Annotated in this window: 41 protein-coding genes (1 of these 41 running past the window's edge); 20 read left to right on the forward strand and 21 right to left on the reverse strand. The window is 61.3% G+C overall.

The annotated features are described in order from the left end of the window. Positions 1–354, forward strand: the final stretch of a protein-coding gene (gene speE, locus MLC59_RS10215; RefSeq protein WP_248233990.1) for a polyamine aminopropyltransferase. It extends 528 nt beyond the left edge of the window; 354 of the gene's 882 nt are visible here — the last part of the coding sequence; its start codon lies beyond the left edge, outside the window; its stop codon occupies positions 352–354. Positions 355–452: 98 nt separating this feature from the next. On the opposite strand, the gene MLC59_RS10220 is transcribed toward speE, so the two are convergent. Together MLC59_RS10220 and glnK are read right to left on the reverse strand one after the other, a co-directional pair. Beyond that, the gene (locus tag MLC59_RS10220) at positions 453–1718 is read right to left on the reverse strand and encodes an ammonium transporter (RefSeq protein WP_248233992.1); all 1266 of its coding nucleotides are present in this window, start codon (positions 1716–1718) and stop codon (positions 453–455) included. 73 nt (positions 1719–1791) lie between these two features. Beyond that, positions 1792–2130, reverse strand: a complete 339-nt coding sequence (gene glnK / locus MLC59_RS10225; RefSeq protein ID WP_091852668.1) for a P-II family nitrogen regulator — start codon at positions 2128–2130, stop codon at positions 1792–1794. Positions 2131–2522: 392 nt separating this feature from the next. Between glnK and MLC59_RS10230 the strand changes: the two genes are divergently transcribed. The 3 genes from MLC59_RS10230 (at position 2523) to trmB (ending at position 5181) form a co-directional block, all read left to right on the forward strand. Further along, positions 2523–2786 (forward strand): accessory factor UbiK family protein, encoded by a 264-nt coding sequence (locus tag MLC59_RS10230; RefSeq protein ID WP_248233994.1) that lies wholly within the window; start codon positions 2523–2525, stop codon positions 2784–2786. A 104-nt stretch (positions 2787–2890) separates the two neighbouring features. Further along, a complete protein-coding gene (locus tag MLC59_RS10235; protein ID WP_248233996.1) occupies positions 2891–4429 on the forward strand; it encodes a YifB family Mg chelatase-like AAA ATPase in 1539 nt (512 codons plus the stop codon). Positions 4430–4461: 32 nt separating this feature from the next. Next, complete coding sequence (trmB, locus tag MLC59_RS10240) at positions 4462–5181, forward strand: tRNA (guanosine(46)-N7)-methyltransferase TrmB (RefSeq protein ID WP_248233997.1); 720 nt, start codon at positions 4462–4464, stop codon at positions 5179–5181. Positions 5182–5203: 22 nt separating this feature from the next. Here trmB and MLC59_RS10245 read toward each other — a convergent pair whose 3' ends face one another. From MLC59_RS10245 to MLC59_RS10290, 10 genes are all read right to left on the reverse strand, one after another. Further along, entirely contained in the window at positions 5204–5749 is a 546-nt protein-coding gene (locus MLC59_RS10245) for a hypothetical protein (RefSeq protein WP_248234000.1), read from the reverse strand. Further along, on the reverse strand, positions 5746–6906 hold the full coding sequence (gene hemW / locus MLC59_RS10250; protein ID WP_248234002.1) for a radical SAM family heme chaperone HemW: 1161 nt from the start codon (positions 6904–6906) through the stop codon (positions 5746–5748). Before hemW ends, MLC59_RS10245 begins: the two co-directional genes overlap by 4 nt. Then, positions 6906–7502, reverse strand: coding sequence for an RdgB/HAM1 family non-canonical purine NTP pyrophosphatase (rdgB, locus tag MLC59_RS10255; RefSeq protein ID WP_248234005.1), 597 nt, complete (start codon positions 7500–7502; stop codon positions 6906–6908). The genes hemW and rdgB overlap by 1 nt, the downstream gene beginning before the upstream one ends. Before the next feature lie 34 nt (positions 7503–7536). Beyond that, positions 7537–7986 carry a DUF4426 domain-containing protein gene (locus MLC59_RS10260; protein WP_248234007.1) on the reverse strand — a complete coding sequence of 150 codons (450 nt, stop codon included), beginning with the start codon at positions 7984–7986 and terminating at the stop codon, positions 7537–7539. Positions 7987–7988: 2 nt separating this feature from the next. Then, positions 7989–8588 (reverse strand): methionine biosynthesis protein MetW, encoded by a 600-nt coding sequence (gene metW, locus MLC59_RS10265; RefSeq protein ID WP_248234009.1) that lies wholly within the window; start codon positions 8586–8588, stop codon positions 7989–7991. Continuing rightward, positions 8585–9733 (reverse strand): homoserine O-succinyltransferase MetX, encoded by a 1149-nt coding sequence (gene metX / locus MLC59_RS10270; protein ID WP_248234010.1) that lies wholly within the window; start codon positions 9731–9733, stop codon positions 8585–8587. The genes metW and metX overlap by 4 nt, the downstream gene beginning before the upstream one ends. 188 nt (positions 9734–9921) lie before the next feature. Further along, positions 9922–11886, reverse strand: a complete 1965-nt coding sequence (locus tag MLC59_RS10275; protein WP_248234012.1) for a dynamin family protein — start codon at positions 11884–11886, stop codon at positions 9922–9924. Positions 11887–12071: 185 nt separating this feature from the next. After that, positions 12072–12641: a YggT family protein gene (locus MLC59_RS10280; protein ID WP_248234013.1), complete on the reverse strand. Its 570-nt coding sequence runs from the start codon at positions 12639–12641 to the stop codon at positions 12072–12074. A gap of 42 nt (positions 12642–12683) precedes the next feature. Then, complete coding sequence (gene proC / locus MLC59_RS10285) at positions 12684–13520, reverse strand: pyrroline-5-carboxylate reductase (protein WP_248234015.1); 837 nt, start codon at positions 13518–13520, stop codon at positions 12684–12686. A 120-nt stretch (positions 13521–13640) separates the two neighbouring features. Next, the gene (locus MLC59_RS10290; protein ID WP_248234017.1) at positions 13641–14345 is read right to left on the reverse strand and encodes a YggS family pyridoxal phosphate-dependent enzyme; all 705 of its coding nucleotides are present in this window, start codon (positions 14343–14345) and stop codon (positions 13641–13643) included. A 111-nt stretch (positions 14346–14456) separates the two neighbouring features. Between MLC59_RS10290 and MLC59_RS10295 the strand changes: the two genes are divergently transcribed. The 3 genes from MLC59_RS10295 to MLC59_RS10305 all read left to right on the forward strand — a co-directional run bounded on the left by MLC59_RS10295 (position 14457) and on the right by MLC59_RS10305 (position 18233). Further along, positions 14457–15491: a type IV pilus twitching motility protein PilT gene (locus MLC59_RS10295; RefSeq protein ID WP_248234019.1), complete on the forward strand. Its 1035-nt coding sequence runs from the start codon at positions 14457–14459 to the stop codon at positions 15489–15491. A gap of 72 nt (positions 15492–15563) precedes the next feature. Continuing rightward, positions 15564–16685 carry a PilT/PilU family type 4a pilus ATPase gene (locus MLC59_RS10300; RefSeq protein ID WP_248234021.1) on the forward strand — a complete coding sequence of 374 codons (1122 nt, stop codon included), beginning with the start codon at positions 15564–15566 and terminating at the stop codon, positions 16683–16685. A 180-nt stretch (positions 16686–16865) separates the two neighbouring features. After that, positions 16866–18233: an OmpP1/FadL family transporter gene (locus tag MLC59_RS10305; RefSeq protein ID WP_248234023.1), complete on the forward strand. Its 1368-nt coding sequence runs from the start codon at positions 16866–16868 to the stop codon at positions 18231–18233. A 29-nt stretch (positions 18234–18262) separates the two neighbouring features. Here MLC59_RS10305 and MLC59_RS10310 read toward each other — a convergent pair whose 3' ends face one another. From MLC59_RS10310 to polA, 3 genes are all read right to left on the reverse strand, one after another. Continuing rightward, positions 18263–18637 carry a hypothetical protein gene (locus tag MLC59_RS10310; protein WP_248234025.1) on the reverse strand — a complete coding sequence of 125 codons (375 nt, stop codon included), beginning with the start codon at positions 18635–18637 and terminating at the stop codon, positions 18263–18265. Positions 18638–18713: 76 nt separating this feature from the next. Further along, the gene (locus MLC59_RS10315) at positions 18714–18878 is read right to left on the reverse strand and encodes a hypothetical protein (RefSeq protein ID WP_248234027.1); all 165 of its coding nucleotides are present in this window, start codon (positions 18876–18878) and stop codon (positions 18714–18716) included. Further along, positions 18865–21585 carry a DNA polymerase I gene (gene polA, locus MLC59_RS10320; protein WP_248234028.1) on the reverse strand — a complete coding sequence of 907 codons (2721 nt, stop codon included), beginning with the start codon at positions 21583–21585 and terminating at the stop codon, positions 18865–18867. Before polA ends, MLC59_RS10315 begins: the two co-directional genes overlap by 14 nt. Positions 21586–21723: 138 nt before the next feature. On the opposite strand from polA, the gene MLC59_RS10325 reads away from it, so the two are divergent. Both MLC59_RS10325 and MLC59_RS10330 read left to right on the forward strand, forming a co-directional pair. Beyond that, positions 21724–22068: a DUF2782 domain-containing protein gene (locus MLC59_RS10325; RefSeq protein ID WP_248234030.1), complete on the forward strand. Its 345-nt coding sequence runs from the start codon at positions 21724–21726 to the stop codon at positions 22066–22068. Positions 22069–22211: 143 nt separating this feature from the next. Further along, positions 22212–22859: a hypothetical protein gene (locus tag MLC59_RS10330; RefSeq protein WP_248234032.1), complete on the forward strand. Its 648-nt coding sequence runs from the start codon at positions 22212–22214 to the stop codon at positions 22857–22859. 69 nt (positions 22860–22928) lie between these two features. On the opposite strand, the gene MLC59_RS10335 is transcribed toward MLC59_RS10330, so the two are convergent. Both MLC59_RS10335 and pyrE read right to left on the reverse strand, forming a co-directional pair. Beyond that, positions 22929–23600: a DUF4124 domain-containing protein gene (locus tag MLC59_RS10335; RefSeq protein ID WP_248234035.1), complete on the reverse strand. Its 672-nt coding sequence runs from the start codon at positions 23598–23600 to the stop codon at positions 22929–22931. 112 nt (positions 23601–23712) lie between these two features. Beyond that, positions 23713–24351 (reverse strand): orotate phosphoribosyltransferase, encoded by a 639-nt coding sequence (gene pyrE, locus MLC59_RS10340; protein ID WP_248234071.1) that lies wholly within the window; start codon positions 24349–24351, stop codon positions 23713–23715. Between the two features lie 82 nt (positions 24352–24433). Here pyrE and MLC59_RS10345 point away from each other — a divergent pair, with 82 nt between their 5' ends. Beyond that, positions 24434–25243 (forward strand): exodeoxyribonuclease III, encoded by an 810-nt coding sequence (locus tag MLC59_RS10345; protein WP_248234037.1) that lies wholly within the window; start codon positions 24434–24436, stop codon positions 25241–25243. A gap of 82 nt (positions 25244–25325) precedes the next feature. Here MLC59_RS10345 and rph read toward each other — a convergent pair whose 3' ends face one another. Beyond that, positions 25326–26042: a ribonuclease PH gene (rph, locus tag MLC59_RS10350; RefSeq protein ID WP_248234038.1), complete on the reverse strand. Its 717-nt coding sequence runs from the start codon at positions 26040–26042 to the stop codon at positions 25326–25328. Between the two features lie 183 nt (positions 26043–26225). Between rph and MLC59_RS10355 the strand changes: the two genes are divergently transcribed. Beyond that, positions 26226–27092, forward strand: coding sequence for a YicC/YloC family endoribonuclease (locus MLC59_RS10355; RefSeq protein WP_248234039.1), 867 nt, complete (start codon positions 26226–26228; stop codon positions 27090–27092). 43 nt (positions 27093–27135) lie between these two features. Here MLC59_RS10355 and MLC59_RS10360 read toward each other — a convergent pair whose 3' ends face one another. Continuing rightward, positions 27136–28020, reverse strand: a complete 885-nt coding sequence (locus MLC59_RS10360) for a universal stress protein (RefSeq protein WP_248234042.1) — start codon at positions 28018–28020, stop codon at positions 27136–27138. Positions 28021–28167: 147 nt separating this feature from the next. On the opposite strand from MLC59_RS10360, the gene gmk reads away from it, so the two are divergent. The 4 genes from gmk (at position 28168) to MLC59_RS10380 (ending at position 31980) form a co-directional block, all read left to right on the forward strand. Beyond that, on the forward strand, positions 28168–28806 hold the full coding sequence (gmk, locus tag MLC59_RS10365) for a guanylate kinase (protein ID WP_248234044.1): 639 nt from the start codon (positions 28168–28170) through the stop codon (positions 28804–28806). Between the two features lie 111 nt (positions 28807–28917). Beyond that, a complete protein-coding gene (rpoZ, locus tag MLC59_RS10370) occupies positions 28918–29130 on the forward strand; it encodes a DNA-directed RNA polymerase subunit omega (protein WP_248234046.1) in 213 nt (70 codons plus the stop codon). Positions 29131–29316: 186 nt separating this feature from the next. Next, positions 29317–31497 (forward strand): RelA/SpoT family protein, encoded by a 2181-nt coding sequence (locus MLC59_RS10375; RefSeq protein WP_427901717.1) that lies wholly within the window; start codon positions 29317–29319, stop codon positions 31495–31497. A gap of 96 nt (positions 31498–31593) precedes the next feature. Further along, positions 31594–31980 (forward strand): RidA family protein, encoded by a 387-nt coding sequence (locus MLC59_RS10380; protein ID WP_248234048.1) that lies wholly within the window; start codon positions 31594–31596, stop codon positions 31978–31980. Here the strand turns inward: MLC59_RS10380 and MLC59_RS10385 are convergent. Then, complete coding sequence (locus MLC59_RS10385) at positions 31973–32857, reverse strand: NAD-dependent epimerase/dehydratase family protein (protein WP_248234050.1); 885 nt, start codon at positions 32855–32857, stop codon at positions 31973–31975. The two genes, MLC59_RS10380 and MLC59_RS10385, sit on opposite strands and share 8 nt — an antisense overlap. A gap of 52 nt (positions 32858–32909) precedes the next feature. On the opposite strand from MLC59_RS10385, the gene MLC59_RS10390 reads away from it, so the two are divergent. The 3 genes from MLC59_RS10390 to MLC59_RS10400 all read left to right on the forward strand — a co-directional run bounded on the left by MLC59_RS10390 (position 32910) and on the right by MLC59_RS10400 (position 37438). Then, positions 32910–33872 (forward strand): hydrogen peroxide-inducible genes activator, encoded by a 963-nt coding sequence (locus MLC59_RS10390; RefSeq protein ID WP_248234052.1) that lies wholly within the window; start codon positions 32910–32912, stop codon positions 33870–33872. Positions 33873–33882: 10 nt separating this feature from the next. After that, entirely contained in the window at positions 33883–35958 is a 2076-nt protein-coding gene (recG, locus tag MLC59_RS10395) for an ATP-dependent DNA helicase RecG (RefSeq protein ID WP_248234055.1), read from the forward strand. A gap of 112 nt (positions 35959–36070) precedes the next feature. After that, the gene (locus MLC59_RS10400; RefSeq protein WP_248234056.1) at positions 36071–37438 is read left to right on the forward strand and encodes an HDOD domain-containing protein; all 1368 of its coding nucleotides are present in this window, start codon (positions 36071–36073) and stop codon (positions 37436–37438) included. Between the two features lie 294 nt (positions 37439–37732). Here the strand turns inward: MLC59_RS10400 and MLC59_RS10405 are convergent, their stop codons facing one another. Continuing rightward, complete coding sequence (locus tag MLC59_RS10405) at positions 37733–38191, reverse strand: DUF2489 domain-containing protein (RefSeq protein ID WP_248234059.1); 459 nt, start codon at positions 38189–38191, stop codon at positions 37733–37735. A gap of 189 nt (positions 38192–38380) precedes the next feature. On the opposite strand from MLC59_RS10405, the gene MLC59_RS10410 reads away from it, so the two are divergent. Then, complete coding sequence (locus tag MLC59_RS10410) at positions 38381–39073, forward strand: lipase secretion chaperone (protein WP_248234064.1); 693 nt, start codon at positions 38381–38383, stop codon at positions 39071–39073. Beyond that, positions 39070–40656 carry an apolipoprotein N-acyltransferase gene (gene lnt / locus MLC59_RS10415; RefSeq protein ID WP_248234065.1) on the forward strand — a complete coding sequence of 529 codons (1587 nt, stop codon included), beginning with the start codon at positions 39070–39072 and terminating at the stop codon, positions 40654–40656. The genes MLC59_RS10410 and lnt overlap by 4 nt, the downstream gene beginning before the upstream one ends. The last annotated feature ends 79 nt before the right edge of the window (positions 40657–40735 follow it).

The raw sequence follows: 40735 nt of genomic DNA on the forward strand, positions 1-40735 counted from the left end.
TTCTACCGGGACTGCATGATTGCCCTGCGGGAGGGCGGCATCGTGGTGCAGCAGAGCGAATCCCCGTTGCTGCACACAGACAGCATTATCCGCGGCATTCATGATGACATGAAAAAAGCGGGCTTCGACCACGTCCAGACCCTGCCATTCCCGCAACCGGTCTATCCCACCGGCTGGTGGAGCTGCACCATGGGCGGCAAGGCGGTGCACACCAGCTATTTCCGGGAGGAGGACGCAGCGGACCGGCCGTTTGTCACCCGTTATTACAATGAAGGTGTTCATCGGGGCGCCCTGGCCATGCCCCAGTTCATGCTGGAAACCCTGGATGATCCGGTGCGACCGGCGGAAGGCTGACACGGTCTGTTCCGGCTAAGCAAAAAAGAGGGCAGCCCGCGGGCTGCCCTCTCTGCTTTTGTTCCCCGGCAAACCGGGGAACCTGGCCAGTTACCTGGTTACTTGCTGGAGACGAACTCCGGGTAGGCCTCCATACCACATTCGGACAGGTCGACGCCTTCGTACTCGTCTTCCTCGCTGACCCGGATGCCGATCACCGCCTTGAGGATGCCCCACACGATCAGGCTGGCTACGAATACCCAGACGAAGATGGTCAGGGCACCGATCAGCTGGCCGCTGAAGGCAGCACCGTCATTGGTGACCGGTACCAGCATCAGGCCCAGGAAGCCGCAGACACCGTGGGCGGAAATCGCACCCACCGGATCATCGATGCGCAGCTTGTCCAGAGTGACGATGCTCAGAACCACCAGCACGCCACCCAGAGCGCCCCAGATAGTGGCAACCAGTGCGCTCGGTGTGGACGGCTCGGCCGTGATAACCACCAGTCCGGCGATGGCGCCGTTCAGCAGCATGGTCAGGTCGGCCTTGCCGAACATGATGCGGGCGGTGATCAGGGCGGCAAGCGCACCACCGGCGGCGGCGGCGTTGGTGTTGAGGAACACCATGGCCACGGAGTTCGCGCTGGCAATGTCGCCCAGTTTAAGCACCGAACCGCCGTTGAAGCCGAACCAGCCCAGCCACAGGATGAAGGTACCCAGGGCGGCCAGCGGCATGTTGGCGCCCGGGAAGGCGCGGATTTCGCCGTTGGGGCCGTACTTGCCCTTACGGGCGCCCAGCAGTATCACACCGGCGAGCGCTGCAGCCGCACCGGCCATGTGTACGATGCCTGAGCCGGCAAAGTCACTGAAGCCCAGGTCGCCCAGGTTGTACATGCCAAATACATCGGCACCGCCCCAGGTCCAGGCGCCTTCCATCGGGTAGATGAAGCCGGTCATGACCACTGCAAAGGCCAGGAAGGCCCACAGTTTCATGCGCTCGGCCACGGCACCGGAGACGATGGACATGGCCGTGGCCACAAAGACCACCTGGAAGAAGAAGTCAGAAGCACCGGAGTAGATGGAACCACCCTCGAAGTCGCCCCGCTCGGCGTATTCACCCAGCACGCCGGCAACATCCACCTCACCCATGCCGCTGAGGAAGATATTACCGCCATACATGATGGCGTAGCCGCAGACCAGGTACATGGTGCAGGCCACTGCGAACAGGGCCACGTTCTTGGTGAGAATTTCAGTGGTGTTCTTGGCGCGTACCAGCCCGGATTCCAGCATGGCAAAGCCCGCCGCCATCCACATGACTAATGCACCACAAACAAGGAAATAAAAGGTATCTATAGCGTACTGTAAATGAAAGACACTGTTTTCCATTAGAAGCCCTCCGCACGAGGCTTAACAGGATATTGAAATTTTTGCGTTGGCCTGACTGCTTAAGCGCCCGGGATCAGACGGCTTCTTCGCCGGTTTCCCCGGTCCGGATCCGGATGGCCTGTTCCAGTTCGGTTACAAAGATCTTGCCGTCACCGATCTTGCCGGTGTTGGCGGCCTTGGTAATGGATTCAATGACCTGGTCCAGCAGGCCATCACCAATGGCGACTTCCACCTTCACCTTGGGCAGGAAGTCCACCACATATTCGGCACCGCGATAGAGTTCGGTGTGCCCCTTCTGACGCCCGAAACCTTTCACCTCGGTCACGGTTACGCCCTGAACGCCAATCTCGGATAGTGCCTCACGGACATCATCCAGCTTGAAAGGCTTGATGATCGCTGTCACAAGTTTCATTGCTGTCTCCTTGGAGTTTGCCGTCCCGGTTTTCTGCCCACGAGGTCGTGGATGGACCGGGTTCGGGATGCTGCCACCTCGCACACCAATTGTGCGGATTGCGTACGGGGCTCAAAGCATCGTGTGTGCCAACGCAAAAATAATATTAAAAATCAGTGTCTTGAAAGTACGGTGAGCCAAAATGGGTCTCAGCCGTGCGCTATTATAACGCAGCGTGGTCAGGCACGAACTAAATTGGTGCACCTGTCCGGGGCCAGCGGCAGGTCAGACACTTGGACTGATACCGCCGGCCACCTTCCTAGTATGGCAGGGACAACGCTGTGTTACACTCTCTCGCCATCAGGCGTGGCACCGGTTGGCACGCGCAAGCCTTTGCAATTGTGGAGACTGACGTGGCGAAGATCCCCAGTGACCTGCTCGGACAGGTGCAGCAACAGTTTGGCCAGTTCGTTCCCGATATGGCGCGAGCGGCCCGTGAAGACGTGGAAAACCATGCAAGGGCGGCCGTGATGTCAGTGATTTCAAGGCTGGAACTGGTCACTCGTGAGGAATTTGACGCCCAGCAGGCAGTTCTGTTGCGCACCCGCGAGAAGCTGGAGCAGCTTGAAAAGCGCGTTGCGGAACTGGAAGCGCAGGCTGACCAGTCCGATAACTGAACCGGACCCGGAATGCTCGGAGCCTGGTCGCCATAGCGCACAGGCTCCAGGGTGGCACAGGCAGTACCGCCCGCCGGAATTTACTGAATGTCATGGAAGACCCTATGCTAGCAACCATTCACACCCGCGCGCGTCTGGGCGTCAGCGCGCCCGCTGTCACCGTCGAAGTTCACCTCTCCAGCGGCTTGCCGTCGCTTTCGATCGTGGGCCTGGCAGAAACCGCCGTCCGCGAAAGCAAGGACCGGGTACGCAGTGCCCTGATGAACGCCGGCTTTGAGTTTCCCGCCCGCCGAATCACCATCAACCTGGCCCCCGCCGACCTGCCCAAGGAGGGTGGCCGCTTTGACCTGGCCATCGCACTGGGCATCCTGGTTGCGTCCGGGCAGCTGTCGCCGGAGGCCCTGGGTCAGCTGGAGTGCATGGGGGAGCTGGCCCTGGATGGCACCCTGCGCCCGGTCAGGGGGGTGCTGCCGGCGGTGATGGCAGCCCGGGAATCGGGCCGGCGCATACTGGTGCCCCGGGACAATGCAGATGAGGCTTCCCTGGCTGGAAGTGACGATGTGCTCGCAGCTGGGCATCTGCTGGCGGTCTGTGAACACCTCTCAGGGACCAACCGGCTGGCTCCTGTTGCCCCCATGACGCTGCAAGGCCGCCCCGCCGACACACCGGACCTGGCGGACGTGCGGGGACAGCATGTGCCCAGGCGAGCCCTGGAGATTGCCGCCGCCGGCGGTCATAACCTGCTGCTCTTCGGCCCGCCCGGTACCGGCAAGAGTATGCTGGCCAGCCGCATCCCCGGATTGCTGCCTGAACTGGATGACCGTCAGGCCCTGGAAGTAGCCAGCGTTCAGTCGGTAGCGGGCCTGCCAATCCGCACCGATGGCTGGCGTCAGCCACCTTACCGGGCGCCCCATCATACGGCTTCAGCCATTGCGCTGGTCGGAGGAGGCAGCAGTCCACGCCCTGGCGAAATCTCGCTGGCCCACAATGGTGTCCTGTTCCTGGATGAGTTGCCCGAGTTTGATCGCAAGGTACTGGAAGTGTTGCGGGAACCCATGGAGTCCGGTGAAATTGTTATTTCACGGGCTGCCAGCCAGGTCACCTATCCGGCCCGGTTCCAGGTGATCGCCGCCATGAATCCCTGCCCTTGCGGTTACCAGGGCCATCCCACCATCGACTGCCAGTGTTCGCCGGTGCAGGCGGCCCGTTATCAGTCCCGGCTTTCCGGTCCCTTGCTGGACCGGTTTGACCTGCACGTGGAAGTGCCGGTCCAGGGAGGCGAGGTACTGATGCAACGTGATGCCGCCGGGGAAACCAGCGAGCAGGTCCGCCAGCGGGTAACCGGAGTAAGGGCGATGGCAAAAGAGCGAGGCGGCACCAACGCGTCACTGTCCGGCCGCGCCCTGGAAATCCATTGTGCCGTGGACGATGACAGCAAGGGCATGCTCGTCGGTGCCATGGAGAAGCTGGGGTTATCGGCGAGGGCGTTGCACCGTATCCTGCGGGTAGCCCGCACCATTGCCGACCTTTCCGGTGCGGAGGCTATTCGTCGGGAGCACCTGGTGGAGGCGCTGGGTTATCGCAAGCTGGACCGGAAACCCGCGAGGCAGGTCACGAATCCGGTGGGCTCTGTTAGACTGTAATCGTTTATTGCATCGACCAGACCGGGGAAACCATGACTGACTCAGACAAGACACCGGAGAACGGTGAAAGCATTACCACCCGCCGTGGCGTGCGCAGTTTCGTGATTCGCCAGGGGCGAATGACGGAAGGGCAGAAGAAAGCCCATGACCGGCTCTGGCCCGTCTACGGACTGACCCGGGAGCAGGGCGTGGTCGACCCCCGTGAGGTATTCGGTCGCGAGGCCTGGCTCAACCTGGAGATTGGTTTCGGTATGGGGCACTCCCTGGCGGAGATGGCCGCCGCCGCCCCTGAGCAGGATTTTATAGGGGTTGAAGTTCACTCCCCTGGCGTTGGCGCGTTACTCAAGGAAATCGAGGAGCGTAAGCTGGAAAACGTGCGCATCTACGCCATTGATGCCAACGACGTGATCGACCTGTGCCTGCCGGATGCCTCCCTTGACAGGGTTATGGTGTTCTTTCCGGACCCCTGGCCCAAGAAAAAGCACCATAAACGCCGGTTAATCCAGCACGAGTTTGTCCAGCGTCTTCGCCACAAGCTGCGTGTGGGTGGCATCCTGCACCTGGCCACGGACTGGGAAAACTACGCTGAACACATGCTGGAAGTGATGGCCGGGTCAGAGGGATTCGTCAACGCCCGGGACGACGGTGGCTTCTCGCCTCGCCCTGAGGACCGTCCCATTACCAAGTTCGAAAAGCGCGGAGAAAACCTGGGCCACGGTGTGTGGGACCTGGTCTATCGTCGCACCAACTGATGGTTTCGGGGTGGCTCACGGTTCAGTGGCCGTGGGCGGAACCCCGGGGTGGGTGCAGGGGACGCCGGCGCGCAGCGCGGATCACTACCAGCCCGGCCAGCCCCATCAGCAGGGCGGTGTAGTTTGCCAGTGCGAGCAGGGTCGCAGACAGGCTGAGCCGGTCGCTCGGCGCATCCAGGTTGGCCAGCAGTACCGCGTACTCCACCACATGGGCCAGTCCGGCCACCAGAAACAGTCCCCGTACCCAGTGGCCGGTCTTGCGTTCACGGACGCCGGGCCGGTCAATCAGCAGATGGCTGGTCAGCAGCAGTAGCAGAGTGGTGTAAAGGGCGGCGAACAGAAAACCGCTCCAGAGGGAGGTCTCGGCCCACAAGGTATCGCCCCAGCTGGCGACAATGGCACCAGCCCCTTCACTGGTGGTTGCCAGCTGGAAGTTCAGCATGCCCTGGGGGGCAGCGCTGGTTTGCAGGGGCTGGTTTAGCCCCAGCTGGGCAACGAGCACGGCGGCGGTCAGGCCGCCAATCCAGCGAATACTGGTGGGGATGGGTTTCCTGGCGATGTCGTTCATGACAGAAATTGCTCCAGCACACTGTTCAGGTACTGCCGCCCCAGCGCCGTCGCCTGCAGCCGGTCGCGCTCCAGCAGTTCCCGGGCCCTTAGGTCAGCAAGTATTGCAGCAATGACCGTCAGGGGTAAACCCGTGCGTGCCGGGAACAGCGACTCCTCCACCCCTTGCTGTAGCCGCAAGGCGTTCATCATGAATTCCAGTGGGCGTTCTTCCCGGTCCACTGACTGGGTTCCGGCGGTACGACTGCCAATGCGGGCCAGGTAAGCGTCAGGTTGGCGGGTTTTCCAGTAGCGCCGAAGGTCGCCGTCAGCCAGTGAAACCTTACCGTGTGCACCCGCGCCGATGGCGAGGTAGTCGCCAAAGGTCCAGTAGTTCAGGTTATGGCGTGACGCCATACCGGGCTGGGCCCACGCGGAGACCTCGTAGTCCTGGAAGCCGGCATCCATCAGCCTTTCCCTCCCGGCCTGCCAGATCGCCCACAGGTCGTCGTCCTCGGGTAGCGCTGGCGGACGACTGTAGAACTCGGTATTGGGCTCCAGTGTTAACTGGTACCAGGACAGGTGAGGGGGCTGCCAGGCAATGGCGGCGTCGAGGTCTGCCAGGGCCTGCTCCGGCGTCTGGCCCGGCAGGCCGTGCATCAGGTCCAGGTTAAAGTTGCTGAAACCCGCATTGAGCGCCGCTTCGATGGCCCGGTGCGCTTCGTTGTCGTCATGGATGCGCCCCAGTTTTTTCAGGTGCTCCGGCTGGAAGCTCTGAATGCCGATGGAAAGCCGGTTTATGCCGGCGTCGCGAAAGCCCTGAAAGCGGTTCTGTTCGACAGTGCCGGGATTGGCCTCCAGGGTGATTTCCGCATCCGGACTGAAGGTGAGTTGCTCACGGAGCTTGAGGAACAGGGCCCGGTAGAAGTCAGGCGACATGAGTGACGGGGTCCCGCCCCCGATGAAGACGGTCTCGATGGGTCGCCCGCGTACGAATCCAAGGTCGTGCTGGAGATCTTCCAGCATGGCGTCGAGGTAGGCCTGCTCAGGCAGCTCGCCACTGAAGGCGTGAGAGTTGAAGTCGCAGTAGGGGCACTTGCGAACACACCAGGGTACGTGGATGTACAGCCCCAGGGGCGGGCTGGGGGCCGATATGACGGTGTCGTCAGCAGCAGCCATCAGAGGGCGCCCAGTTGCTCCACCAACAGGCGCAGGGCACGCCCGCGGTGGCTCACACGGCCTTTCTGTTCCCGGGTCAGTTCGGCGGCACTGCAGCCGAACTCGGGGGCGAAGAATACCGGGTCGTAACCGAAGCCACCCTGGCCCCTGGAGGCTTCCAGTATTCGGCCGGGCCAGCGGCCATGACAAACGATGGGGGTGGGATCGTCGGCATGGCGCAGGTAGACAAGGACACAGTGAAACTGGGCTGTTCGCTCAGCCTCCGGCACCGTCTTCAGGGCTGCCAGCAGTGCCTGGACGTTGTCGTCATCACTCGCGCCGTCGCCTGCGTAGCGGGCGGAGCGGACGCCAGGCTGCCCGCCGAGGGCATCCACGGCCAGGCCAGAGTCGTCGGCGAGGGCAGGCAGCCCGGTCTGCCGGGCGGCGTGGCGGGCCTTTATCAGCGCGTTCTCGACGAAGGTGACCGCGGGCTCTTCCGCCTCGCTGACGCCCAGTTCACCCTGGGCCCTGGGCTGAAGGCCCAGTGGCATCAGCAGTTCACCCAACTCCCGCAACTTGCCCTGATTATTGCTGGCCAGTACAAGCTGGCCTGTCACGGTGCCTCCGTTACCGGAGTTAGTCTTCGAGCTGTCAGTCATTAAAGAGCGCCTGGGAGAAACGTATTGGCAGGTCCTGGTCATGGCCACTGGGACGGGCGGTAATCTGGAAGGTCATCAATTCACCCTCGGAATACTGGTACTCCGCGATGAAGTAGACGGCGTCGCCTTCCTGGATCCGTCGAAAGGCCAGGAACGTCGGCTGTTGTATTTCGTTCAGCGCCCGGCCCTCTACCTGGCCCGGGACTGTGGTCAGCGAGCCGTCATCGCCCCGGTCCATGATGGCAATGTTAACGATACCGATGCCCCGGCTGCGGTTGAGGTCGTTGGCAGCGGCGACCTCCGGGGTCAGAAAGGTGCTGGGGAATACGTTGTAGTGCACCTCATAGTTACCGAAGCGAACATGCTTCTCTTCGGCGAGGGCAGGGCTGGCCAGGCCGGCAAGGGTGAGGCACAGCAGTATCAGCAGGTTAACGGGTTTCATGGTCAGTCTCCCCGGGTGATCCGGTAAATGGCAATCTGTCCCAACATGTTTGGCCACAGGCGGCTGAGCCAGTGGTCCTGGTGCTCGCCGTCAACCACCGTGCGGTTGCGGATGCGGAAGTTCTTCTCCCGGCACAGGGCTTCGAAGTCCCTGAATGTGCACAGGTGGATGTTGGGTGTGTTGTACCACTTGTGGGGCAGGGTTTCCGATTCCGGCATCCTGCCCCGGGACATCAGGTACCAGCGCAGGCGCCAGTACGCGAAGTTCGGGAAGGTGACGATGCCTTCCCTTCCTAGTCGCATCATTTCGTCGAGCACAATATCCGGGCGCCTGACCGCCTGCAGGGCCTGGGTCATGAGTACAGTGTCGAAGCTGTCATCATCAAAGTTGGACAGGCCCTGGGTGTCAAGGTTCTGCTCGATGACGGCCACGCCCTTGTTCATGCATTCGGTGATATGGTCCGGGTTGATTTCCAGGCCAAACCCGGTGGTTTGCCGTTCCTGCTTCAGGTAATAGAGCAGGGTGCCGTCGCCGCAGCCCAGGTCGAGGATATGGCTGCCGGGGCTGATCCACTGCTGGATGATTTCCAGGTCGGCTCTCATGCGCCTACCTCCCGGGCCACCCGGGCCATGTAAGTGCTGAATATGGCATTGTACCGGGGCGTGGGAATCAGGAACGCGTCATGGCCCCAGGGGGCGTCGATTTCCGCGTAACTGACCTTGCGGCGGGCGGCGATCATGGCATTCACCAGTTCTTCCGAGCGGGCTGGCGTAAAGCGCCAGTCGGTACTGAAGGACAGCACCAGGAACTCGCAGTTCGCCTGGGCCATGGCCCGGGCCAGGTCGTTGTCTGTCTCGTAGGCCGGGTCAAAATAATCCAGTGCCCGGGTCATCAACAGGTAGGTGTTGGCGTCGAAGGATTCCGAGAAGCGTTCACCCTGGTAACGCAGGTAACTCTCTACCTGGAACTCGGCATCATAGCCGAACTGATAGGCCTGCTCCCGGAGTTCGCGGCCAAACTTCTCGCCCATGGAGGCATCGGACAGGTAGGTGATGTGGCCCACCATGCGGGCCAGCATCAGCCCTCGCCTGGGCAGGGTGTTGTGTTCGTAGTAACGGCCACCGTGAAAATCGCTGTCGGAGGTGATCGCCCGACGCGCCACCTCGTTGAAGGCAATGTTCTGGGCCGTCAGTCTTGGCGTGGAGGCAATAACCACGGCGTGCTTCAGGCGATCGGGATGGCTGATGCTCCACTGCAGGGCCTGCATGCCTCCCAGGGAACCGCCCACCACTGCGGCCCAGCAATCGATACCCAGCCGGTCGGCCAGCACCGCCTGGCTGTTGACCCAGTCCTGCACAGTGACAACCGGGAAGTCCGGGCCATAGAGTTCGCCGGTTTCCGGATTGACCGTGTTCGGGCCGGTGCTGCCGTGGCAGCCTCCGAGATTGTTGATGCTGACCACAAAGAAACGGTTGGTATCGATGGGCTTGCCCGGGCCGATACAGGTGTCCCACCAGCCCGGTTTACGATCGTCCGGGGAATGATAGCCGGCGGCATGGTGATGGCCGCTCAGGGCATGGCATATCAGCACCGCATTGGAGTGATCCTGGTTCAGCGAGCCATAGGTTTCCACTACCAGGTCCCAGCTATGCAGGACCTGGCCACAGGCGAGCTTAAGCGGCTCGTCGAAATGGAGGGTTTGCGGGGTAACCAGGCCCACTGAATCCGAAGGCAGGGAATCGGGCATCGAAGCGGCGGAATCCTTGGTTGGTCATCGTTGGTCGTAATCCAGCCCCAAGCGGGCTGGTACAGGCCATGCAGTTTAAATGGGGGCCGTCGGTGCTGCAACCGGGCGGGGAGATTTGCGTGTGACCTCGGTGCCGGACCTTCCGGGTTAACGGCAGGCTCCAGCGCCTGGCGGCCCCGGGGTTTTGATCAGGCGATGCCTGAAATGTTGACGACTTTCTGCTGGCTGAGGGTCGGTGCCGGGCGGCGAATCTGGCGCTGCATGGCGTCGGCCAGTTCCAGCTGGCGGCGGAGGTCCGCGATGGTGTTACCGAGCCGCTCTCGCTCAGCCTTGCTGTCCTGGTCGCTCCGGGCCATGTCACGAATGCGGCGCACCTGGTGCTCAAGCAGCTGCTTCTGCTCCATGGAGAATTGCATGATGGGCAGCAGTGCTTCACCAGGCCAGCGCTCTACATCACGGCGTACCCGTTCGTGAAGCGTGCGGGCCTCAGTGACCATCACCTGGAAAAACCGGCGGATCAGCCATTTTTGCTCCCGCAGGAGGTTGCCCGGAGCACGCCGGAAGCGGGTGGCCCGTTTGCGCAGTTCCCGGATGGCAATGACATGGCGTCCAGCCCGCAGGGGAATAGGTTCCAGGTGCCGGGCGCGGGTGTCCTCGTTGTAGCGGCGGTAGATGGCCTCCACCATGCGCTCTGCCAGGCGCCCTTCGGCGAGCAGGTTTTGCAGGTCGCTTTCCAGCAGTTCGAAGAAATGATCCATCGCCTGGCTCATGCCGGCGGAGGTCCAGCTCTTGCCCATCATCTGTCGGACCGCGGCAGCATGGGCGTTGAAGCGGGACTCACTGACCATATTCATCAGGATGTCGCCCTGGGACTGCATCAGTCTCCGACTGGAGCGCAACGTAATCAGCTTGCGGTAGTAGAAGTCGTAGTCGGTCTGGGCCCGGTCGGCCAGCCGGCGAAGGGCCTCCCGGTCCACGGCCTGGCCAGAGCAGGCCTGGCGCTCCTCCTCCAGGCTGAGCAATCGCGCCTGCATTGCGGCCTGGCTGTTTTGCAGCATGCCCAGCAGGTCATTGATCAGGCTCTGTGTAATCAGCTCTTCTTTCTGGCGCAGAATGCGGTCGATCAGCAGCTGTTCCAGCCCTGGCAGTTCGCTGCGATCCAGCAGGGTGTTGTCGTTGTGGGCTTTCGCTGTCAGACCCTGCTTGGCGGAGATGGGAATAACCTCGTCATCCCGGAGACCCAGTTGCGTGGCGGTTGTGTGGCGCACCCGATCAATGCTTTGCTGGACTTCCCGTTCGGGACGGAGTTCGTCCCAGAGTGAGTCAATCTTGTTCAGCACGGCAAACCGGCCTGCCCGGTGGTCCGCATCGTCGGTATCGATATGTTCCTTCCAGACGGCCATGTCACTGGCAGTAACGCCGGTGTCGGCACTAAGCAGGAACAGGATGGCATGGGCTGATGGCAGCAGGCTCACCGTCAGTTCAGGTTCTGAGCCCAGGGCGTTAAGCCCCGGCGTGTCGAGGATTCGAAGTCCTCGTTCGAACAGTGGGTGGCGTATGCTGATCCGTGCGCTGCGCCAGGCCGGGATGAGCACCTGTCCGGGGTTGTCCCGGTCGGCTTCGAGCATCCCTTCGCTGAAGCCATAGCGACGAGCCTCCTGGGGGCTGACGCTGCGCACCCGGGCGACCTCGCCGAGCACCGTACGCATGGCGTCGGGGTCGTCTTCATTGAGCTCGTGGCGGGTCCAGTGTTCGGGGTGCCGGCGCAGTTCCTGAAGGGAAAGATCACCCTCGCGGGTCTCGATAGGCAGTAGTTGCAGGTAGTTGCTGCCGGTGGCCCGGTCGAAGAAGAGCTCGGTGGGGCACATGGTGGTGCGGCCGGCTTCCGATGGCAGCATGCGCTGGCCATACTCCGCAAAGAACAGCGCGTTGATCAGTTCGGTCTTGCCCCGGGAGAACTCCCCCACGAAGGCGATGGTCAGTTCATCCTCGACCAGCAATTCCACGCCCCGGCGGATGCGTTCGCTGACATCGTCGGAGTACAGGTCGTTATCCTGCAGCCAGAGCCGGTAACGGCTGATCTGCCGGATAAGCTCTTTCTTCCACTGATGGTAGGCTTCAACCTGGTTTACCAGGATGGCTGGTCCGTTCATGGTACTGACCCTGTCTACTACTCGCCCGGGGTTCCATGCCAGAAGTGTTCAGGCGGGTGCTGGGTGGAGTTGGCGGAATTTACAGATAGATCGGGCTAGGGTATGTCGGTTTTGTTGGCAGGTCTGTTAAACGGATCACAGGAACCGTGGTGGTCGGCTCCTGTGATCCTGGGGGGAGGTCGATGTCAGACCGGCAGGCCCACGGCGTTACCGAGGTGGTCCACCATTACTCGCAACACGTTCAGGATCAGGAACACAAAGATGGGTGACAGGTCCAGGCCGCCCAGCGGTGGCACAATGTTGCGAACCGGGCGCATGACCGGCTCGGTGATCTGGGCCACCAGCATGATGGCCGGGTGGTTGCTCTGGGGGGCAACCCAGCTGATGATAACCACCGCCAATATGGCCCAGAAATAGATCTCGATGATCAGTCCCAGTACATGGACCCCGGCCCAGGCCAGCAGGGCAATGGGGTTGAGGGCTGTCAGCGGATAGCCGCTGGCTACCCAGAGCAGGGTAAAGAACAGGGCACTCACCAGTACCGCCAGCACCAGTGAGGCGCCGTCAACGCCGCCAATGCCCGGGATGACCTTGCGCAGCGGGCGCAGGGGGGCGTTGGTTGCCTTTACCACGAACTGGGAGATGGGGTTGTAGAAGTCTGCCCGTGCCAGTTGCAGCAAGAAACGTAGCAGGACCACGGTGAGATAGAACATGGCCACAAACTGCAGCACGGTGATGAAAATATCGGCCAGCATCGGGCGGTGTCTCCGTTAGTAACAGTGTATGGGTTGAACAGATCAGCGGTTGGCGTCGGCCATTTCCCGGGCCATTTCCTTAGAGCGGGTCATGGCTGCCTTGTAGGCCTTGTCCACCAGCGTTCTCATGCCGCCGTCCTCGAAGGTCGTAATGGCCTGCTCGGTGGTGCCGCCCGGCGACATAACGTTACGCTTGAGCTGCGCCGGGTCGTGTTCGCTGCGGGCGGCCATCTCAGCAGCGCCTGCCATGGTCTGTATGGCCAGCTCCCGGGCGGTCCCGGCTTCGATACCGGCCTCGGTCGCGGCGGCTTCCAGTGCTTCCAGCATCAGGAAGAAGTAGGCAGGGCCGCTGCCGGAGAGGGCGGTGACCGCATGTAACTGCTCCTCATCGTCCAGCCATAGCGCCTTACCGATACTGTTGAAGATGGATTCAACGGTTTCTTTCTGCTGCTCTGACACTGCATCATTGGCGTACAGGCCCGCCGCTCCCTTGCCCACCAGCGACGGGGTATTGGGCATCACCCGCACCAGTGGCAGCCCGCCACCAAGCCATTCGTCCAGGGTTTCGGATGTGAGTCCGGCGGCGATGGAAACCATCAGGGGGCGGGTGTTCTGGACCACGGGGGCGATGTCACGGCATACATCCGCCATGATCTGCGGTTTTACGGCGAGGACCAGTACATCCGCCTGTTGCGCGCAGTAGCGGTTGTCAGTGGTAACGCTCACCCCGAACTTGCGGCGAATGGTCTGCAGGTGTTCATCGTCCGGGGCGCTCGCCCAGATGCTGCCGGCCCGGAAGCCGCTATCCAGCATGCCGCCAATAATGGCGCTGGCCATGTTACCCGCGCCGATAAAGCCAATGGTCGGTGAAGTACTCACAGTTCACTCCGCTTCAGAAAGTTGTGATGGCAAATCATACCAGCTAAATCCTGCGCTTACCCAGCTGTCGGAGCGGGCCGGCAGGTTGCGTTGCCAGCCTGTACCCCTGAAGGGCAGCGGTCAGTGAGTATAATCCCTCTGGCCGAACAGGGCGGTACCGACCCTGACCAGGGTTGCTCCTTCTGCAATTGCAACTTCCAGGTCGCCGGACATGCCCATGGATAGTGTGTCCAGCGGGCCTTCCACCTGCGGGTTCTGTCGCAGGTCCTCAAGGGCCCGGGCCAGTCGCTGGAAGCTCGCTCGCAGGTCCTCTTCGGACTGTTCGGGATCGGGTATGGCCATCAGGCCCCTCAGGCTCAGGTTGGGCAGGCCGCTTATAGCGACCGCCAGCTCTGTCAGTTCCCGTGGGTTGCACCCGGACTTGCTGGCTTCCTCGTCAATATTGACCTGCAGGCAGATGTTCAGCGGTGGCAGGGACCCGGGTCGCTGTTCACTCAGCCGTCGCGCAACCTTGAGGCGGTCCACACTGTGCACCCACTGGAAGTGTTCGGCGATGGCACGGGTCTTGTTGGACTGGATGGGGCCAATGAAGTGCCATTCGAGTCCGGGCAGGTCAGCCAGGACCTCGATCTTGTCCAGGGCTTCCTGCAGGTAGTTTTCTCCGAAGGCCTGTTGCCCGGCTGCCGCGGCCAGGCGCAGATCGTCTGCCGGACGAGTCTTGCTCACTGCGAGCAAGTGCACACTGCCGTCAGCGCGGCCGCTCGCCTCTGTTGCTTTTTGTATGCGTCGGGTTACGCTCCGGATGTTGTCTGCTATGCTGCTCATAGTATTTTTCTGACTGCCGCTGGCTGTGCTGATAAGGGGCTCACGTTAACCCCGGGGTTGGAAAAAACCAAGCGGGCCAGGGCATAAAAGAACCGCCTTCCGAGGAACCCTATGGATATTACCGAACTTCTGGCCTTCTCGGCCAAGCAAGGTGCGTCTGACCTGCACCTGTCCGCCGGGCTGCCACCCATGATTCGTGTCGATGGCGACGTACGCCGGATCAACCTTCCGCCCATGGAGCATAAGGAAGTCCACGGACTGATCTATGACATCATGAACGACAAGCAGCGGAAGGATTACGAGGAGTTCCTGGAAACTGACTTTTCCTTCGAAGTGCCCGGTGTCGCCCGTTTCCGGGTAAACGCCTTCAACCAGAACCGCGGTGCCGGTGCGGTTTTCCGGACCATCCCCTCGAAAGTGCTTACCATGGAAGACCTGGGCATGGGCCAGGTCTTCAAGGACATCTCGTCCGTGCCTCGTGGGCTGGTACTGGTGACCGGTCCTACCGGTTCCGGTAAGTCCACCACGCTGGCGGCCATGCTCGACTACATCAACGACAGCCGCTATGAGCACGTGCTGACCATCGAAGACCCCATCGAATTCGTTCACGAGTCCAAGAAATGCCTGGTGAACCAGCGGGAAGTGCACCGGGATACGCTCGGTTTTAACGAGGCCCTGCGCTCGGCCCTGCGGGAAGACCCCGACATTATCCTGGTGGGTGAGCTGCGGGACCTTGAGACTATTCGCCTGGCCCTGACCGCCGCTGAAACCGGTCACCTGGTATTCGGCACCCTGCATACCACCTCGGCGGCCAAGACTATTGACCGGGTGGTGGATGTGTTCCCGGCGGAAGAGAAATCCATGGTCCGCTCCATGCTCTCCGAGTCCCTGCAGGCGGTGGTTTCCCAGACCCTGATGAAAAAAATGGGCGGTGGCCGGATAGCGGCGCACGAAATCATGATCGGTACCGCAGCAATCCGTAACCTGATCCGCGAAGATAAGGTGGCCCAGATGTACTCCGCCATCCAGACCGGCGGCTCCCTGGGCATGCAGACCCTGGATCAGTGCCTGCAACGGCTCTTGCAAAAAGGCCTGATAAGCCGTGAGGCAGCCCGGGCCAAGGCCAAGATTCCCGACAATTTCTGATCCGGACTATCGGGTGTCGCTCAGCGGTTGGGCGGCACCGGCAAACCTGACTGAAAAGCTGGAAGCACTCCCATGGAATTTGAAAAACTGCTGCGACTGATGGTGGAAAAGGGCGGCTCTGACCTGTTTATCACCGCTGGCGTTCCCCCGAGCATGAAAGTTAACGGTAAGGTCCTGCCGGTCACCAAGAATGCCCTGACGCCCGAGCAGACCCGGGAGCTTGTGTACGGCGCCATGAATTCCAAGCAGCAGGCGGAGTTCGACGAAAGCCACGAGTGCAACTTTGCCATCAGTGCCCGCGGCATAGGTCGTTTCCGGGTCAGCGCGTTCTTTCAACGCAACCTGTGCGGCATGGTGTTGCGTCGCATTGAGACCAAGATTCCCCAGGTCGATGACCTGGGGCTGCCGGAGATCATCAAGGACCTGGCCATGACCAAGCGGGGCCTGATCATCTTCGTGGGCGCCACCGGTACCGGCAAGTCTACCTCGCTGGCAGCCATGCTGGGGCATCGTAACCGCAACAGTCGCGGTCATATTATCTCCATCGAGGATCCCATTGAATTCGTCCACCAGCACCAGGGTTGCATCGTTACCCAGCGGGAAGTGGGCATCGACACCGAGAGTTTTGAAACGGCCCTGAAGAACACCCTGCGTCAGGCCCCGGATGTAATCCTGATCGGCGAGATCCGGACCCGGGAAACCATGCAGTACGCCGTGCAGTTTGCGGAAACCGGTCACCTGTGCCTGGCGACCCTGCATGCCAACAACGCCAACCAGGCCCTGGACCGGATTATCCAGTTTTTCAACCCGGACCAGCACAACCAGACCTGGATGGACCTGTCCCTGAACCTGAAAGCCATTGTTGCCCAGCAGCTGATCCCTACACCGGACGGCAAGGGTCGGCGGGCGGTGATCGAGGTGCTGATCAACACCCCGCTGGTGGCGGATATGATCCGCAAGGGTGAGGTGCACAAGCTCAAGGAGCTGATGACCAAGTCTACCGAATCCGGTATGCAGACCTTCGACCAGGCCCTGTACAACCTCTATTCAGAAGGGGGGATCACCTACGAGGATGCCCTCGCCTACGCTGACTCCGCCAACGATCTTCGCCTGATGATCAAGCTGGGCGCGGATGCCAAGGGCTCTGATCAGCTGGCCTCCACGGTGGACAAGCTGTCTATCCAGAACGACTGACCCTCCTGGTGCCGCCCCCTGTCGCCCGGATAGGGGGCGCTTCGCCGTGCCTGCTTCAATGCCTGAAGCGTTCTCCAGCCTTAATGCATTGATATTTCGTATATTAATCATAAGCAGTCGATATTTTTCGGCGGTCGTCCGTGCTTCGTATACTCCGCGCGCGCTAATAGAGGAGATACCATGCACAAATCACACAACACTCTCGCCTGCTCCATCCGCCTCGTTTCATTGACCGCCGCCCTGGCACCCGTCGGTGCCCTGGCCGGAGGCTTTTCCCTCAACGAGCAGAGTGCCAGCGCCATGGGCACGGCCAATGCCGGGGCAACTGCCAATCCCGAAAACGCATCCATTGTCCTGTTCAATCCGGCTGGCATGAGTCAGTTGTCTGGCACCAACGTTTCCATTGGTGCTGCGGTGCTTGATATCGACGCCGAGGCCAAGGGCGACTCCATCGCCGTGACCCGTCAGGACCCATCGGTTCCGGTTCAGCCTGCGTCCGATGGCGGAGACATTGCGGACCCCGCTGTTCTGCCCCACCTGTACTTGACCCACGAGGTCAATGATTCCGTCGACGTGGGGCTCGCCGTCCACGCTCCCTATGGCCTGGCGGCCGACTACGACAACGACTTTGCCGGTCGGTTCTTTGCCGACAAGACCGAACTGACGGCTGTGGCCTTCTCGCCGTCCATTGCAGTCAGCAATGGTGAGGGCATCTCCATGGGTGCCGGTATCAATGTCATCTATGCCGAGGGCCGTCTTACCCGTTTTCAGGACACCAGTGCCGACGCCGGCCCGGCCGCACTGGCGCTGCCGGAACCCTACGCTGATATCGAGGGTGATGATATTGGTGTCACGTTCCGTGTCGGGTTTCTCTACGAACTGTCGGACCGGACCCAGTTCGGCCTGACCGCCCAGACCGGTACCGAGCTGGAACTGGAAGGCGATGCAGAAATCAGTAATGTCACGGTTACCCCCGGGGTGACCACGACACTGAACGAAAAGGTCACGGTGCCGCTGTCGATTCCCGAAACCGTGACGGTTGGCGCCCGCCATCGGCTGACGGACGACATTACCCTGCTGGCCGGGGCGACCTACGCCAAGTGGAGTCGTTTCGAGGAGCTGGACATCATCAGCCGTGATCCGAATGGTGAGGTTGCCGGGGCGCCTGGCGCTACCATTACGCATATCACCGAAAAGTGGAAGAACACCTGGCAGTTCAATCTGGGCGGCATCTGGCAGGCAACCCCGGAGTGGGCCTTCAAGGCAGGCTACGCCTGGGACGAGTCGCCGGTGGATGACTATGTAACGGCGAGGATTCCATCCGAGGATCGCCACTGGCTGACCCTGGGAACCCAGTGGAAGGACATCCGCAGCGGCTGGTCGGTTGATGCCGCGGTTGGTACGCTGATCTTCGCTGACGATGCCGAAGTCAGTGACCGGGAGTACAGCCACGCCAATCCGACCGTGCCATCAACGCAGGCCAGCTATGAAGGCACCTACGAGCTGAGTGCCTGGAGCGCCTCACTGCAGGTCAGCAAGGCCTTCTGAGGCATCTCTCCTTTGTCTCCGGCCGGCGCCTAGCCGACCACCCGACCCCGGTAGATCACTTTGGCCTTCCGGGGTTGGCTCTCGTCCCCCTCGCTGTTTACTGCCTTGACCGGTGGTTCGTCATCCGGAATCGGCTGACCGCGATAGGTTCGCTTCGTGCTCGATTCGCTGTCGGCCACGGCATCCGCGAGTTCGGGGACGGATTCCTTGAGTTCGGTCCAGGTCCGGCTCAGGGCATCGGAACGCGATTTCCCGGCATAGCTGTTCAGGTGTTCCACCAGCGCGTCTTCCGTCAGGTGCAGCTTGACCCCGAATTCCATCTGGATCAGCCGTCGGCACTGCTGGATCTTCTTCATGGTGGAAGGGTTGAACAGCCAGTTACGTTCACTCGCCAGAGATGCCATGGAAGCCTGCCTCATGTCTGGAAACGGATAAGTGGCTAATATCTAAGCGAGAATCGTGCCATGGAATCCGAGCCACTCACGGCAGCGTCTGGCAGTCTGTGGGGTTACTGTTGGCGCCCCGATCGGTGATGTGGGCGGGAGTGAGGCGGTGCATGCCCGGCCAGGCATGCACCTTATTGGGGCGAGTGTCGATGACGATGTTAGGGTCAGACAGGCTTCCCCGGTTGTCAGTGGGCCTCATCCCAGTTGTCACCGATTCCGGTTTCCACCAGTAATGGCACCTTCAGATCCGCAGCGGCGGACATGCGCTGCTCCAGGCCCTTGCAGATCGAATCGAGGGCGCCTTCCTTCACTTCCAGGATCAGTTCGTCGTGCACCTGCATGACCATGCGGGCCTCCTCCGCATGGTTGGCGGTCAACCAGTCCTCGACGGTGATCATGGCCCGCTTGATGATGTCGGCGGCGGTACCCTGCATGGGGGCGTTGATGGCCGTACGCTCGGCGGCCTGTTGCATCTGCTTGTTGCGGGCGTTGATCTCGGGCAGGTAGAGCCGGCGCCCGGCCAGGGTTTCCACGAAACCGTCGTCATGGGCCTGCTTGCGGATGCGGTCCATGTACTCCAGCACACCCGGATAGCGGTGGAAGTAACGGTCGATATAGTCCTGGGCGGTCTTGCGGTCCACTTCGAGCTGGCGGGCGAGGCCGAAGGCCGACATGCCATAGATGAGGCCGAAGTTGATGGCCTTGGCACTGCGGCGCTGATCGGAGGTGACCTCATCTACTGCTGCCCCGAATACCTCGGCGGCAGTGGCCCGGTGGATATCTTCGCCGCGCTCGAAAGCGCCCAGCAGGCCCTTGTCACCGGAGAGGTGGGCCATGATTCGCAGTTCAATCTGGGAGTAGTCGGCGGCGACCAGTTTGTAGCCATCCGGCGCTGTAAAGGCCTGGCGGATGCGTCGACCCTGCTCGGTGCGCACGGGAATGTTCTGCAGGTTGGGCTCGGAAGACGATAGCCGGCCGGTTGCCGTTACCGCCTGGTGGTAGGAGGTGTGAATCCGCCCGGTGCGGGGACTGACCAGCTCCGGCAAGGTGTCCGTGTAGGTGGATTTGAGCTTGCTCAGGCTGCGGTGTTCCAGGATCAGCCGCGGGAGCCGGTGCTCGTGGGCGAGCTCCTGCAGTACCGGCTCAGCGGTCGACGGTGCTCCTTTGGGTGTTTTCTTGATCACCGGCAGGCCCATCTTGTCGTAGAAAATGGCCTGTAACTGCTTGGTGGAGCCCAGGTTGAAGCTTTCGCCGGCTTCTTCGTGGGCTTCCTGCTCCAGTTCCGCCATGCGTTCGGCCAGTTCCTGGCTGTGCTGGCGCAGGGTTGAAGCGTTGATCATGGCCCCGCGCTGCTCCATACGGGACAGCACTGGTACCAGGGGCAGGTCAATTTCCCGGTAGACGGCATCCAGTTGACCTGTCTCCCTCAGTCGGGGGCTCAGTGCCTGGTGCAGTCTCAGGGTAATATCCGCGTCCTCGGCGGCGTATTCAGCCGCTTTTTCCAGGTCGACCTGGTTGAATGTGAGTTGCTTTGCGCCCTTGCCAGCGATGTCTTCGAAGCTGACGGTTTTCTCGCCCAGGTATTTTAGCGCCAGGCTGTTCATGTCATGGCGGGTGGCCGTGGAATTGAGCACGTAGGACTCCAGCATGGTGTCCTCGGCGATGCCTTCCAGGCTGATGCCGTGGTTGGCGAGCACATTCTTGTCGTACTTCAGGTTCTGCCCCACCTTTTTTTGCTTCGGGTCTTCCAGCAGGGGCTTGAACTTTGCCAGGGCCTTGTCCCGGTCCAGCTGGTCAGGCGCGCCCATATAATCATGGGCCAGCGGCAGGTACGCGGCCTTGCCGGGCTCGACAGCGAAGGAGAGGCCGACGACTTCAGCCTCGCTGTAGCGCAGGCTGGTGGTTTCTGTGTCGAAGGCGAACAGCTCTGCCTTGCGGAGCTGATCCAGCCAGCGGTCCAGGTGGTCGTCCGTAAGTATGGTTTCATACTGACGCTCCGTCGCAGTGACCGGCTCGTCTCCAGGTGTATCCTCTTTCTGTGCTCCGTCGCCTGAATATTCCGCGATCCAGGACTTGAACTCATATTCCTGGAACAAGGTCAGCAGTTGCTCCCGGTGTTCCGGCTCCGGTGACACTTCCTCAATACCGAAGTGCAGGTCCACGTCAGTGCGAATGGTGGCAAGGTCACGGCTCAGGGGCAGGTGCTCAATGGCATCCCGCAGGTTGTCACCGATCTTGCCCTTGACCTCGTCCGCATGGGCCATGAGGTTGTCCAGGTCGCCGTAGTGCGTAAGCCATTTGACGGCGGTTTTGGGGCCGCACTTGGTCACACCCGGGATGTTGTCAACGGTATCGCCCACCAGCGCCAGGTAGTCGACGATCTGCTCCGGCGCGATGCCGAACTTGTCAATGACCCCCTCCCGGTCCATGCGGGTTTCTGTCATGGTGTTGATCAGGGTGACATGGTCGCTGACGAGCTGGGCCATGTCCTTGTCCCCGGTGGAAATTACTACGTCCACGCCCTTGGCGGTGGCTTCAGTGGCAAGGGTGCCAATGACATCATCTGCCTCTACGTCCGGCACGATCAGCAGGGGCAGCCCCATGGCTTCCACGATCTCGTGGATGGGCTTGATCTGTACCGCCAGGTCTTCCGGCATCGGTGGACGGTTGGCCTTGTACTCCTCGTACAGGTCATGGCGAAAGGTCTTGCCCTTGGCGTCAAAGACCACCACCACCTTCGATCCCGGGAAATCCTGCTCCAGCCGTCGCAACATACTGATAACCCCCTTGATCGCCCCGGTGGGGTGGCCCTTGCTGGTGGTTAGCGGGGGCAGGGCGTGGAAGGCCCGGAACAGGTAGGAGGAACCATCGACGAGGACAACAGGGGGTGTCTTGGGTTGACTCATAGCAAGGGGAATCCGGATTCTGTTGAAGGTTCGGGTGGCTTGTGCAACGCTTTCCACTGGTGTCCCGCCTGTTCAGCGAACTCACCAGGCGGGGCACTCGTTGCCGTATCAACGGCTTGTCTGAATGTAGAGGTTACCATGAAACTACCCGTTATCTCGCTGTTGGTGCTTGGCCTCTCTGGTGCCTCGCTGGCCTTCGCACAGGAGCAATCCGGCTCGCCCCTGGATGAGAAGCCGCAAATGCCGGACGAGCCGGTAGTGATTCCGGAGTATGAGCCGCAGACGGATGGCTCCGAGATCGTGATCCGGCCGGGCGAGGATGCGGTGTACTACGAATATCGCGTCAATGGCCAGTTGCGAGAGATCAAGGTAGTGCCGGAAGTGGGGCCGGCTTACTACCTGGTGCCGGCCGACGGCGGCGGCTGGATCAGGGAAGACGAAACCTCTCTGCTGATTCCCAGCTGGGTACTGTTCCGCTGGTAGTTGCCGGGCTCCGGCCACAGGCCGGATTAGTATGAATATTCTAACTTCTCGCCCTATGCTGGCTCTGAAACGGTCGGGAAATGGCTTCCCGCCACACTTTATTTAGTCAGACCGGATTTCACCGGACCCAAGGGGGCGACGATATGAGTAAGCTCAAAACCTGGCAGGAACAGCTTCAGGAAATGGTAGACAAGGGCATTGACGCTGCCGAGAAGGCGCAGAAACACCTGGCGGCCAAGCCCTTTGACGTCGCAGAGAAGCTGGAAACCGAAGTGCGCCAGTATCGTGTCAAGAACCTGCGCAAGCGATACAACGGTGCCAGTGGCGCTGTGTTTGACCAGTTGCGTTCGTTCAATAGCCGTGTTGGCAGTTTCGCAGGTGACCTGGTAGCGCGCATGGAAAAGGAAACTGCGGACACTGCCCGCGCCGTGAGCAAGACCGCTGACGAGGTCGCTGAAGACGTGTCATCGACTGCGAAGTCGACGGCGACCAGCGTTTCCGACAAGGCTCAGAAGGGAGCCAACCGGGTTTCCCGTGGCGCCCGGTCTACAGCCTCGGAAACCTCCAAGACCGCGAAGAGTACCGGCAAGCAAGTATCGAAGGCCGCTGACGAGGCCAGCAAGGCGGCTACTTCAGGAAGCCGGGCATCAGCGAAGTCCACTGGCGCGTCGGCCAGGTCCACTTCGGGCAGTGCCTCGTCAGGCACAACCCGGGCGTCCTCGACAAGTACCAGCAAAGGCTCAGGCAGCAATAAGAGCTCAGCCACCGAGAACAGCACCACCAGCGCCTGATTTCCGGTCCTGGTCAACTCCTGGCGCAAAGAGCCACCTTCAAGGGTGGCTCTTTCGCATACGGGAGGGTCAGTGTTCCGCCGGTTGGGTGTCGGCTCCGCCGCTTGCTTTCGGCGGGTCCAGGGGCAGGGTGCGCGGGTGCTCGGTAATGACTTCCAGGCGCTCAATATCCCTGAGGTATTGTTCGCGCACCTGCTGGATCTCTTCCTGCTGGCTTTCGATTTCCTTTTCGATGCTGAGGATCTGGCTCTCCAGGCGGTCAATCTTCTGCAGCGTGGTCTCGGGAATCTCCCGGCCAGAGCGCTCCAGGTCGGCGGCCCTGGACTGCTCGTTATCCAGCTGGGACTCAATGACTGAAATATTGCCCCGCTTGAGCTGGTTCAGTCCTTCCAGTTCGCTGACCTTTCGGTGAAGGGCGCGCACGGCGTCATCCGGGTGGCTGTAACGACGCAGCAGGGCCTGGTCCTTTTGGCGCTGGAGTTCGGCCTGTTGCTGGCGGCGTTTTTCTTCTTCGCGGCGACGAAGCTCTTCCTCGGTGGGAGCCGGTGCCACACGATCCACTACCCGGCCCTGGCTGTTGAGGATCTCATAGCCCCGGGTTGAGGCCTCTTGTGGAACCGTGTTGCTGATAACCTGTTGGCCGTTGTCATCCTTGTAGCGGTACATCCGTGCATCTGCCAGGGAAGCGAACACCAGGCAACTTGCAGCGATGAGGCAGGTTGTCAGTCTGGTCTTGGGCACCGGTCACACCTTTTTCATGTGTCTTTCGTCGGTATCTGTACAGGTTAACAGCATACCGGATGGGCCACGGGTTACGTCGCCCTGGTTCACAGCATAGTCCGCTTGCCAGCAATCAGACACCATAGCGGTCCCGGTAAGCGGCAATTGCATCGGCATGGGCTGCAGATTCCGGCCTTGCCTGCAGGTATTCCAGTACCTGTTCCAGCCGGATAATGCTTATGACCGGTATGCCGTAGCTCTGCTCCACTTCCTGGATGGCAGACAGCTCGCCCTGCCCGCGTTCCTGGCGGTCCAGGGCAATCAGCACGCCGGCCGGTGTTGCCCCGGCGGCTTCGATAATGGCCATGGACTCACGGATAGCCGTGCCGGCGGTGATGACGTCATCAATGATGAGTACCCGGCCATTTAAGGGGGCGCCAACAATATTGCCGCCTTCACCGTGGTCCTTGGCTTCCTTCCGGTTGAAGGCCCAGGGGCGGCTGTCGCCCTGGCTGGCCAGGGTCATGGCGGTGGTGGTGGCCAAGGGAATGCCCTTATAGGCAGGTCCGAAAATCATGTCATAATCCAGCCCGCTACGGGTGAGGGCGGCGGCATAGGCCTCGCCCAGGCGCAGCAAGTCGTTGCCGCTGTTAAACAGGCCGGCATTGAAAAAGTAGGGGCTGGTACGTCCTGACTTGAGGGTGAACTCACCGAAACGCAGTACGTCGCGGTGGATGGCAAACTCGATAAAATCGCGCTGGTAGTCGTGCATGGCAAGGCTTCTGGCGGGGTCTGGTTCTTTCAAAAACGTGTAAAACCGGTATCATACACCCAAACTGAATCAGGGAATACGTATGCGTGTAGTATCAATCAGCGTCAATGGTCTGGAGCAGGCGATTGAAAAAGGCTTATTTGACTGGATCGCCGACCAGGACGCCGACGTAATCTGTGTTCAGGACCATCGCATGCGGGTCTATGAAATCGAAGACCGCAACCTGATTCCCGAAGGTTACGAAGCCTATTTCATTGATGGCGAGCTCAACGAGCATGGCGGGGTGGGTATCTATACCCGTCACTTCCCGAAAGCCATCATGTATGGCTTCGCCAGTGAGCAGGCCGATCGTGAAGGCCGCTTTATCCAGGCGGATTTCGACCGGGTGAGTGTGGCCTGTGTACTGGCCCCGTGTGCCCTGGGTCGCGAAGAAGAGTTGCTGGAAGACGGCAACGACCTGACCGTGCTGGACCACAAGGACGAGTTCATGGACGCGTTCGGGCTGCATATGCAGAAAACCCTGCGCAAGCGCCGCCAGTTCATTTTCTGCGCCAACCTGCAGACCGCCCACCATGTAACTGACGCCAGCCCCATCTACCATCAGCTGGATGTGTCCGGCTTCCTGCCCCACGAGCGGGCGTACCTGGACCGCCTGTTTGACGAAATGGGCGCCATTGACGCTTTCCGCGAGATCAACAAGCAGAGCAACCAGTTTACCTGGTGGCCTGAGTGGGAGGGCGGTGAGCGCAAGAACGTGGGTATCCGTGCTGACTACCAGTTGCTGACGCCAGGCATCCGCAGGACCATCCGTGACGGCTGGATCGATGAAACCACCCGTTTCTCTGACCACGCGCCGCTGATCATGGACTATGATATTGACATCGGTTTCTGACGGAATCCCACCCTCAGGAACGAAAAAAGCGCGCCGGGTCAGTCCCGCCGCGCTTTTTTTGAGCCGATGACAGGCCTGCGGATTATTCCGCCAGTGCAGCCTTCTGGATCTCGAAGAGCTGCTCGATACCCTGCTTGGCCAGCACCAGCATATTGTCCAGTTCTTCCTGCACGAAGGGTGCGCCTTCTGCTGTTCCCTGGATTTCAATAAATCCGCCCTGGTCGGTCATGATCACGTTCATGTCGGTTTCCGCCGTGGAATCTTCCGGGTAGTCCAGGTCCACCACCGGGGTACCCTGGTAAACGCCCACGGAAAGGGCCGCCACCATCTGCTTGAGCGGTGACTGCTTCAGGCGGCCTTCCTTGACCAGGAAGTTCAGTGCGTCCACCAGCGCCACGCAGCCGCCGGTAATGGCCGCGGTGCGGGTGCCGCCGTCTGCCTGGATAACATCACAGTCGATGGTGATGGTATGTTCGCCCAATGCTTCCAGGTCCACGGCGGCCCGCAGGGAACGGCCGATCAGTCGCTGGATCTCGACGGTGCGCCCGCCCTGTTTGCCGCGGGCCGCTTCCCGGCCCATGCGGCTGCCGGTGGAGCGAGGCAGCATGCCGTATTCCGCGGTTATCCAGCCCTGGCCTTCACCACGGAGGAATGGCGGTACCTTGTTTTCCACGGATGCGGTGCAGATCACACGGGTGTCGCCAAACTCCACCAGTACGGAACCCTCGGCATGGCGGGTGAAATGGCGGGTGAGCCGCACGTCTCTGGGTTGTTCAGGCTGTCTGCCACTGGGGCGCATAATGGATCCTTATGAGTCTGGAAAATAAACAGGGCCGGATGCTAACGGGGCCGGCCGCTGGGGAAAAGGGGAGGCAGTATAGCACGGGAGGAGACGGCACCGGCTGCCGAAAGGACAGGGGATTTCCCGTTCGCCAAGCTGATAGACTGGCATCGTACTTTACGGAAGAAATCTGGAGCTACCATGATCAGAAGCATGACAGCATTCGCCCGCCAGCAGGTCCAGGATGAGTGGGGTGTGCTGACCTGCGAGATGCGCACGGTCAACCACCGCTACCTGGAGCCGTCCTTCCGCCTGCCAGAGGGGCTGAGGGAGCTGGAAAACGGTTTTCGTGACTACCTGCGCAAGGCGCTCGGCCGGGGCAAGGTGGATGTGGCGATGCGCCTGCAGTCTTCCGAAGATGCCGATACCGCCCTGATGGTGAATGATCGGCTGGCGGCTTCCCTGAACGACGCGATCAACCACGTCAACCGGCTGCTGGATAACCCGGCCCACATCAGCGCCCTGGATATCCTCCGCTGGCCCGGAATCCTTGACCGGGATGAGCCGGACCTGAGTCCGGTCAAGGCGGCCGCGGACGAGCTGTTCCGGCGCACGGTGGAAGAGTTGATACGGGTGCGGGAGCGTGAAGGCGAGCGCCTGCGGCCCCTGTTCGATGATCGCCTTGCCGCCATGGCAGCACTGGTTAGCCAGGTGCGTGAACGTATGCCGGCGCTGATCGGCGCCCAGGAACAAGCCCTGCGGGAGCGTTTCCGGCAGGCGTCAGTAGAGCTGGACCCGGACCGTCTCAGCCAGGAGATGGTGATGCTGGCGCAGAAGTCAGACGTGGCGGAAGAAATGGATCGCCTGGAAGCACATATTGGCGAGGTTCGGCAAACCCTTCAGCGCGACGACGCCATTGGTCGTCGGCTGGACTTTCTGATGCAGGAGCTGAACCGGGAGGCAAACACCCTCAGCAGCAAGTCGATCGATGCTGACGTTACCCGCATGGCAGTGGATATGAAGGTGTTGATCGAGCAGATGAGAGAGCAGGTGCAGAACCTGGAGTAAGGTGCCCGCAGGGCAGGCGTACCTGCCCTGCGTGATCCCCGGGTTATTGCGCTTCCCGCGGCTTGATCGCCAGCAGGTCGGTTCGCAGGTGAGTCAGGACCTTTTCGGCGGTATTGCCGATCACCATGGCGGCCAGGCCTGTCTTGCCGCTGGTGCCAATAACGACCATGTCAGCCTTGATACGGTTGGCGGTACTGGGGATTACCTTCTGCGCCGGGCCGGAGGCAATGTGCACGTGCTCCGGTTTCAGGTGCCAGGTATGACAAAGGTGCTCAACTTGCGGTTTCAGTGCCGCCTGCCGCTTTCGGTCGCGGGCGTCTGTGTCCACCAGGTCAAGGTCTGCCAGGATCACGGATGTGTGCAGGGCGTGCACCAGGTGAAGGTCCGTACCCAGGGCATCTGCAAGCTGCCGGGCCTGGGCAATAATGCGGTGGTTAAGCGCCTTCTTTACGGGCTTGTCGGAGCTCAGGTCGACAGCGGCGAGTATCGGGCGCGCCTTGTTCCATTTGTTTTCAGCCACCAGCATGACCGGCGCAGGGCACTCGCGGATCAGGTGCCAGTCAGTCGGCGTGTACAGGAACGTCTCGGACCGGTTTCCGGTCTTGATAACGGCATCAACCGACGTCTTCTCGCAGCGGTCGATAATCCATTCGTGGATCCGCTTGGTCCACACCGTGTTAGCGCTGATGTCCAGGTCACTACAGTCGCAAAGTGCCAGTACCTGCTCCAGCCAGCGCTGGCGCTGTCCGGTGATTGCGGTCCTGGCGGTTTCCTGTGTGGCGGTTTCATCCGAAATGGCGTCCAGGTATTCGTGCACAAAGGCGACGACTTCAAGGCTGGCGCCGGTCGCCCTGGCCAACTCAATACCCCGGGTCAGTGCTACCTGGTGCCTGTGCTCCGGGTCCATAACGATCAGCAGTTTTTTCATTCGGTGTTTCCGTGACTTGTCCGATGGTTTCCGGGAATCTTACCAGTTGCGGGCCACCCGGGATGCGGAGATAAGTCAAACCCCGTATAATTTGCCGCTTTCTGGCCGGTACCCCCGGCCATAAAAGCTTTCGGGAGTCAGTGAATCATGAGCCAGACCGGTGAGCAGGGTACCCTGTACGTAATCTCCGCGCCCTCCGGTGCCGGCAAGACCAGCCTGGTGGGGGAGATGATCCGGGCGGATGCACGCCTGGGGGTTTCCATATCCCACACCACTCGCCCCATGCGGCCCGGTGAGCAGGATGGTGTGAACTACCACTTTGTCTCCCGGGAAGCCTTCGAGGCCATGATCCGGCGCGACGAGTTCCTGGAGCATGCCGATGTTTTCGGCAATTACTACGGTACCTCCCAGGTCTGGGTCGAGCAGACCCTGGCCGGGGGGCGCGATGTCATCCTGGAGATCGACTGGCAGGGGGCCACCCAGGTGCGTCGGCTGATGCCCCATTGCGTCAGTATCTTTATCGTTCCGCCGTCTGCGGAAGTCCTGCGGGAGCGCCTGGTGGGTCGCGGCACGGATGCGCCCGAAGTGGTAGAGCGCCGCTTGCACGAGGCTGCGGAAGAGTGCCGCCACGCCCTGGAGTTTGATTACCTGGTGGTCAATGATGACTTCGCCGAGGCGCTCAACCAGCTGCTGTCCATTGTTACCTGCCAGCGCCTGCGCATGGATCGCCAGGAGGTTCGCCATGCCGGGTTGCTGTCGTCGCTGATGGCCGGGGACGAGGTCTGACAGACTGTGTACATTATGACCGCCTGGCGGTAAACTACGCGGTCTGCTGAAAGGCCCGGTGTTCCGGGCGTTGGAATTTACCTCCTAATCGTTATCTCAGTCGGGGAAGATATGGCACGAGTTACCGTTGAAGATTGCCTGGAAAACGTCGACAACCGTTTCCAGCTGGTTATGCTGGCGACCAAGCGCGCCCGCCAGATTGCCACCAAGGGCTATGAGCCGCTGTTGCCTGAAGAGAACGACAAGCCGACCGTGATCGCGCTGCGGGAAATTGCCGAAGGCAAGGTGACCCGTGACTTGCTGCGCGAAGAAGAGGAAGACTGAGCCTGGAACGCTGCCGGTAAGCCCCGGTGCTGCAAAAAGACCATTGAATTTCGCCCCGATGGATTTATAGTGGAAAGAGAGCGCGAATTATTTGCGCAGGCTTTCCCGGCGGGGTACAGGAAGAACCCGAATGTTCGCATTCGGGTTTTTTTATCCCCGCCACCTGAATAACCTGACGGAGGCGCGGTGTCGCAAGAGGCTGCTGTTGCAGAGCGTGAACGCACGGTCGAAGACCTGATAGGCACGCTCGGAGATTATCTGGATTCTGGCCGCATCAACCAGGTGCGCCGGGCCTACTATTATGCCGAGCAGGCCCACGAGGGCCAGATGCGGCGCAGCGGTGAGCGATACATTACCCACCCCCTGGCAGTTGCCACCATCCTTGCGGAAATGAAGCTGGACCATCAGAGCCTGATGGCCGCCATGCTCCACGATGTCATCGAAGATACCGGCATTCCCAAGGATGCCCTGAGTGAGCAGTTCGGTGAGTCCGTGGCGGAACTGGTCGACGGTGTCTCCAAGCTGACCCAGATCGAATTCCGGTCCCGCGCAGAAGCCCAGGCCGAGAATTTCCAGAAAATGACCCTGGCCATGGCCCGGGATATCCGTGTGATTATCGTCAAGCTGGCGGACCGGCTGCACAATATGCGCACCCTGGGCCCCATGCCCTACGAGAAGCGCCAGCGCATTGCCAATGAAACCCTCGATATCTACGCCCCCATTGCCAACCGCCTGGGTATGCACCGGGTGTGTACCGAGCTGGAGGATCTGGGCTTTGCCTCGCTGTACCCGATGCGGGCGAAATACATCTCCAAGGCGGTAACCAAGCTGCGGGGCAGTCACCGGGAAATTATCGATGACATTCGCGGCAAGCTGGAAGACAAGCTCCAGGAGCGCGGTCTGCCGGGGCAGATCATGGGGCGGGAAAAGCACCTGAACTCCATCTACAACAAGATGAAGTTCCGCCATAAGTCGTTCCACGAAATCATGGACGTGTATGCGTTCCGGATTATCACCGATACCGAGGACGACTGTTACCGCATCCTCGGGGCGGTGCACAGCCTCTACAAGCCGCTGCCCGGGCGTTTCAAGGACTACATCGCCATGCCCAAGGCCAATGGCTACCAGTCCCTGCACACCACCTTGTTCGGCATGCACGTGAACATCGAGATCCAGATCCGTACCGAGGAGATGGAGCAGATTGCCAACGACGGTATCGCCGCCCACTGGATGTACAAGCACGACCAGTCACCGGTCAGTTCCGCCAACCAGAAGCGGGTTGACCGCTGGGTTCAGGGTCTGATGGAGATGCGTGAGCGGGCGGACGATTCGCTGGAATTCATCGAGCACGTCAAGACCGACCTGTTTCCCGACGAGATCTATGTCTTTACCCCGAAGGGCAAGATCCTGGAGCTGCCCTCCGGCGCCACACCGGTGGATTTTGCCTACGCTATTCATACAGATATCGGCAATGCCTGCGTGGCCTGCCGTATCAACCGCAACCTGGGTTCCCTGAGCCAGACCCTGCAAAGTGGCCAGACGGTGGAGGTCATCACTGCCCCCAACGGGCGGCCCAATCCGGCCTGGCTCAGTTTCGTGGTCACCGGCAAGGCCCGCAGCAGTATCCGGCATGCGCTCAAGGTGCAGCGCCGCACCGAGTCCCTTCAGCTGGGCAAGACCTTGCTGAAAAAGTCGCTCCACGGCTTTGGCCAGAAGTTGTCCGAGCTGGGCCAGGGGCAGATCAACGCGGTGGTCAGCCATAACCAGGTGCCCAGTTTTGATGACCTGTTGAGTGAGATCGGCCTGGGTAATCGCATGGCCTATCTGATCGCCCGCCAGTTGGTGGCCGGAGAAGGGGAAGCCGGCACTGAAACCAGCTCCCTGGATGTGGTTGCGGTGGCGGATGAGGGCGACCGCAAAGGTAACGCGGTGACCATCCGTGGCACGGAAGGCCTGCTGGTGCGTTTCGCCAGTTGTTGCAAGCCGATTCCCGGCGATCCGGTGGTCGGTGTCATGGATTCCGGCCATGGCCTGGTCATCCACAGCGACACCTGCAGCCGCTTGCCGGAAAGCACCGAAGACCGCGCACACCTGACGCACCTGAAATGGGCCAAGGACATCACCGATGAATTCTCGGTTGAATTACGGGTCGAGCTGGAGCGTCAGCGTGGTGTCATTGCCGAAGTGGCCAACGCGGTCGCCATGGCCGATGGCAACATCGAACGCATCAATGTGGAAGAGCAGAACGCCCGCCTAAGCATTGTCAGCCTGGTGGTCCATGTCAACGGCCGCCGTCACCTGGCCCGGGTTATGCGCCGGGTGCGTAACATCCGGGCGGTTACCCAGATCAGCCGCGTCCGACACTGATTCCCTGAAACACTCGATTGTCACCGGGGCGTATTGACAGCGTCATCGCCCCGGCGGCAGCATATTCGTTTAACCGCAACGCAGGATTAACCTGACATGAGCAACAAGTCCATTATCCAGACTGATGCCGCCCCGGAAGCCATCGGTACCTATTCACAGGCTGTGAAAGCCGGCGATACCGTGTACCTGTCGGGTCAGATTCCGCTGGATCCGGAAACCATGGAAGTGGTCGCCGGCGACTTCGCCGACAAGACCCGCCGGGTGTTCGAAAACCTCAAAGCTGTCTGCGAGGCCGCCGGTGGCAGCCTGCAGGACATCGTTAAGCTGAATATCTATATGACAGACCTGGCCAACTTCGCGACGGTCAACGAGGTCATGGCGACTTACTTCCAGGAGCCTTACCCGGCCCGCGCCGCAATCGGTGTGGCGGCCCTGCCCAAGGGCGTGCCGGTGGAAATGGACGCAGTGATGGTGATCAGCTGAGGCGTTTCCTTTTGACCGCCTCGATCATCGGGCGGTAGCCACTGCGAAAATCCGGCCAGGTAAATTCAAAGCCGGTGGCCAGCAGGCGGCGGTTACTGCACCGCTTGCTGCCCCCACGGCCGCCTCGCCGGCCATCCGGTTGCGGTGGCTGGCAGGGTAGTTGCCGGCGAATCCAGCTGACCACCTCGTCCAGCCGAACCGGCTCGCAATCCGTCGCCAGGTAGCAGTCGTCCAGCGGCTTCCCTGCCAGTGCCTGGTGCACCAGGTGCACGCAGGCCGCCATGGCATCCTGCTCATGGATTCGGTTGGTGTAAGGGCCTGGTGAGTCGGGATTCAGCTCTCCTCCCATGACCGACTCCAGGAACCGCCCCCGTCCCGGGCCGTAGATACCGCTGAAACGGATAACGGTGGCCGGGATGCTGCTGCTCAGGGCGAGCTGTTCCCCTTCCAGAACCCTTTGGCCACTGAATCGCCTTGGCGCCACCGGACTGGTTTCGTCCACTTCTGAATCATCGTCCTGGCCATAGACGCTGGTGCTGCTGATGAAGAACAGCCGCTTGAGGCTGGAGGTATCGGTGACTGCCAGCAGGTTGGCCAGCCCGTCGACGTATGCGCTCCGGTAGCCTGCGTCATCGTAGCTGGACGGGGTCAGGCAGTAGATCACAATATCCGGCGCTTCCGGCACGACCTTCGCCAGGGCATCGCGGTCCATGAGGTCAGCCGGGGCAGGGTGAACTCCCTTTGGAATGGCGCTGGCGGTGCGCCGGATACCCCAGACCTCGGCAGAATCGGTCAGTGCGGCAGCAACGGCGCCGCCGAGGGCGCCACAACCGGCCACCAGGATGTGGGGGCGGGGCTGGTCTGAAGAGATTGCCATAGTCTATTTCAATCCTTATGCTTGAGATCATAAAGAGCAACTGGAGCCTGTCATGACCCTGACCGAACTACGTTACATTGTCACGCTTGCCAGGGAAAAGCATTTCGGGCGGGCCGCCGAACGCTGCCATGTCAGTCAGCCGACGCTAAGTGTGGCCGTCAAGAAGCTCGAGGAAGAGCTTGGCGTTCCGTTGTTCGAACGCAGCAAGAGCAGCATCCGGGTCACCGAGACCGGCCAGCGTATTATCGAGCAGGCCCAGCGTGTGCTGGACCAGGTTGGCGTGATCCGTGACATGGCCCTGGATGGAAAGAACCAGCTGAATTCGCCGTTGCGGGTCGGGGCCATCTATACCATTGGTCCCTATCTGTTTCCGCACCTTCTGCCGGAATTGCGCCGCGCCGCGCCGGAGATGCCACTCTATATCGAAGAGAACTATACCGGTAACCTGCGCCAGAAGCTGCGCCAGTCTGACCTGGACGCTATCATCATCGCGCTCCCCTTTGAGGAGCCCGAGGTGGTAACCCTGCCATTGTACGACGAACCCTTCGTGATTCTTTTGCCCGGTGGTCACCCGCTGGCCAGGGAGACAGCGCTGACCGCCGAGCAGCTGGCTGGTGAGCAGCTGTTGCTGTTGGGGCCGGGGCACTGTTTCAGGGACCAGGTGCTGGAATCTTGCCCGCCACTGGTGGAAACCATGACAGAGCGACAGTCGACCGGTGCAGGCCCGACCCTGGTCACCGAGGGCAGCTCGCTGGAGACCATTCGCCACATGGTGGCCTCTGGCCTGGGTATCACTGTACTACCGTTGTCAGCGGCCACGTCCATGCCCTACGACGAGGATATACTGGCGGTACGTCCGTTTGCCCCGCCGGTGCCTTTCCGTACCGTGGCCCTGGCCTGGCGAGTGACCTTCCCCCGACCCAAGGCCATTGATGTGTTATCCCTTGCAGCCAGTCAGTGTCGGGTGATCGAGAAGGCGGAGAAAGAAAAACCATCCCTGGCTGCCGGCGGCTGACGGGTAGATCATGGCGTCACTGGAAGACCTGCCTGTTACTACCCTGAAAGGTGTTGGAAACGCCCTTGCCGGCACCCTGGCCAGGCTGGGGATTCATTCGCTCCAGGACCTGCTGTTTCACCTGCCCCACCGCTATGAAGACCGCACCCGGGTGATCCCCATGGGCAGTCTGCGACTGGGGGACACGGGGGTGGTGGAAGGCGAGGTGATGCGGGCGGAAATGGTCATGGGGCGCCGGCGCAGCTTGCAGGTAACGCTCCGAGACGATACCGGTTTCCTGGTGATGCGGTTTTTCCACTTCTCTGCCGCCCAGAAAAACCAGCTCGCCGAGGGTACGAGAGTACGTTGTTATGGGGAGGTTCGCCCGGGGCGGGCCGGCTTCGAGTTCTATCATCCTGAATACCAGGTGAATCCCCCTCCGATGCCCCCGCCAGGGCAAGCAACGCTGACCCCGGTCTATCCCCTGACCGAAGGTATTCAGCAGCCACGGGTACGCAGCCTGTGCAACCAGGCGCTCACCTACCTGAAGCGCTACCCGATACCGGACTGGCTGCCCCCTTCGTTGCTAGCGGACTACCAGTTACCGGATATTACCTCGGCGGTGGCGCTGGTCCACGCGCCACCAGCGGATGCGCCGGTACCCCAGTTGATGGAAGGCCGTCACCCGGCCCAGCAGCGACTGGTGATGGAAGAGCTGCTGGCGCACCAGTTGAGCCTGTTGCTGGTGCGCCAGCAGATCCAGCAGCGGCAGGCATTGCCTCTGCTCCCCGGCGGGGACCTGGCGGAGCGTTTCCTCGACCAGTTACCGTTCAGCCTGACGCCGGCCCAGGCCCGGGTGGTGTCCGATATCCGCCAGGACCTCAGTCAGCCTCTACCCATGCTTCGCCTGGTGCAGGGGGATGTCGGCTCCGGCAAGACGGTAGTGGCGGCCCTGGCGGCGTTGCAGGCCATTGGCGCTGGTGCCCAGGTGGCATTGATGGCGCCCACCGAGATCCTGGCGGAACAGCACTATCAGAATTTCCGCCAGTGGCTGGAACCCCTGGGACTGGAAATGGCCTGGCTGTCCGGTAAGGTCAAGGGTAAGGTCCGCGCCGAAACCCTGGCCAGCCTGGCGGAGGGGCAGGTACGCCTGGTCATTGGCACCCATGCCCTGTTCCAGAATGATGTGGTGTTTGAACGCCTGGGGCTGGTGATTGTGGATGAGCAACACCGCTTCGGGGTGCACCAGCGCCTGGCGCTGCGGGACAAGGGCGCGCAGGGGCAGGTCGCTCCCCACCAGCTTATCATGACCGCAACGCCGATTCCCCGCACCCTGGCTATGAGCGCCTACGCGGACCTGGACACCTCCGTAATTGATGAACTGCCACCCGGGCGCAAACCCATTGAAACCATAGTGATCCAGGACAGTCGCCGTGACGAAGTGATAGAGCGGGTTCGCAAGGCGTGCCAGGCCGGGCGCCAGGCCTACTGGGTGTGCACCCTGATCGAAGAGTCGGAGGCCCTGCAGTGCCAGGCCGCAGAAGTGACCGCCGAAAGCCTGCAGGAGCGGCTGCCGGAACTTCAGGTCGGCCTGGTTCACGGGCGCCTTAAGGCGGCCGACAAGGCCGCCGTCATGGACCGGTTCAAGGAGGGGGAGCTGGACCTGCTGGTGGCCACCACGGTTATTGAAGTGGGCGTGGATGTGCCCAACGCCTCACTGATCATTATCGAGAACCCGGAGCGTCTCGGCCTGGCCCAGTTGCACCAGCTCAGGGGGCGGGTAGGGCGGGGTGAGCTCGCCAGCTTCTGTGTACTGATGTACCAGGCGCCGCTCTCACAGAACGGAAGGGCTCGTTTACAGGCCCTTCGCGACAGCCAGGATGGCTTCGTCATTGCCGAAAAGGACCTGGAGATCCGCGGTCCGGGGGAAGTGCTGGGTACAAGGCAGACCGGCATGATGCAGTTCCGGCTGGCGAATTTCGAGCGTGACCGCGGCTGGATCGAAAGCGTGAAAAACATGGCGCCCGCGGTTATGGAAGACGCGCGTGCCACCGAAGCGCTGGTGCGCCGCTGGCTGGGCGAGCGGGTTCGTTATGGTGACGTCTGAATTCACGGCGGTCCCGTATCGTCACCAAAATTGACCAAACCGGTCTGCGTCCGGGCTCACTTTGAGCCACACTGGCAGGCAGATACACAGCGATTCAATGCAGGAGAACCCAATGGAGATGTCCGGTGCGGTCCGGCAACTTCTGAACAAGGCCGCCATCACCACCGAGCCAGAGGCCCTGGCCGCCCCGGCGTCCGGTACACGGCTACGCATGGTCTTGCTGGCGGATAACAAGGGCCAGTTGCAGGTTATCTGTCGCCGGGAAGACCTGTTCGACCTGGTAGGGCTGAACAAGCACCTGGGGCGCAAGTTACGACTGGTAGCCCGGTCTGACTATGCACGTTTTCTGCGGCAGGCGGGCTTGCATGGCCTTCCTGCCATACCGGCGCTCACCGGCTGGCCTACCCTGGTGGACCACCATGTCAGCCAGGCCGAAACCCTGGTGATCGAGCCCGTAGGGGACGATGCCCGCATAACCCTCTCCCAGGCGGAGTTCCGGACACTGGCCGGAGCAGCAGAGGAGAAGACGTTCTGCGCGCCCCTGGCGGGCATTGATGCCACGCCCAGGTCGCCAGAGCGCGACCAGCAACAGGTTTTCTCAGCCATTCAGCGTTTTACCGACCTGCGGATCCGCCAGCGCCTTGAGGATACCCTTGAGTTACCGCCCTTGCCGGAAACCGCCCAGCGCATCATCCATTTGCGGGTGAATCCCAACGCCAATATGGGAGAGCTGGTGGATATCGTAGAGAGCGATCCCAGCCTTGCGGCGCAGGTGGTCAGCTGGGCCTCTTCATCCTTCTATGCTGCGGCCGGCCAGGTCAGCTCGGTTCACGATGCGGTGGCCAGGATTCTCGGGTTCGACCTGGTGATGAACCTGGCTATGGGGTTGTCGCTGGGGCGGGCGCTGAAACAGCCGGACGAGCACCCGCAGGGCTTTCTGGGGTACTGGCAACAGGCGATCTGGCAGGCCCAGGCTGCGGGCGTGCTGGCCTCCATGATGCCGAGGGGGCGTCGCCCGATCTTTGGGCTGGCCTACTTGTCGGGGCTGCTGCACAACTTCGGGTACCTGGTCCTGGCCCACGTTTTCCCGCCCCATTTCCGGCTTGCCTGCCGCAACTGGGAGGTTAACAGCCATATTGATACCTCGGTTGTCGAGCAGCACCTGCTGGGGGTTACGAGGGAGCAGCTGGCAGCCGAGCTGATGACCAACTGGGGCATGCCCGAAGAGGTGGTCGTGGCCCTGCGTTATCAGAAAACCCCGGATTACCAGGGACCACAAGATACCTATCCGCGACTGCTCTGGCTGGGCCGCCAGCTGCTGAACGAGCGGGGGCTGAAGCTTGGTGCCCGCGCACCGATCCCGGAGGCTCTCTACAGCGACCTTGGCCTCGATCCGGATGAAACCGCCCGTGCCTTTGATGAGCTGGTTGCTTCGAAGGACGCGGTGGTAGCAATGGCTGGAATGATGGGTAGCGGCTGAGCTGGGGGAGTGTCTAAAAAAGCCGGCCCGTGGGCCGGCAAGCTCACCCGCTTGTTGCAGATCAGGATGCACTCGAGTCTGGCGCATCAACTACTTTTCACGACGGACCGCGATACTCGCCTTGTAAAAGGGTTCGCTTAAACTTTAGTCGAGTGTCCGGGAATTTCCTGCAAGCTGGCGGCTGGGCTGGTGCCCCTGCCCTTCGGTTGGTTTACAAATCACACCAAATGTTTGATTTCCAATAGGCCGGCCTGCCCCCTTCTGTTACAAAACGTTACAAAATGGTTGCAGTTCTCAGTCAAAGTTCCGGTGGCGGATAGCCGTAGCGGCGCGACGTATCGCATCTGCGTGCTGTTTTTCCAGCGCGAATCGCTCCTCATCCATTTTCCGGACAAAATGTGAGTCCGTCTGCTGACGTGCCTGGTGCGTCGGCATATGCTGGATACTGTCGTGAACCTCGAGGAAAATCCGGTAGGGCGCCTGGTCCAGCAATCCGGGCTCAACATGGTCCAGCAGACCTTTTATCCTGAGGCAGGCCTCGGAATATTCCACCTGGTCTTCTTCAATAGCCATCGCCAGGATGCGGATGCTCTCGACCATGCTTTGCCGCCGCTCCGCCTGGAAGGTCCGCTGGCGCTCCTGCTGACGCCGGTGCTCCCGTAGCTGGCGGGTATGTCTGGTGATAAAAACCAGTAATACGACGATGGCCGCCACACCAAGGGTGATCAGGCTCCACTGCAACCACTGGGGCATACACAGGCTCCGGTAATAAATGGTCAGAAAGTACAGTGTACCGGATTTGCCGTGCTGTGAGGTGTGCCCGCACGGGTCCATGCTGTGACGCCCATCATCCCGCCAAGCCATCCGGACTGGTTATCATGGAAGACTGCCCGGGTCCCGGGCTGATTGATGACACCGGTCCACTGGCGAAAGGACTATGCCGTGCCCACAGTACTTCATCCCCGGTCACCTGTTTCCCGCTGGCTTGTGGTTGCCGCCCTGGTGACGCTGGTGCTGCTGTCTACAGCCTGGCTGCTCCATGGTATCGGCGCCGCAGGCGTGACGGCCGCCCCGGATCCGGGCGCGGGCGGCTATATCAGGCCGGAAGTCCTCACTGCGTCGGAGCAGGTCGCCTTCGCCCGGGCTGACCGTGCGATCAGCCGCCTTCGTCTTGGGGAAGACGGCAATGCCGTTGAATACGAAGCCTATGGCGACGTGCTCCAGGTGCTCAGTGAGATACTTCCGGCTTCCCGCGACGCGGCAGCCATTCGTCGCGCGAAGCACCTCCTGCGGAGCAGCCTGCCGGAGGGCGCAGGACAGGAGCTCGCGAACCTGTTGTCGCCCTATCTGAGGTACCGACACCTCGAACAGTCAATGCTGGAGCTGATCCCCGACGGTGCTGGCAACGCAGAAAGCGCCTGGGTGCAACTGCGCCTGCAGTATTCCTTGCGCCGGTCAACACTCGGAGAAGAGGTTGCTGACCGGCTCTACGAAACGGCCCACCGTATGACGGAGCTGCACCTGGTGCGTCAGCTGATTATGCAGCGGGAAGACCTGGACGACGACCAGAAACAGCGCCTGATTCGACGGGAGGCCCTTATGGTCGGCCAGGGTAGTCCTGAGGAGCAGCGATGACCGGGGCATCCGCGTTTCCCCGCTGGATACTGCCAGTGATGTCGGCTATCGCCGCCGGCGTAATGCTGGCGTTGCCCTACAATTACGCTGGCCTTTATCCACTGACCTGGCTGGCGTTTGTTCCCTTGCTGGTTGCGGCCCACGGTCGTTCGGCCGCCGCCCATTACTGGCTCGGATTACTGACCGGCCTGGCCATGTACCTGGTGGCAACGCCCTGGATGGTGGAGTTTCTCCAGCGCCTGAAAGACTACTCGCTGGCGCCAGCTCTGGCAGGGGCCATGGTGTTCTGGTTTCTGACCGCCCAGCTGCCGGCCTTTCTGATGCTCTGCTGGCATCTATGCCAGCGATTCTGCGGCCATTATTGCCTGTGGTTTTTCCCGGTACTGCTCATGGTGTTCTATGGCTGGTTCCCGGTGTTATTTCCCCTCCAGCTGGGGGAGAGCCAGAGTGCCTTCCTGCCGGCTATACAGGCTGCGAGCCTGACCGGCGTCTACGGGGTGGACCTGATGATCGGTATCAGCAATGCGCTGGTTACAGCCGGGGCGCTCCAGGCCATGGGGTGGCTCCCCGGGGCCAGGCATACCAGTGGCGTTATGGGGGGCGCAGGCGTGTTGGTTCTGGCCGCCTGGCTGGGCTATGGCTGGTGGGCCCTGGATCACTGGGATCGACAGGTTTCGCAATGGCCCACCCTCTCTGCTGGACTGGTCCAGTCCAACGAAACACCCAGTGCTGCTGTGCCGGCCCCGGAACCAGGGTACAGCCGGTCCTGGCCTCCGGAGATGGCCCTGAGCAGTCAGTTGGCCAGGGCTGGCGCAGAGGTGATCATCTGGCCGGAAACCCGGTACAAGGGCTATTTCGAGGTTGACCAGGTTCCCGGTGCCTTCCAGCGAGCGGTGGCCGGCCTGGGGGTGCCGCTGATTTTCCATGACGCCGAGCAGCAAGGCAACGGAGGGGAGTTCCGGGAGTACAATTCGTCCCTGTTTCTGGGACCGGACGGTGCGCTGGCCGGGCGTTATCGCAAACACCGCCTGGTGGCCTTCGGCGAGACGCTGCCCCTGTCCCGGGAATTTCCCTGGCTGGTGAACTGGGCCAGTGATTATCTCGGCGATTTCTTCGCTAACCTGACCCCGGGCAATGATCGTGTGACCTTCCCGGTGGGGGGTGTCCACCTGGTGCCGGCCATCTGCTATGAAAGCGCCTTCCCCGGCCATGTCGCGCGCTCGGTTGGCGCAGCCCCCGGCAGTCCGCTGCTGGTGGTGCTATCGAACAATGGCTGGTTCGGTGACTCCAGGCAGCCCTGGCAACATGCCAGCGCCACCGTGCTGCGGGCGGTAGAGAACCGGGTCTCCCTGGTGCATGTCATGAACAACGGGCCATCGACCGTTGTCTCACCCTCTGGCCGGGTCCTTGCGTCAACGCCTTTCCAGGAGCGAATCGGCCTGGTTACCGATGTGCCGTACACCCCCGCCGGGCAGGTTTTCCGGTCCTGGTTCACCCAGTGGCCTGAATGGTTTGCTGTCGTCCTTGGACTCGCCGGGCTGATGGCCCTGCTGCTGATCCGGCTGACCCGTCGCCAGGCCTGAATGCTAGTGTCCCGTTTGGTTAATTCGCTGACCTACTGCGTGACGCTGGGGCCTCTGGCCAAGGCGCCAGTCCGAAGGT

The sequence above is a fragment of the Marinobacter bryozoorum genome (assembly GCF_023156245.1).
Lineage (GTDB): Bacteria > Pseudomonadota > Gammaproteobacteria > Pseudomonadales > Oleiphilaceae > Marinobacter > Marinobacter bryozoorum.

Excerpts from the sequence above, each read along its gene's own strand:
- MLC59_RS10345 (WP_248234037.1), top strand. The coding sequence starts at position 24,434 with ATGCGTGTAGTATCAATCAGCGTCAATGGTCTGGAGCAGGCGATTGAA.
- MLC59_RS10330 (WP_248234032.1), top strand. The coding sequence starts at position 22,212 with ATGAGTAAGCTCAAAACCTGGCAGGAACAGCTTCAGGAAATGGTAGAC.
- MLC59_RS10260 (WP_248234007.1), bottom strand. The coding sequence starts at position 7,986 with ATGAAACCCGTTAACCTGCTGATACTGCTGTGCCTCACCCTTGCCGGC.
- MLC59_RS10405 (WP_248234059.1), bottom strand. The coding sequence starts at position 38,191 with ATGCCCCAGTGGTTGCAGTGGAGCCTGATCACCCTTGGTGTGGCGGCC.
- MLC59_RS10390 (WP_248234052.1), top strand. The coding sequence starts at position 32,910 with ATGACCCTGACCGAACTACGTTACATTGTCACGCTTGCCAGGGAAAAG.
- MLC59_RS10295 (WP_248234019.1), top strand. The coding sequence starts at position 14,457 with ATGGATATTACCGAACTTCTGGCCTTCTCGGCCAAGCAAGGTGCGTCT.
- rpoZ (WP_248234046.1), top strand. The coding sequence starts at position 28,918 with ATGGCACGAGTTACCGTTGAAGATTGCCTGGAAAACGTCGACAACCGT.
- MLC59_RS10400 (WP_248234056.1), top strand. The coding sequence starts at position 36,071 with ATGGAGATGTCCGGTGCGGTCCGGCAACTTCTGAACAAGGCCGCCATC.
- MLC59_RS10325 (WP_248234030.1), top strand. The coding sequence starts at position 21,724 with ATGAAACTACCCGTTATCTCGCTGTTGGTGCTTGGCCTCTCTGGTGCC.
- glnK (WP_091852668.1), bottom strand. The coding sequence starts at position 2,130 with ATGAAACTTGTGACAGCGATCATCAAGCCTTTCAAGCTGGATGATGTC.
- MLC59_RS10360 (WP_248234042.1), bottom strand. The coding sequence starts at position 28,020 with ATGAAAAAACTGCTGATCGTTATGGACCCGGAGCACAGGCACCAGGTA.
- MLC59_RS10305 (WP_248234023.1), top strand. The coding sequence starts at position 16,866 with ATGCACAAATCACACAACACTCTCGCCTGCTCCATCCGCCTCGTTTCA.
- recG (WP_248234055.1), top strand. The coding sequence starts at position 33,883 with ATGGCGTCACTGGAAGACCTGCCTGTTACTACCCTGAAAGGTGTTGGA.
- MLC59_RS10290 (WP_248234017.1), bottom strand. The coding sequence starts at position 14,345 with ATGAGCAGCATAGCAGACAACATCCGGAGCGTAACCCGACGCATACAA.
- MLC59_RS10235 (WP_248233996.1), top strand. The coding sequence starts at position 2,891 with ATGCTAGCAACCATTCACACCCGCGCGCGTCTGGGCGTCAGCGCGCCC.
- MLC59_RS10355 (WP_248234039.1), top strand. The coding sequence starts at position 26,226 with ATGATCAGAAGCATGACAGCATTCGCCCGCCAGCAGGTCCAGGATGAG.
- MLC59_RS10310 (WP_248234025.1), bottom strand. The coding sequence starts at position 18,637 with ATGGCATCTCTGGCGAGTGAACGTAACTGGCTGTTCAACCCTTCCACC.
- MLC59_RS10220 (WP_248233992.1), bottom strand. The coding sequence starts at position 1,718 with ATGGAAAACAGTGTCTTTCATTTACAGTACGCTATAGATACCTTTTAT.
- lnt (WP_248234065.1), top strand. The coding sequence starts at position 39,070 with ATGACCGGGGCATCCGCGTTTCCCCGCTGGATACTGCCAGTGATGTCG.
- metW (WP_248234009.1), bottom strand. The coding sequence starts at position 8,588 with ATGAGAGCCGACCTGGAAATCATCCAGCAGTGGATCAGCCCCGGCAGC.
- pyrE (WP_248234071.1), bottom strand. The coding sequence starts at position 24,351 with ATGCACGACTACCAGCGCGATTTTATCGAGTTTGCCATCCACCGCGAC.
- MLC59_RS10280 (WP_248234013.1), bottom strand. The coding sequence starts at position 12,641 with ATGCTGGCCGATATTTTCATCACCGTGCTGCAGTTTGTGGCCATGTTC.
- MLC59_RS10245 (WP_248234000.1), bottom strand. The coding sequence starts at position 5,749 with ATGAACGACATCGCCAGGAAACCCATCCCCACCAGTATTCGCTGGATT.
- MLC59_RS10315 (WP_248234027.1), bottom strand. The coding sequence starts at position 18,878 with ATGAGGCCCACTGACAACCGGGGAAGCCTGTCTGACCCTAACATCGTC.
- MLC59_RS10275 (WP_248234012.1), bottom strand. The coding sequence starts at position 11,886 with ATGAACGGACCAGCCATCCTGGTAAACCAGGTTGAAGCCTACCATCAG.
- polA (WP_248234028.1), bottom strand. The coding sequence starts at position 21,585 with ATGAGTCAACCCAAGACACCCCCTGTTGTCCTCGTCGATGGTTCCTCC.
- gmk (WP_248234044.1), top strand. The coding sequence starts at position 28,168 with ATGAGCCAGACCGGTGAGCAGGGTACCCTGTACGTAATCTCCGCGCCC.
- rph (WP_248234038.1), bottom strand. The coding sequence starts at position 26,042 with ATGCGCCCCAGTGGCAGACAGCCTGAACAACCCAGAGACGTGCGGCTC.
- trmB (WP_248233997.1), top strand. The coding sequence starts at position 4,462 with ATGACTGACTCAGACAAGACACCGGAGAACGGTGAAAGCATTACCACC.
- MLC59_RS10385 (WP_248234050.1), bottom strand. The coding sequence starts at position 32,857 with ATGGCAATCTCTTCAGACCAGCCCCGCCCCCACATCCTGGTGGCCGGT.
- metX (WP_248234010.1), bottom strand. The coding sequence starts at position 9,733 with ATGCCCGATTCCCTGCCTTCGGATTCAGTGGGCCTGGTTACCCCGCAA.
- hemW (WP_248234002.1), bottom strand. The coding sequence starts at position 6,906 with ATGGCTGCTGCTGACGACACCGTCATATCGGCCCCCAGCCCGCCCCTG.
- MLC59_RS10380 (WP_248234048.1), top strand. The coding sequence starts at position 31,594 with ATGAGCAACAAGTCCATTATCCAGACTGATGCCGCCCCGGAAGCCATC.
- MLC59_RS10300 (WP_248234021.1), top strand. The coding sequence starts at position 15,564 with ATGGAATTTGAAAAACTGCTGCGACTGATGGTGGAAAAGGGCGGCTCT.